The following is a 55,824-nucleotide window of genomic DNA, read 5'->3' as shown; positions in this document are numbered from 1 at the left end:
GATCGACGGCGTCGACGACGCCGGCGGGATGCCCATCGAGTTCGGGACGATCACGATCTCCGACGCCATCTCGATGGGGACGGAGGGAATGCGCGCGTCGCTGATTTCCCGGGAGGTAATCGCCGACTCCGTCGAACTGGTGGCGTTCGGCGAGCGCCTCGACGCGCTGGTGACGGTTGCGGGCTGTGACAAGAACCTCCCCGGGATGCTGATGGCCGCGATCCGGACCGACCTGCCGAGCGTGTTCCTCTACGGCGGCTCGATCCTTCCCGGCCAGCACGAGGGGCGGGACGTGACCGTCCAGCACGTGTTCGAGGGCGTCGGCACGTACGCACAAGGGGAGATGAGCCGCGAGGAACTGGACGAGTTGGAGCGCAACGCCTGTCCCGGCGCGGGCTCCTGTGGCGGGATGTTCACCGCGAACACGATGGCCTCGATCAGCGAGGCACTCGGGCTCGCACCGCTGAGCAGCGCCTCCCCGCCCGCCGAGAGCGAGGGCCGGAGTCGCGTCGCCGAGCGCGCGGGCGAACTCGCACTCGACGCCGTCGAGAACGACCGCCGCCCCTCCGACATTCTCAGCCGCGCGTCGTTCGAGAACGCGATCGCGGTGCAGGTGGCGATGGGCGGCTCGACGAACGCCGTCCTCCACCTGCTCGCGCTCGCACAGGAGGCTGGGATCGACCTCACGATCGAGGACTTCGACGAGATCAGCCGCCGAACGCCGAAGATCGCGAACCTCCAGCCCGGCGGCTCGCGGGTGATGAAGGACCTCCACGACGCCGGCGGCGTGCCGGTCGTTATCCGCCGGCTGACCGAGGCCGGCCTGTTCGACGGCGACGCGATGACCGTCACGGGTCGAACAATCTCGGAGGAACTAGAGACCCTCGACCTCCCGGCCGACAGCACGCTGGACGAGACGGACTTTCTCCGGCCCGTCGACAACCCGTTCCACGAGGAGGGGGCGATCAAGATCTTGCAGGGGAACCTCGCGCCCGACGGCGCCGTCCTCAAGGTCACCGGCGAGGACCAGTTCCACCACGAGGGGCCGGCCCGCGTCTTCGAGAGCGAGGAGGACGCGATGCAGTACGTGCAGGAGGGCGGGATCGAGTCGGGCGACGTGATCGTGATCCGCAACGAAGGGCCCCGCGGCGGCCCGGGGATGCGCGAGATGCTGGGCGTCACCGCGGCCGTCGTCGGGCAGGGCCACGAGGACGACGTGGCGATGGTGACCGACGGGCGGTTCTCGGGTGCCACAAGGGGTCCGATGATCGGGCACGTCGCCCCGGAGTCGTTCGTCGGCGGCCCGCTCGGCGCGCTGCAGGACGGCGACCACGTCACGATCGACATCCCGGACCGGAGCCTCGACGTGGATCTCTCGGAGGAAGAGATCGACCGACGGCTCGACGACCGGGAGCGCCCGGAACCCTCGTACGCGGGCGGCGTACTCGGAAAGTACGGTGCACAGTTCGGCTCGGCCGCCGACGGCGCAGTCACCAACCCCGGGCTGGAGCGGTAGTCTCGCTTCGGCCGTCGCGGCGCGCTCGGAAGGGAAACGCCTTAATCAGTTTCGGACCCAGTCACACGTATGACTGACGAGGAGGAGCCGACCGAGGCCGAGGAGGAGGCGCTCCAGCTCTCCGCAGAGGAGATGGAGTCACGCCTCGACGAGGCGAGCGAGGCACTCGAGGCGGCCGAGACCGAGGCCGACCTCGACGAGGTCGAAGCCACCCTCGACCGCGTCGCCGAGGCGTTCGAGACCGCCGAGTTCGACGAGGACGACGAGGCGGCCGAGGAGATCGAAGGCCAGATCGACGAGCTCCGCGAGGGGATCGAATCCCAGCGCGGCCCCTACGCCGAGGACGTGCTCGAGGAGATCGAGTCGCTCCAGAACCAGCTCACCGAGACGCGCTGGACCGCCAACGGGACGCCGGCGACCCAGGCGGCCGTCGACGACTACCTCGATGCCGCGGGCGACGCGCTCGGCACCGAGTTCGGCAGCGCCGAGGACGAGGAACCGGAGGCGCTCGCCAACGAGCTCGACGCCGTCGCCGACGCGATCGAAGAGGCCGACCTCGACGCCGACGCGGACGCCGACACGCTCGCCGCGCTGGTCGAGGCCACCGACGACCTCGGCGACGGGCTGGAAGACGCCGAGGAGTGGGACGACCTCGAAACCAACGAACAGCTCCGGGCGGAGGGGTTCTACGACGTGCTCGGCCACTACAAGGACTACCCCGTCGAGTGGGCCGCGCTGAAGGAGCACGAACAGCAGGGCAACGTCGAGCAGGTGCTCCGCGCGCTCGACGCGCTGGAGTCGGAGTTCATGGAGCGCCACTGCATGGAGGCGCTGACCCGGATGGGCGACCCCGCGGCGTTCGACGAGATGCACGCCCGCGCCCAGAAGCGCGACAAGCCCGGAATCGAGGCGCTCGGGAAGATGGGCGCCGGCGCCGAGGACGCCGTCGACACGCTGGTCGAGTACGTCGACGAAGACTCGGACCCGCAGCTCCAGAAAGTCACGTTCCGCGCGCTGGGCGAAATCGGCAGCGAGGAGGCCACCCAGGCGCTCGCGAACAAGCTGGAGATGGAGAACGACAAGGTCCGCCCGCTCGCGGCCCGTGCGCTCGGGCTGATCGGCGACACGCGCGCGATCGAGCCGCTCGCTGCGACGATCGAGGAGGACGAGGAACGCACCGTCCGGACCGCCGCGGCGTGGGCGCTCCGACAGATCGGCACCGAGGCGGCGCTCGAAGCCGTCGCCGAGTACGAGGACGCACGGGAGTACACGCTCCAGACCGAGGCGGAGAAAGCCCGCGAGACGCTCGAGGCCGACGACGACGCGGCGGCCGTCGAGGCCTGATCGCCGCCTTACGGTGATTGCTGCTGCGGAAGCGATCTATTAAGACCCCGACCCGCGAGGAGAAGGTGTGAACGATCGGTACCAGGGGCTCGTCCGACTCGTCGAGAAGCAGGCCGGTGAGAACTTCCGTTCGGCGATTCGCTACGACGAGGACGGCTGGACCGCGCTGTACATCCGGAAAGATCTCGCGACGGCCGACCTCCAGCGGGTGGTGCCGGGGCTCACACAACGCGCACGCGATGCCGAACCGTTGATCCGCGAGCAGGATTACGACGGGCTGGGCGCCCAGCGCGCGTCGATCTCGCTCCACGCGAAGGCGGTGCTGATCCACTACCGCGAGGGCGAGGACGCCGGTGTCGTCGTCACCCTCGATAAGGACGTAGCCCGGAACCTAGCCGACTTCGTCGCGCGCTGTGAGGGTATCCTCGAAGCGTCGGCCGACTGACGCTCAGGGCGGCGGGGCGAGCAGGTTCCAGTACCGGAGCAGCCAACAGAGCCCCGCGAGCGACGCCGCGACCAGCGTGTAGTGGATTCTCGCGAGTCGGCTACCGTCGCCCGCGAGCCACAGGCGGCCGGCGTAGCCGAGGCTCCCCACCGCGCCGGCGAGCCCCAGCATCGGCCCCGCAAACAGCGCCCGGAACGTGACAGGCGGGTCCGAGAGGACGCGGTACGGCGTCACCCCGAGGTGGACGATCACCAGCGCCAGCCCGCCGAGTGTCGCGAGGAATCCACCTGCCGCTACGAGCTTTGCCCGATTCATTCGTGAGCCGAGGAGCGTCTCCCAACTCACGTCGCCGACCTCGCCGGCCCGCTCCGCCCGGAGCCGCCGGTAGAGCGCGCCGGCGGGCCAACCCCCGACCGAAGAGAGCGCCCCGAACATCGTGAGGAGTGCGAGGATCCCGTGCAGTTGGAGCCGATCGACGCCCTCGACACGGCCGAATGCGGTCGGACTGCCGCCGGTGAACAGGTACTGGATCGTCCCGCCGTCTTCCCCGAACGCGATCCGGCGGCCGTCTGACTCGTGCTGAAACACCAGCGGCTCGATCTCGACCCAGCGGTTCGTGCTGTCGCCGCGTTCCGTGACGAGCGCGCCGTCGTCGGCGACACGGACACGGAGCGTGGGGGCGTTCAGCACCGACGTCGTTCGGTCGTGCCACGTGTGTGACTGCTGGAGCGCACGGTAGGTCCCAGTCAGTTCGTCGGCGCGCGTCGGCTGCCCGTCGGGTGAGAGCGAGCGCGGTTCGGTGTCGGGCAGGAGCTCTTCGAGCACGCCGTCGACCACGTCGGCCGCGGCGCTTCCGTTTGCGGCGTTGAGCCCGACGAACAGGCCGAAGTCGTACTCAGGAACGAGCACGAGATGGCTGTAGAACGACAGCGTCGCGCCGTTGTGCCAGAGCGTCCGAACGTCGCCGTGGAACTCCTCGAACAGCCCGAACCCCATCCCAGCGAGCTGCTCGTGGTGGGTCGCCCACTGGTCGTGCATCGCGTCGATCGTGCCGGGTTCGAGCACCTGTTCGCCGCCGACAGCGCCGCCGTTCAGGTGGAGTTCGAGAAATCGGGCCACGTCGTCGGCCGTCGCCGACAGCGAGCCTGCGGGCCGGAGGCCGACTAGGGGGAACTCGCCGTCGCGGTACGGACCCGTTCCACCGTGACCGGTCGCGTGGCTCCCGGCGAGCGAGTCCGGGAGCGGCTGTTCGAAGCTGCTCCCGCTCATCCCGGTCGGGCCGAGGAGCGCGTCGTCGATCGCGCGGTGGAACGGCTCGCCGGCCGTCGACGCCAGCACCTGCCCGGCCAGTGCGTAGCCGAAGTTCGAGTACGCGCCGACGGTGCCGGGCTCGCGAACCTGCTTCTGTGGCTCCGTTTCGAGCAACGTCGCAAGCGGCCGGAGGCTTCCGACGTCGGGGTACCACATCCCGCGGTTGGACGCCTCGAACCCGCCGCGGTGGGTGATCAGCTCCGCCAGCGTGACTGGCCGTTCGGGGGCGAGTGGCCCGTCGACGTACTCGGAGACGGGCTCGTCGGGATCGATCTCGCCACGCTGGATCGCATCCATCAGCGCGGTCGCAGTGACCGACTTCGAGACGGAGCCGAGCCGGAACGCGGTCTCGGCGGGATCGATCTCCCCACCCTGTTCCCGGTCGGCGACGCCGTACCCTTTCGTGAGGGTGCTGTCGCCGTCCACCACTGCGACGGTGGCGCCGGGGACGTCGTGCTCGTCAAGGCTCGCCGCGACCAGGTCGTCGAGCGTGGCTTCGATCTCGGACTGGGCGGGTGACGGCGACGCGGTCGCCGTCCGGGGTCCGACTGCGGCCGCGGCACAGCTGGCGCCGACGCCGGCGAGGAACCGGCGCCGGGAGAGGGCCTGTCGCATGTGTCGGTGCCTGGGCGGCCGCCGTGAAATACGTCGGGAGTACCGAGTTACTCCTCCACAACCTATACGTCGGGCGGAGGACACGAACGGACGATGACTGGCAGTGACGGCGACGGGGCGACCGCGGGGCCGGACGCCGACCCGTTCTCGGTGCTGGGCAACGAGACGCGCCTCCGGATCGTCGACGCGCTGTACGAGCAGACGGTTGCCGCCGACTCGCGGGACGGCTGTTCGTACTCCCGGCTCAAGGGGGCGGCGGGGGTTCGGGACAACGGGAACTTCAACTACCACCTCGACGTACTGCGGGACCGCTTCGTGGAGAAAGCCGACGAGGGGTACCGCCTCAGCTTCGCGGGGTTCGAGATCGCCAAGTCGCTGCGTGCCGGCGCGTGGCAGGGCCACGAGCCCCGCGAGCCAGTCGAGATCGAGGCGTCGTCGCCGCTGGTCGACGGCCGACCGCTGTACGCGAGCTACGAGGAGAGTCTAGTCCGGGTCCACGCGGCCGACGAGGAGCCGGTGTTCCAGATCGCCGTCAGGCCGAGCGGGGCGGCCTACCGCGACCTCCACGACCTCGCCGACGTGATGTCCGCACAGCTGGTGACGGCGGTCGAGCGGGCCCAGCGCGGCGTCTGCCCGTACTGTCACGCGCTGCCCGAGCGGTCGGTCGAACGGTCCCCGGGCGAGGAGCCGCGGCACCGCTTCGTCGCCGACTGCCCGGAGTGTGGCCCGCTGTTCGAGGTGCCGGTCGGCGCGGCGGTCGCGCGCCACCCGGCGGTGGTTTCGTTCTACTGGGCACGCGGCGTCGACGTGCGGAAACGACGCCTGTGGAACCTCGACGTGTACGGGGGCCACGCGGTCGAGAAGCACGGGGAGCGGACTCGGCTCCGGATCGACCGCGACCGGGCGGCGCTGACGCTCGTGCTCGACGAGGATGGGCAGGTGGTCGACTCGACGGTGGAGGATGTCGAAACCGCTCAGCGCCGCCAGTAGAGCATCGGGCCCAAGACGAGGTACGCGAGTGCGACGTACAGCAGGCCGAACGCGAAGCCGCGGCCGTACAGCCCCGGCAGCAGGACGGCGCCGGCCTGAACGACCCCCATCACCAGTGCGTCCTGTGCGTGGAGGTCGGGGTAGACGACGTCACAGAGCATCAGCGGCGTCAGGACCGCCGCGAGCGCGAGCAGGAAGCCGGCGTCGTGAAAGCCCATCAGGACGGTCCCGGCACCGCGGTAGCCCGTGAGCACGATCGCGCCGAAGATCGTCGCCGCGAGCGTCGTCGGCACGCCGACAGTCTCGTCGCTGTCGGTGTCGTAAGCGGTGTACAGCCCTAGTCTGGTGACCGCGGCGGCGACGTACAGTGCGGGCACGACGACGCCGGCCAGCGCGAGCAGTGCTTCCGTCGAGACGCCGGAGAGCAGCGCTGCCGGCGTCCCCCACTCCCGGCGCGCGACGACGGCGACGAGGGTCGCGGGGGCGACGCCGAAGGTGGCAACGTCGGCCAGCGAGTCGAGGTACGGGCCGGCCTCGGTGCCGCCGTACTTTCGGGCGACGACGCCGTCGAGCCCGTCAGCGATCGCGCCCAACAGCACGAGCCGGGCCGCGAGGCCGATGTCGACGGTCGCGGCGACGGCCGCGAGAAACCCCAGCGCGGCGTTCCCGACGGTGACGGCGTCGGCTGGACCGAGACGGCCGAGCGACCGCAAGCGCATGGGCGACCGGAAACACGGCGGCGGTTTACGTGTTTACCTTCGGGGTGACGGAATCACGGCGCCTAAATCGCTCGACCTCCAAGGCCGAGATATGGACCGCCGACGCTACCTTGCCGCCGCCGGGGCTGCCGCCGCGGCGAGTCTCGGGGGCTGTCTCGGGCTGACGCGGGGCGAGAACACCGAGTTCGACGTGGGGATGCGACCGAGTTCGTTCGACCCGCCGACAGTCACCGTCGCCGTCGGCGAGGAGGTCGTCTGGGAGAACACAGGCACCCGCGATCACACGGTCACCGCCTACGAGGCGTCGCTCCCCGACGGCGCCGAGTTCTTCGCGACCGGCGGCTACGAGAGCGAGGACGCCGCCCGGCAGGCCTGGAGCAACGGGACCCAGGGCGCGCTGAGCAACGGCGACCAGTTCACCCACACGTTCGAGATCCCCGGCGAGTACGACTACTTCTGTATCCCCCACGAGAGCGGCGGGATGGTGGGGAGAGTGATCGTCGAGGACCGAACGCCGACGGCGAGCGAGTAGCTCTCGACGCCCCCGATCGGCGACGGTCGGGCGCGTGGCCGGCGACGCCGCTCGCGACCGGTGAAAAAGCGAAAAAGCGCGTGAATCCGCCGAAACGAGGGCTACTCCTCGACGTCTTCCTCGTCCACGTCCACAGAGGCTTCCTCCTCGGCCGCGACCTCCTCGGGTCGGGCTTCGAGAGTCAGCTTCTGGACCTCGACGCGGCGCAGCGGGTAGATCTCCTTGGCCTCGCCGTAGATGGCCGAGGACACTCGGCCCTCGACGACGCTGTCGACGAGCTGCTCGAACGTGCGCTCCTCGGCGGCCTCCTCGACGATGTCGGTCATCACCGAGCGGATGGCCTGCTCCTGCGAGCGGTCGGCCTTCTGGGTCGTCAGCGCCACGGGCTGGATCTTGACGCGGTAGTCGTCAGTCGTCAGCAGCGTGACGGTGGCAGCGACCTTCGAGGCGCCGCGGCGCACCAGCGAGCGCAGGTAGTCCCGCGTGAGCTCGTACTTGATGAACTCGGTGTAGGCGGCGTCGCTGCCCACGTCGTTGATCTTGAACGTGAGCTTGCTGTTGTTCTGTCCCTGGTCGCCCTCCATCTCGCCCAGCGTGGTCTCGATGGTTCGGCCGACGACCTGGTTCGGTTCCTCCGCGACGGTCTCACCGATCTCGGCCCGGTCGAACTGCTCGGGCGCGAGCACGGTGTACCATCGTTTACCTTCGATCTTGGTGGATGTCTCGCTCATGGTTGAGTAGTGTCCCGAGCCGTCTCGCAGACGGCGTCGGCGACGGTGAGGTTGACGACGTAGTCGTCGACGGAGGCGGCCAGCCCGCCGGCGTCCTCGCGGACGATGGCGGTCCGGACCGTGTCGCCGTCGACGGTCGTCGTCATCGCATCGGTGTTGTCGGGAGCGAGCGCGGCCGCCACCGTTCCCGCGTCGTCGTGGGTGGTGGCGATCGTCGCCTCGTGGCGATCCCCGCTCATAGCGCCTCCCGGAACGCGTCCGTGAACTGTTCGGTGTCGCTGTCGAAACGCGCCCAGCCAGTCGTCTCCGTGCCGTGACCAGTGCCGTCGACTGCGCTCGTGGCGGTCGTGACGGCGCTCTCGATCCCCGACTCGCCGGCGGCGGCCGCGGCGCCGTCGGTGACGGCGAGCGCGACCGGCTCCGGCGAGCGGAACGCCAGCGCGAGGCGGGCGACCGCCGGCAGGACCGCGGGGTCGGCATCCTCGATATCGAGGAGCCAGACGCCGTGGTGCCGGCGAGTCGTCGCCGACCGCAGCCCGCCGTGGACCGCCGCGCCGTACTTCCGCCACGCCGCGAGCGCGGCGTCGGTCGTGTCGTCGGACCCCTCGCCCAGCGCCAGCGGGATGCCGGCGGCCGGGGCGGTCCGCGCGACGGCGTCCAGCACGTCGGCGCAGCCGCCGAGCGTGCGGAACGGCGCGTCAGGCGTGACGTACGGGCGGAGCGCGCGCTCGACCTGCGTCGCAGCGCGTTCGGCGGCTCCCTCGGCGGCCACCGTGTCGACGGCGACCAGCGAGGCGAGTCGACGGTCGAACGCCCCGCCGCTGCCGTCGTCGTCGCCGGCCGCGTGTGCCTCGCCCCCGGCGTCGAGTTCGGCGACCAGCGCGGCCGCCGCGTCCTCGTCGCCCGAGAACGGGCCGTGCAGCAGCGTCGACGCGGCGAGCCCGGTCGGCACGTCCTCGGTGGGGAGCGCCAGTCCGGGCTGTCGGTCGATCAGCGCCGAGTCGCGTGCGGCGTCGAGCGCCGCGTCGGCCGACTCGACGGTCTCGCCCGCGGCGATCGTGCCGGCGAGGGCGAGGATCGGGTCCGGACCGGTGCCGAGACGGCGAGCCAGTTCGAACGCGGTCGGGCTCGCCGGCCGGTCGAGCGTCGCGTCGCCGTCGACGGCGGTCGGCCCGATCGTGACGGTGACGGCGTCCTCGGTGTTCGGGGCGTCATCGAGGCGGAGCTGGAACGGGGTGTCGGTCCCGGCACACGCCCGGGCGAGGAGGCCGGCAGCCGCGAGGCTGTCGCCGTCGCTGGCGGCGGCGACCCGGACGAACGGGGCCGCCGACAGGGTTTCGGCGAGTGGCTCCTCGACTGGGCGCGCTTTCGACATTTAGCCTTCGAGGATCTCTTCGGCGGTCTCGTAGTCGTACTCGAAGTCGGCGTCGAGCTCGTCGCCCTGGTAGTAGTTGACCAGGCGACGGATCTTGGACTCGGTGTTCTGCAGGGCGCGCTTGTTCTGGGCGTCCTGCGGGTTCCGGTCCATGTGCTTGCGCAGGCGGACTGCGCGCTCCATCAGGTTCCGCAGATCCTCGGGGAGGTCGGCGTCGGCGTCGTTCTCCTCGAGGATCTCGGTGACTTTCTTCCCGGTCGCCAGCTTGACGTCCGGGATGGGCGTGCCCTTCACGCCCTCGTCGCGCAGTTTCAGGCCGATCTGACTGGGGTCGTGGCCCTGCTCTGCGAGTTCGACGACGCGGGATTCGATCTCCTCGGCGTCGACGTCGCTCCACTCCGGCGGCTCGTCTGCCGCAGGGGCGTCCGAACCGGACGACCCGCGGCGGCGTGTATGCATTCGTGCCATTGTCTGAGTTGGAACGGCACTGACCGCGAAAAGACCGACTACACGTCGGTACACTTCCGCAATCCCAAGCTCGGTCGGTCCGAGCGAGTCAGATTTGCGGCCGTGCTGTTCCCAACGGAGGGTGGCCGTCGAGGGGCTTAATGGCTTTCCATCCGCGTCGACGATGCCGGTGTGGACCTCCCCCACGCCGTCCGGGCATCGAAGCCCTTAATAATTCGACCGCGGTACGATTGAGTGCGACGAGGGCTCGTAGATCAGTGGTAGATCATCCCCCTGGCACGGGGAAGGCCCGGGGTTCAAATCCCCGCGAGTCCACTCGAATTCTACCGGCGCGCAAGGGGTTTGGAGTTCTTACTCTTTCCCGCGGCGTCCCGTACTCGCCACCGTTTCCTGCCGTCGCTCCTTTCGCCGCCTCCTCGCCGTCCGGCCGCACGGCACGGCCGATACGGCTTCAAGTGTGCCCCGGCGGGACCCGTTTCGGTAGCCGATGGGACGTCCACCCGACTAGGTCGGTTCTCCACCGACCGACCCCCGAAAGTAACACATATACAGATGTTTCTGCCCGCCCTCTGTAGTTCGAGCCCTGCGGAATTCGTTTCGGAGCGAACAGTAAGGCTGCATGCACAACACATATTTTGCTTTACCTGCGATAGCCGGTAGATTGCGACGAAGAGAACTGTTGGGGGTGGCAGGCTGTACTCTGTTCGGGCTCGCGGGCTGTTCCGGCCGGCTCCGAACGGCCGTTTCTGGTGGGGACGGGTCAACGACCGCTACCGGGACGGTGTACGACGACGACGGTGTTTCAAACGTCGCCGTCGTCGCGTATCGGGACGGGGAGCCGGTCGGGCGAACCGTGACTGCTGAGGACGGAAGTTACGAGATACGGCTCGATGGGGGGCCGGCTTGGATGGAGTTCACCCGCGAGGGGTACTCATCGGTGACTCGAGCCGTGGCGCCCGGCTCGACGGTCGACGTCCGTCTACGGCGGAAAGACGGCAGCGTGAGTATGGTCTTCGGTGGGGATGTGATGTTCGGGCGCCGGTACTACAGGCAGAACACTGACCCCCTTCAGTCACACTACCAACTCCACGGGAGTGACCGTCGGGACTCACACGGCCGGCTGCTCGGGTCCGTCGAGCCGATTTTCCGGGGCGCCGACGTCACGTCGGTCAACCTGGAGACGCCACTGACGACGGCTCCGTGGCGACACCCCTCGAAGGCGTACGTTTTCACGAGTCACCCGGTCGCCGCCGCGTCGATGGCGGATGCCGGCGTCGACTACGCCGCGCTGGCGAACACACACGCGTTCGATGCCCTCACTCCGGGACTCGAGGAGACGATCGACGCACTCGACACCGCGGGGATCGCACACTCCGGGGCCGGGTTCGACCCGGCAGCGGCGGCCGAGCCGGCGTTTCTCGATCGTGGCAACCTGACGATCGGGTTCGTCTCCGCGACCACGACCGCAGGCCAGCAGTACGAGCGTGACTGGGCAGCCGAACAGTCCGAGGAAACCTACACAGTCCAACAGGAGGGCGAGACGCTCACTGTCCCCGACGATGCGGGGGTCCTCCGTGGGACAGACGAGTCCGTCCGCGACAGCGTCCGCGTGGCGACCGAGCGAGCGGACGTCGTCGTGACACAGATCCACGGCGGCGAGGAGTACCAACGAACGCCGACAGCCGAGATCCGTGCGCTCACCGACGCCGCGATCGATGCGGGCTCGGACCTCGTCGTCAACCATCACCCGCACGTGTCCGGCGGTTTCGAGACGCGGGGAGGGGCCCTGGTCGCATGGTCGCTGGGGAACCTCTTCTTCGATCAAAACCTGTGGACGACGTACCGATCGTTGCTGCTTCGGGTGGACGTCACCGCCGACGGTGTACGGAACGCCCGGATCGAACCGATCCTGTTGGAGGGGTACGTTCCGCGGGGGGTGACTGGGTCCCTCCGGGACCGGCTACTGTGGGAACTCGCCGGCTACTCTGACGACTCGTTCAGGCTCACCGACGGCACCGTACGGTGGCAACCGACGGCGGAGCCGCCGTCGAAGCAGCCGTTGACACTCCGGGGCGGGATTCAGCGTCGCGTTCGGGGCTGGATCGCCAGTTCCGACGGGACGACCCAACTCGGGCGTGAGCGGTTCGTTACCGGCGAGTTCGACGATCTCGACGTCGACGGGGACCGCTATGAGGGGACGCTGTGGCGCTACGGGCGGGAGTCACGCGCCTCCGACCAGCCGATCGGGCCGGACGGTTCCGGCGGTGTCGAACTGGTTCGCGTACAGGCGAACAACAACCGAGCGATCCTGTCCCCGCGAAACCGCCTTCCGGTTACCAACGACGAGTTCACCCTGTCGGGGACGTACCGAACGAACGCCGACGGGGAGCTCGTCTTGCTCGTCTCGTGGTACGACGATACTGCCGGCAGCTCCTTCCGGCGGCGAGAGAGGGCGCTCCCGTCGACGGACCGTGAGTGGGCGGAGTTCAGCTACGAACTGCAACGGCCGCCGGGGGCGACCCACGTCAACGTCTTTGTCTTCCTCTCGCCGCCGGACGGTATCGAGGTCCTCCGGGCGGCGTTCGACAGACTGAGCCTGATCGAGTGGGAGCCACCCGAGACGAGCGGTGGCCGGGAGTACGATGTCGTGCGTGGACCGTCGGGGACGACAGTGCGTGCAGTGCCAGTCGACGGGACGGTGACTTGGAGATGATCGTCGCCGTCACGGTCACCGCGTTCGGGCTGCTCGCGGTCGCGGGGTTGACACAGGTGTACGGCTACCGCCTCGGCGGGACCATCGCGATCCCGGTACTCGCCGTGTACACACTGAAGAACTTCGTGATGCTGCCGATCTACGCATTGAGCGCCGCTCTCGCCTACATTGGGCTCCGCCTGCTCAAAGACCGGACCCTCATTTACGGTCGTGACGAACTCCTCGCGGCCATCCTCATCGGGAGCCTCGTACCCGTAACGATCCTGCTGACTCTCGGCGTAATGGTCGAGAACGTGTTCCAGACGGTGGTGTTCGTCGGGAGCATCCTGCCGGGTCTCGCGGCGTACAACTACCACCAACTGGACCCCGAAACGCGACGCTGGGACCTCGTCACCGCGTGTGTGTTGTTCGTCTGTCTGTTCGGGTTGGGGTGGTATCTCGTCTCAGCGGAGTTCGCGCCGGTACTGGCGACGGGTACGCCGCCGACGCTGTACTCCCGCACCGCAGATGTCGCGACTTGGAAGGGGATCGCGGTGTCCGATCGGCTGTCGCCCGTTATCCTGCCTCGGCTGGTGACCGTGCTGCTGTTCGCCATCGGGATGCTGCTGTCGGAGCGGGTCAGGGAACGGTACGACGTACGGATCGGGGTCGTCTCCGTCGCGCTGCTCGGGATCTACTCACTGGCCGACCGACGGCTCGTCTACCTGTACGTCTGTCTCCTGATCCTGTCCTACGTCGCGATACAGGCGGTTCACTACTCGACGCTGCTGTACGGGCGGGTTCTCGTCGGCCTCGGCGCGGCGTTCGGCATCGTGGCTGCGGTGCCACTGTCCATCGAGTTCGAGATCAGCCGTGGGCTGTCGGCGTACTTCGTCGGTATCCTCGCCGGCGTCAACGCCTACAACGCCCACGTTACACAGCCGTCCAGCCGGTGGCAGTTCGTGCCGCTGCAGTTCGGTGCCTTCGTCCTGTTGCTCTGTCTGGCGCGTATTACCGGAGCAGTGCTGCCGAGGGGGTTCCCCCGGCAGTTCGGCGCGCCGGAGGCGATCGTCGGCGTCACGATCGTGGCGATCTGCTTTGCCATCGTCGAACGGACTGCACACCTCAAACCGGACGAGGCCGCGATCAACGACCGCTCGATACTGAACGTCTCTGAAAGTACGGACGGCGCCGAGTCGGGTGCACACTCTCACCGGAGGGAGACGAACTCATGAGGTTAGAGCCCAGCTTCGAGGTGTACACCGACGACGACGGCTGGCACTGGCGGCTTCGGGGCCGCGAACTGGAGTTGCGCCACGCGCCGCGCAGTTTCGAGTCCTCCAAGGCGGCACAGTCGGCCATCGATCACGTTCGTGCGGCGGCCTCGATGATCCAGAACGAGCCTAAGCGCAGGTTCGGCGGCCGACGGGCCGCGGAGATCGTCACCACCGCCCAGTACCGGACGGTTGGGGCGGACGAGGGCTATCGATGGCTGCTGGCGGACGACGGCGACGTGCTTGTGCGGTCGGCGGGCGTCTACGAGACTCGAGCCGACGCCGAAGCCGCCGCGGAAACGTTCTGTACGTACGCCGGGACAACGACGACGAGCTATCTCGTCGCCGAGGACGGCGAACACGCCTCGCCGTTCACCGTCGGATCGACCTCCCTTCGCCCGGCGCTGAGGTCGTTGGTGACACTACCCGTTCGTGGGTTCAAACACCGTCGGACGATCGGCGAGATCGACACCCGGATCGTCGTCTCCGGTATCCGGGGGAAGTCCTCGACCACCCGCCGGCTCAACGACGTGTTCGTCCGCCGCGGCTACGACACGCTGGCGAAGATCACCGGGAACCAACCACACCTCATCCACAACGGGACGGCGATTCCGCTGAACCGCCAAGGACCGCGGACGACGCTGTACGAGAACATCTCCGTCTTCCAGGAGTACGTCCCCAAGCTCGCGAGACACAGACCCGACGACGTCGCGGTTTTCGAGAACCAGGGGATCACCGAGTACACGACCCGCTTGATCAACGAGAAGTTCCTCGACCCACACGTGGTCGTCCTCGCGAACGTCCGCCGTGACCACCAGGACACGCTCGGGGAGAGCCGCGCCGAGATCGCCCGGTCGTTCGCGAAGTCGATCCCGGAAGACACCCACGTCGTCTGCGGGGAGCAACACCCGGTCATCTACGAGTACTTGGAGGCGGAGGTTACCGCGACCGGGAGTACGATCGAGCAAGTCGACGTCCCCGAGCGACACGAGGGGCTCCTTGGGGCCGAGACCGTTCACGCGGTCAACGACACCCTCGAAGCCGTCGACGAACCACCCTTAGCGGACCCGGAGATCGACTCCTACCTCTCACAGATCCAGCCGAGTTGGACCGCAGTCCCTGGCGGTCGCGTGTTCAACGCCGCGGAAGTAAACGACGTCGAGAGCACTGAGGCGGTCAGACAGGCGCTTCCGGACTCCGATCGAATCACGCCGTTTCTCTTCTTGCGGCCGGATCGACGGGGCCGAACCGCATCCTTCGTCTCGTACTTCGATCACCTCGCCGCAAATGACGTCATCGACGCCGGCTACGTGATGGGCCGCGATAGTTCGGTGTTCGCCGCGGAGACGGCGTGTGACGTGACCGAGTTGGGGTTCGACACGGAGCCTTCGAGGCTGTTGGACCGCCTCGTCGACGAGGGGCTGCCGGTGATGCTCATGGGCAACACCGTCGACGAGTTCATGCGTGGGTTCGACGCCGAGATCCGGTCGCGAGCCCAACAGATGTGAGCCCGCCGTGGGCCGGGGACGCGGCAAGCGAAAACAGTCACGGGCCGAAACGTGGACGCTGGTACTCCCCGGCGCTTTCGACGGCGGCCGCCTCCGCTTTCTCAACCGATTTGTCTGTCGAGCCACAACGACCCGTATGGAGTTCGACTTCACGCGTTCGGTGGCGCCGCTCGTCGTGATCGTCGCGGTCGCGACGGTCGCGCTCACGTCGATGATGACCCCTTCGACGGTGTTCATGATGGTCCTGCCGTCGATGATCGTCTTCTCGATCGTCGCGTTCTTCCTCGGCCTGAAACACGGGGAGTTCCGGGCCTAACGCCCCGGCGTCGCCGTCGAGGGACGAGAACGGTTCGGAACGGCGACCCCCTCCGCCGCTTGTCGACTGCCGCCGACACCCCTCCGAGTGTCGTCTAATCGTTGACCGCGGTACCGAACGTAGTTCTGACATCTTTTAGGTCCCTCGCCACCCAGCGATCCCTCATGGACGACCGTATCCAGCGACACGCGGAGATCCTCGTCGACCACTGCACCGACGTTTCTGCCGGCGAGAACGTCGCCGTCAGCGGGCCGCCGGTGGCCGAGGAGCTGCTGGTCGCCGTCGCCGAGAAGCTGGGCGAGGTCGGCGCGAACGCGTCGACCCGGCTGGTCAGCCAGCGCGCGAGCAGGGCGTACCGGCGGGCGATCGACCCCGACGACGTCGAGCTCTCGGAGCACGTGCTCGCGATGACCGAGGAGACCGACGTGATGATCAACGTCGGCGGCGCGACCAACACCCACGAGACCGGCGACATCGATCCGGAGACGAACGCGGCGTTCGCCGCGGCCAACAAGCCCGTTCAGGAGGCGCGGATGGACACCCGGTGGGTCACGACCGCGTTCCCCGCGCCGGGCAACGCACAGGACGCGGAGATGTCGACGCCGGCCTACGAGGAGTTCGTCTGGTCGGCCATCGACAAAGACTGGGAGGCCCAACGTGCGTTCCAGGCCCAGATGGTGGAGATCCTCGACGACGCGAGCGAGGTCCGGATCGTCTCCGGCGACACGACCGACGTGACGATGCGCGTCGACGGGATGCTCCCTCAGAACGACTACGGCGAGAAGAACATGCCCGGCGGCGAGGTGTACACCGCCCCAGTCAAGGACAGCGTCGAAGGGGAGGTCCTGTTCGACAAGCCGCTGATGGCACAGGGTCGCGAGGTCGAGGGCGTCCGACTCACCTTCGAGGACGGGGAGGTCGTCGACCACGCCGCCGAGAAGAACGAGGACGTGCTGACGGAGATGCTTGACACCGACGAGGGCGCGCGCTACCTCGGCGAGCTCGGGATCGGGATGAACCGCGACATCGACCAGTTCACCTACAACATGCTGTTCGACGAGAAGATGGGCGACACCGTCCACATGGCGATCGGCCGCGCCTACGAGTGGACCGTCCCCGACGACCGCGAACGCAACGACAGCGCGGTCCACATGGACATGATCGTCGACATGAGCGAGGACTCCCGCATCGAGGTCGACGGCGAGGTCGTGCAAGAAGACGGCACGTTCGTCTTCGAGGACTGAGCCGCTGAGCCGCCGACGCTCCCCCTTCAGACACGTTCGTACTCGACGACGCTTGCCGACTCGTCGACGACGACCGTGAGCGCCGCACCGTCGATCTCGAACGTCAGCCGGAGTTCGAGCGGCTCGCGGCCGACGACGGCCGCCTCGGGGTCCAGTAGCGACTGGAGCTCCCACACGTACGTCTCTTGAAGATCGATGCCCGAATCGTGGAGGAACGAGACGACTGCGGGGTCCTCCAACAGCACCGCCGCGACGTTCAGCCGCGGTTCGGAACCGCACTCGCGACACTCGAACCGAACGTCGAGCTCCGACCGATAGGTCACTGACTCCTCGTCGGAATCGATGGTGAGTGAGGCGTCCACTCGGCCGCCACAGAGCGTACAGAACCCCCGGCTCAGGCGTTCGGTCCGCGTCAGGACGTGCTTGCTCACCACCGACGGGAGCCGCTCGGGCTCCGTCGACGCGACGAGGACCGGCGGCGTCGACATCTTGACGACCAGCTGTTCACACGCCGGACAGTCGACGACGAAGAACCCGTCGTCGTACGTCGCCTCGGTGGTCTCGCCGCAGTGCATGCAGTCACCGGCCGGGACGGGACCGAGATCGCCGGCGTCCGCCGCGTCGAACTGCCCGGAGACCATGCTCCCGACCGCCTGCCGACCGGCGTAGCTCAGCCGGTAGCCGCCGTCTTTGGTCACGAACGCCGGCTGCAACTGGTTCAGGTGGTAGTTGAACGTCCCGGAGTCCTCGACGCCGACACGGTCCCGAAGCTCGGAGAACGCGAGGGGGTCGGGTGCGGCCGCCCAGAGCGCCCGGAGGATCTCGATCCGGACCTCGTTCGCGAGGAGGCCGAACACGTTCTCCGCCTCGTCCGAGGGCCGGCGTTCGAGCGCCATAGCCTCGATATCCAGTCTCGGTGACAATCAGTATTCTGGAACCGCTTCAGGGCGACGGCCGGGCCCGGGTGACGAGGGGTTCCGACGCCCCTCGTTCTGATAGGTCCGTGCGTTCACTCCCACCAAACATAATTTTCTGAACAGGAAATCGTTCCTGCGAGCGCTTACGGTCCCCCCACTCGTACGCACTCAACGCGAGAAATCACAGCAGGAACCCGTTCGGCCCTCCACCCGCCGACGGTCTACGCTAAACGCACTGCCCGACGCCGTCGAGCGACGGCGTTCGAACCGTTCCACCCCCCACAGCGATGCCAGAGAACACACCGGACGAACGGACCGACGACGAGCCACGAACCGACGGCGCGGGGACGAACGTCGTCCCGCCGGACGACGACACGCCGACCTGGAGCGAGCGCAAGCGTCGACGGGTCGGCCTCCCCCGCCTCACGTACGAGTACTTCGAGCGAGCCCGCCGCGAGGATCAGGACCTGCGTGAGGAGTCCACTTACGTGGAGCGCGACGTACTCGCGTTCCCGACGTGGCCCCACGAGCTGATCCGGAACCTCGCGCTGACGAGCTTCTTCGTGGGCATGCTGCTGCTGCTGGCGGCGACGCTCCCACCCCACATCGGCAACCCCGCGAACCGGAGTGTGACGCCGGCGATCATCCTGCCGGACTGGTACCTCTACTGGTCGTTCGGCCTCCTGAAGCTCGGGCCGCTGAACCCCGAGCTCACCGTCCTCGGGGGCGAAAAAGTCGTGAGCGACAAGACCTACGGCGTGCTCGCGAACGTGGTGATCGTCGGCGCGATCTCGATGGTGCCGTTCCTCAACAAGGGCAGCGCCCGCCGGCCGGTCGAGCAGCCGTTCTGGGCGGCGATTGGCGTCGGGGGCACCGTGTTCGCGTTCACGATAGCGGTGTACTCCGCGAAAAACCTCGTGCCGATGTCGCCGCCGCTGCTGTTCGATCTCACCTTCATCCTTCCCCCAGTCGCGGCGGCGGTCAGCTACGCGGTGCTGAAGACGATGCGCGAGGGGTACATGTACGACCTCAATCGCCGCTACTACCGGCTTCGGCCGCCGAAGTGATCGGTCGGAGCGACTCACTCCGCCAGAAACGCGTCCACCAACGCCGCTTCCGCCTTCCGTAGGTGGGCGCCCGCGGTCGACGACGAACAGTCGAGTTCGGCGGCCACGTCCGCGACCGCACCCGTTCGCGGCACGTCGTAGTACCCGACCCGCCGAGCGGCCCGCAGGGCCTCTCGCTGGCGGTCGGTCAGGTCGACGCCAGCGAGTCGGCGCCCGCCGGCGTAGGGCCCGAGGCGATCGATATCGGCGTCGATCGGGTCCGGAACCGACTCGAGCGCCCCGCGAAGCTGGCCCGGCGGCCCGACGACGCCGAAGGAGAGCCGCCCGCCCGACCGATAGACGACCGGCGGCACCGAGAGGAAATCCGTGTCAGTGAACGCGGCGAGGAACGACTCCAGCGGCCCGCCGAGTCGCTCGTGGGCCTTGAGGTAGAACCCGTCGTCGCCGGGCGCCGTCTCGAACCGATCGATCGGGTCGATCGCCCGCAGCCGATCGAGGTACGGCTCCCGCGGGGCGGTCACGCGAAACAGCGTCACTAACGTCCTGTCGGGCAGCCGTCGCCAGGTCAGGAGCTCCGAGCGCCAGCCCTCACCCTCGTCGAGGTAGGCGTGCATCGGGTGTCGAAACTCCGGCGGGAACCGGAACTGGACGTGGACGTACCGCACGTGGCTGCCGTGAGGCGCCACCACCTTCAGTTTTGAAGACACGGATAGATCCGTGCAAACTGTCAGTCGTCCCGGTCCCCAACAGACGGGTATGACCGAGACGGTTCCCGACGGCGAGCGCGACCGGCAGACGGAGAGCCCGGACGACGGCGGTCTGACGACCGGGAAACCGCCGGGGCCGGATGGCCTCCCCGTGTTGGGGAACGTCCACTCGCTGGCCGACGACGCGCTGGCGTTCTACGAGCGCCAGTCGGCCGAGTACGGCGGCGTCGCTCGGTACGACGTGTTCGGCACCGAGTCCTACGTCGTCAGCGACCCGGCGGCGATCGAGCGAATCCTCGTCGACGATCACGACCGCTACGTCAAGGGGCAGATGCCCCAGGAGCAGCTCGGCCGCCTCTTGGGCGAGGGACTGTTCCTCTCGGAGGGCGAGCAGTGGCGCGAGCAGCGAACCGCGGTCCGGTCGGCGTTCTTCCGTGAGCGGATCGAGGCGTACGGCGATTCGATGGTCGAGCACGCACGGGCGACCGCGGACTCGTGGAACGACGGCGACGTAGTCGACGCCCACACGGCGGCGACCGGCTACGCGTTCTCGGTGCTCGCAGAGAGCCTCCTCGGCGACGACATCGACGACGAGCGCGAAACAGTCCGTGCGGCCGCCGAGAGCATCACCGAACGGTTCGACACCTCGCGGCTGGGGTCGTTCCTGCCCGAGTGGGTGCCGACGCCGACGCGGCGACGCTACCACCGGCGCCTCGACGCGCTCCGGGCAACGATCCGCGACCTCGTCGCCGAGCGACGTGCTGGGGATCTGCCGTCGAACCCGGGCGAGGCCGACGACCTGCTCGGGACGCTCGTCGCGGCCGCGGAGATGGGCGCCATCGACGACGAGGAGCTGGTGGACAACGCCGTCACGTTCCTGTTCGCCGGCCACGAGACGAGCGCGTTGGGGCTGACGTACACGCTCTACTGTCTCGCCGGCCGGCCCGAGATGCAGGAACGAATCTACGAGGAGGTAGCCGCGTTCGACGACGACCCGACGGCGGCCCAGATCCGTGACTGCCCCGCGCTGACCGCGGCTGTCGACGAGGCACTGCGGCGCTACCCGCCGGTCCACTCGTTCTTCCGCGAACCGACCGAGCCGGTCGAACTGGGCGGCTACCGGGTTCCCGAAGGCGTCGTACTCACCCTCTCGCCGTGGACTGTCCACCGCGACGAGCAGTGGTGGGACGAACCCGAGAGCTACCGCCCCGAGCGCTGGCTCCGCGAGGTCGACGGCGAAACCGTCCACGGCGACGACACCGCCGGCCCCGCGGTCGGCGAGCGTCCCGAGTACGCGTACTTCCCGTTCGGCGGCGGCCCGCGTCACTGTATCGGGATGCGGTTCGCTCGGCAGGAGCTCCGGCTCGCGACCGCGACGCTGCTCCGGCGGTTCGCGTTCGAACGGGAGACGGAGTCGCTGTCGGTGCAGGCGAGTGCCAACACCCGGCCTGCGGAGCCCGTCCGCCTCCGCGTCCGGGCGAGATGAGGACCTAACCGGAACGGCGACCGTCCACGGTACTGCGGCGACGAACGGCGTCCCCGACTACGTCGCCGACGCCGACCCCTCGACGGTCTGTCCGCCCGACAGGTACTCCCGGGCCGCCTCCCGGATCACCTCTTCCGGGCCGACCACACACTCCCGACGGAGCTCCGGGAACTGGCCGTCGAGCATCGCCGCCACCTCCCCCTCCATCTCGGCGGCGTCCTCGACGGTCCGCTCCTCCAAGTACTCGCTAATCAGGCTCGCGACCGCCCGGCTCACCGCACAGCTCTCGCTCTCGAAGCCGACGCCCTCGATCGTCCCGTCCGGCGCCACGTCGACGTGGAACTCACCGTCGTCGCCGCAGGTGGTCTCCTCCGAGGACTTCACCAGCGACGGCTCGGCGAGGCCGCCGGTGTTGTGGGGGTCGCGGTGGTGCTCGTACAGCCGGTCCGCGTAGCGGTTCCGGAGGTGGGCGTCGACTTTCGTCTCGGCGTCGTCGATCGCGTCGAGCAGGCGGTCGATCTCCTCGGTGGTGTTGTAGACGTAGAACGACGCCCGGACCGAGCCGGGCACGTCGAGGCGGTCGTGGAGCGGCTGGGTGCAGTGATCGCCCGCGCGGACCGCGATCCCGCGCTCGTTCAGGACCGAGGAGAGGTCGTGGCCGTGGACGCCGTCGACGTTGAAGCTCACCAGCCCGGTGCGCTCCTCGCCCGGACCCGGGCCGTACGTCTCCACGTCGTCGCGCTCGTGGAGGCGTTCGAGCGCGTACTGCGCGAGGCGGTTCTCGTGGTCGCGCACCCACTCCATCCCGAGGTCGTCGAGGTACTCCACCGCGGCCGCGAGCGCGATCCCCTCCGCGATCGGCGGCGTGCCGGCCTCGAACTTCCAGGGCAGCCCGTTCCACGTCGAGCGGTCGAACGTGACGTGCTGGATCATCTCGCCGCCGTAGAGGAACGGCTCCATCCCTTCGAGCAGCTCCTTGCGGCCGTAGAGCCCGCCGATCCCGGTCGGCCCGGCCATCTTGTGTCCCGAGAACGCGAAGAAGTCCGCGCCCATCGCCTCCACGTCGACGGGGCGGGTCGGCGCGGACTGGGCACCGTCGACGACCAACACCGCCCCGGCATCGTGGGCCAAGTCGGCGAACGTCCGGACCGGGGTAATGGTCCCGAGCACGTTCGAGACGTGCGGGATCGACACCAGCGCCACGTCGTCGTCGATCAGCGACTTGGCGTGCTCCACGTCGACGTGGCCGTCGTCGGTGACGTGGACGAAGCGTATCTCCGCGCCCGTCCGCTCGGCGACCTGCTGCCACGTCACCAGCGAGGCGTGGTGCTCCATCTCGGTGGTGACGATCGCGTCGCCGGGGCCGAACTCCGGGAGGGCGAGCCCGTGGGCGACGAGGTTGATGCTCTCGGTCGTGTTGCGGGTGAAGATCATCTCCTCGCGGCCGCCGCTGGCGCCGACGAACTCGGCCACCCGGTCGTGGGCGTCCTCGTACGCGAGCGACGCCTCGTGGCTGAGTTCGTGGATGCCGCGGTGGACGTTGGCGTTGTAACCGGCGTAGAACTCCTCGAAGATCTCGTACACCTCCCGGGGCGTGTGGGTGGTTGCGGCGTTGTCGAGATAGGTGAGTGGCTCGCCGTTCACCTCGCGTTCGAGGACGGGGAACTCTTCGCGGATCCGCGCAACCTGTGGGGACATGAGACCACCATACCTTCCAACCGTCTTAAATTTTCTCGCAGAACGCTCACCGATCGCGGAGCGACTGGATCGCGAGCCGGGAGAGCAGCCGGGCTGGACCCCGCTTGGGGAGATCCGAGAGTAGCCGACGCGGTCCGGGTGGGTCGGCGCCGCCGAGACCGATCTCCCAGCCCGACTCGGCAGCGAATCGCTCGACGGCCTCGGTCGCCCGCTGTTGGACGGCCTCGGCGTCCATCGTCACCACGTCGCCGTCGCGGAGTACGAACTCGCCGTCGACGATGGCCGTCTCCACGTCGGCGGCCGAGGCGTTGTTGACGACCTGTGCGGGGACGTTGGTCAGCGGGGTGAACTTCGGCGCGTCGACGTCGAGCAGGATTACGTCGGCCCGCTTCCCGGATTCGAGACTCCCGATCTCGTCGCCGACGCCCAGCGCACGAGCGCCCTCGATCGTCAGCATCCGGACCAGTTCCATCGAGCTGTACTGCCCGGCCTCCCGCTTCAGGTTCGCAGCGAGTCGGGCCTGTCTCGCTTCGCCGAACAGGTCGTAGGAGTCGTGCCAGTAGTGGTCGTCGATGCCCAGCCCGACGTCGACGCCCGCCTCACGGAGTTCGGGCACCGGCGTCCACTGCATCTCCGGGTCCGGGTTCCAGTAGCAGAACACCGACGGGCAGTGGGCGACTGACGCGCCCGACTCGGCGGTCCGTCGGACGTCCTCGTCGTTGGCCACGCGGTAGTGAGCGCCGATCAGTCGCTCGTTCAGGAGCCCGACCTCCTCGAGCAGCCCCAGCGAGTCCGCGGCGTCGTTCGCCCGGGCCATCGTGTTGCTCTCGTCGAGTTCGAGCAGGTGGGTGTGGACGGAGAGGTCCGGGTAATCGGCCGCGAGATCGGCGGTCCGCTCCCAGAGTTCCCGCGAACAGGACCAGTCGTCGTGGGGACAGATCGTCGCCCGGATGCGGCCGTCGTAGCTGTCGTGGTACTCCTCGACGAACGCCCGAGCTCGGGCAAACTGTTCGTCGACCGGGACGTCGACGAACAAGTCGGTGATCGCCTGCCCGAAGAACCCCCGGAGTCCGGCCTCGCCGAACGTTTCCGCCCCCGTCGCCGGCCGCACGTCCATCGAGTTGACGGTCGTCACCCCGCCGAGGAGGAAGTTCAGCGCCGCGAGTTCGGCGCCGGCGTCGGCGAGGTAGGAGAGGTCGCCCTCCGCGAACCGCTCGTAGACCGCCGTCATGCTCCCCATCATCTCCCCCAGCCCGAGGTCGCTGAACGCGCCGATCAAGGGCGTCAGCTCCAGATGCGTGTGAGCGTTGACCAGCCCCGGCATCGCTAGCTTCCCCTCGCCGTCGACGACGTGATCGGCGTCCGCGTCACGATCGGCGTCCCGGCTCTCCCGGACCTCCGTGATCTCGCCGTCTTCGATGCGGACCGTCCCGCGCTCGTACAGTCGGTTCCGGTCGTCGACGGTCAACACCGTCGCGTCGTGGATCAGTATCTCCTCCATCACCAAGCACCTCCGCGCCGTCGGCATCGATCGGGGACCATCCTGTCAACGAGCTATTCGCTCGTCCCCCATCAAAACCTGTGGTTCCGTCGGGGCAACGACTATCCCCGGGCCGCCCTACCCTCCGTCGATGGACGACGACCGCACGTTCGCCCTCGAATCCCGCCTGACCAATCACGGCTGCTACCTCCAGTCTCTCGCCGTCGAGGACGGCGCCTACGAACTCACTTATCAGTCCGCCGCCGCCGATCAGCACGGCGAGATCCCCCACCAGCAGGTCGGCGACGTGGTGAACGACTTCCGCGAGCTGTTCGAGCAGCGCGACTGGCCGGTCCGGAACGTTGTCGCGACGGTCACCGACCTCGACGACGAGCGAGTCGGCTCGTGGCGCGCCGACGCCGACTGGTTCGCGGCGCTCGACTCGGGGGAGATGAGCGAGGTCGAGTTCTCTCAGCGGGTGCTCGACAGCCTCTCGGAGTAACTACCCCCCCGCCCGCATCGCCTTCCGCGAGAAGTCTTCGATCAGTTCTTCGAAGCGTCCCTCGCCGAACGCCTCGTCGGCCTCGAACGCGATCGTGACCTCCGTGAGTTGGAGCGACGGCCCGATGCTCACTTTCTCCGCCGAGAGGTCGGCGCGCCAACCGTCGCCCTCGACGGTCGTGTCGTCGACGGCGGTGCCGCCGAGGTTCTCCAGGTAGTTCCGTGCGAGGCGGACGGAGATGCCGCGGAACTCCTTGGTCCGCTCCATCGCTACCCGCCCGCGACCGGCGGGAAGATGCTGAGCCGGTCGCCGTCCTCCAGCTCGGTCTCCATCCCGTCGAGATGCAGCGCCTCGCGCCCGCTTTTGAGGACGTTGATGTGGGGGCGCAGGTCGCCGTCCTCGATCAGCTGGCCGGAAAGCCCCTCGTACTCGGCTTCCAGATCGTGGAGCACCTCGCCGATCGTGGTCCCCGTGGGGTACTCCTGTTCGACGACTTTCTGCCCGACCGCTTGCCGGAACGTCGCGAAAAACCGGAGTTCGACGTTCATGACCCACCGAACCGGATCCCGTCCTCGACGAGGCGCTGATTGCGCCGGCGGTCGAGCGCGTCGCCGAGGTCGTCGTGGTCGTACAGCTGGGCGATCAGTTCCGCGTAGAGGTTCCGCCACGAGATCGCGTAGATGGGCGACTGCCCCCACGCCCGGAGCTCCGGCACGAACTCGTCGAACCGCTCCATCCGGCTCTCGAGGCGCTCGACGGCGTCGAGCACGTACCCCACCGCCTCGTCGTCGTCCTCGGCGGCCTCGATGGCGTCGTTGATGCGGCGCTCCCAGCCCGCGACCGCCTCGCGCATGTCCTGTCGCGCGTCGTCGTCGCCGGGCAACGAGTCGAGGATCGGTTCCGGCGCGCCGAGTGAGACCGTCTCCATACCCCCGAGTGACACGCCGACGGTCATAAAGCTCCCGACAGGAGAAACCGCGAGACAGCAAGGGGATGCAGCGGCCTCCCTCCCGGATTAAGTAACCGGTAGCAGTTACGCCGTTGTGAGAACGACTAACACCGAACAGGCCGTATGTAAGGAACGAGCATTACCTATGACTGATCTCGGCGGCTTCCAAGACCGCGTCGCCCGCATCGACCTGAACGCGGGCGATGTCGGCTACGAGAGCATCGACGACGAGGACGCGCGCAAGTACATCGGCGCGCGCGGCCTCGGCGTGAAGTACGCGTTCGACAACGGGCCCGACGTCGAACCGCTGGGCGAGGAGAACCTCCTCGCGTTCATGAACGGGCCGCTTACGGGGACCCAGACCCCGATGAGCGGTCGGATCGCGGTCGTCACCAAGTCCCCCCTGACGGACACGGTGACCGACTCCCACCACGGCGGGTGGAGCGGTGCCCGGCTCAAGTGGGCCGGCTTCGACGGCCTGCTGTTCGAGGGGCAGGCCGACGGGCCGGTGTACGCCGTCGTCGAGGACGGCGAGGTCGAACTCCGGGACGCGAGCCACCTCTGGGGCGAGGGGATCCACCACACGATCGACACCCTGGAGGCGGAGGTCGACGGCGCCTACGGGAAGAACCTCTCTGCGATGGCGATCGGCCCCGGCGGCGAGAACGGCGTGCGCTACGCCTGCATCATCAACGAGGACGACCGCGCCTCGGGCCGGGGCGGCACCGGCGCCGTGATGGGGTCGAAGAACGTCAAGGCCGTCGTCGTCAAATCGGGCACGGAGATGCCCAAGCCCGCCGACCGCGAGACGTTCATGGCGGGCCACAAGGCGGCGATGCAGGCGATTCAGGAGTCCGACGTGACCGCGCCCAACGAGGGCGGGCTCTCGGTGTACGGGACGAACGTGCTGATGAACCTCACCGAGGAGATGGACGGGCTCCCGACCCGGAACGGCCGTTTCACCTCCACCAGCATGGAGGCCGAGGAGGAGCCCGACGAACCGAACATCGACTCCGAGAACGTCTCCGGGGAGAACGTCGAGGAGAACATCCTCGTCAACGACCCGACGTGTCACTCCTGCCCGGTCGCCTGCAAGAAGGAGGTCGAGGTCGACGTCCACCACAAGGGACAGGACCTCAACATCCGGATGGAGTCCTACGAGTACGAGTCCGCGTGGGCGCTCGGCCCGAACTCGATGAACGACGACCGGGACAAGGTCGCGCTGCTGATGGACCGCTGTAACGACTACGGGATCGACACGATCGACAGCGGCAACATGCTCGCGTTCGCGATGGAGGCCGCCGAGAAGGGGTATCTCGACGAGTTCGACGAGACCCTCGACTGGGGCGACGTGGACGCGATGGTCGAGATGCTCGAGAAGATCGCGACCCGCGACACCGAGCTCGCGGAGCTGCTCGCGGAGGGGCAGAAGCGCGCCGCCGCCGAGATCGACGCCCACGACTGCCGCCTCGACGTGAAGGGGCAGTCGATCGCGGCGTACGACCCCCGCGGCCTGAAGGGGATGGGGATCGGCTACGCCACCTCGAACCGCGGCGCCTGCCACCTGCGCGGCTACACGCCCGCGGCGGAGATCCTCGGTATTCCGGAGAAAGTCGACCCGACCGAGTGGGAGGGGAAAGGCGAGCTCACCGCGACGTTCCAGGACCTCCACGCCATCTCGGACTCCTTCGACATCTGCAAGTTCAACGCCTTCGCGGAGGGGATCGAGGAGTACATCGACCAGTACAACGGGATGACCGGCCGCTCCGTCGGCGAGGAGGAGCTGATGCAGGCCGGCGAGCGCGTGTACAACCTCGAACGCTACTACAACAACCTCGCCGGCTTCGACGGCGACGACGACTCGCTTCCGGACCGCTTCGTCGAGGGCGCCGAGGATGCGGTGCCCGCCGGCGGCGGGATCTCGGGCGAGCTCTGTGAACTGGACGCGATGAAGGAAGAGTACTACGACCACCGCGGCTGGATCGACGGTGTCGTCCCCGACGAGAAGCTCGACGAGCTAGGGATCGACATCGGCCCCGGCACCGGTGTCTCGGCGGGCGGTGCGGCACCCGCCGACGACTGACGGTGTCGCCGAGGCGAGCAGCCGGCGAGGACTGACGGTGTCGCCGAGGCGAGCAGCCGGCGAGGACTGACGGTGTCGCCGAGGCGAGCAGCCGGCGAGGACTGACGGTGTCGCCGAGGCGAGCAGCCGGCGACTCCTGAAAAGAGCCGAGGTGGCTACTCCGAAACCTCGCCGGCGTCGGCACCGCGACGGAACCGCTCTTTGATCTCCTGCGTGGGGCCGACTTTCTCGGCGATCGTCGCACCGATCAGCGCGCCGAACCCGGCAGCGGTGCTCGCGGCGTTCTTCCCGACCAGCCCCCCGAGACCGCCACCGATGGCGGCGCCCGCGGCGGCGAACTGTGCGCGTCGGATCGTCTTCTGAATACGTTCTTTCACACACGACAGTATTCGCCGACGGATGAAAAAGTCGTCGGCGGTCCGTCACGCCGCCGATCGCCTCCACCCGCGCCTTTTTGCCCTCACTCACCCACGCGGAGGTATGCGAACTGCACACATAACTCAGTACGGCTCGCCCGAAGACGCGCTCTCGGTCGTCGAGACCGAGACGCCAGAGCCCGGCCCGAACGAGGTCCGGATCGCCGTCGAAGCAGTCGCGCTGAACCACCTCGACGTGTTCGCCCGGAAGGGCCACCCCGAGGACGACGGCGAGTTCCCCAAGCGGACGGGCAGCGACATGGCCGGCGTCGTCGACGCCGTCGGCAAGGACGCCGACGAGTCGTGGGTCGGCGAGTCGGTCGTCGTCTACCCTGGCGTCACCTGCGGGGAGTGTGAGTACTGTCTGAACGGTGAGCACACGATGTGCCACGCGTACGAGATCATCGGCGAGGACCGGCCGGGCGGGCTCGCGGAGTACGCCGTCGTTCCCGAGTGGTGTCTCGAACCCAAGCCGGACTCACTCGACTTCGTCACCGCCGCGGCGATGCCGGTGACGTTCACGACCGCCTGGCGGATGGTCGTCACCGCCGGGGAGCTCCGGCCGGCGGAGACGGCGCTGATCCTCGGCGCCAGCGGCGGGGTGGGGAACGCCGCGCTCCAGATTGCCGAGCGCCTCGGCGCGACGACGTACGCCGCCACGTCGACCGACGAGAAGGCTGCGGTCGTCGGCGAACTCGCCGACGAGGTGATCGACTACACCGACGTCGCCTTCGAGGAGGCCGTGATGGAGCTGACCGACGCCCGGGGCGTCGACCTCGTCGCCGACCACGTCGGGCAGGCGACGTGGCAGCAGTCGATCGACAGCCTCGCGATGGGCGGACGGATGGTGATCTGTGGCGCGACTTCGGGGCCGGACCCCGACATCGACATCCGTTCGGTGTACCAACACCACCGCCAGATCCGGGGCGCGCCGATGGGGAACCGTCAGGATTTCCGGGACGTGCTCCCGCTGGTCGCCGACGGCGAGCTCGAACCCCGGATCGACCGTGTACTCCCCCTCGATGGCGTCGCGGAGGGCCACGCCGCCATCGAGGAACGCGACGTGATCGGGAAGGTAGTAATCCGCCCCTGAGTCGGTAGCGTGTCCGAGACGACCTGTGTGCTGGGAAACGCATCCTGCTAAATCCCGGTTCCACCTGACACGTGTCGCACGACGAGCTGGTACAGTTCATCGTCCTGTTGCAGTCCGTCATCATCGGCGCAACGTTCTCGATGCCGGTGCTGCTTGGCCTACACTGGGACAGCATCAATACGCCCGGAACGTTCATCCGGGTGTTGCTGGGGTTCCTCTCGGTGCTGGCACCGTTCTTCGACGTGTAGGGCCACGCACCGATCAGACCACGCGTTCCCCGTTTTTGACCACCGCCACCGGCTCGGCGAGCGTCGCGACGTTCTCGGCGGGATGCTCCGGGACGACCACCACGTCCCCCCGGTTGCCGGGGTCGAGCGTCCCTGCCCGCGCGGCGCGGGCAGCGCGGGCGGCCTCGCTCGTGATCGCGCGCACCGCCGTCTCGGCGCTGGCGCCGTAGTCGACGAGATGGGCGGCCTCGTCCGCGAGGTTCCCGTGCATGCTGTCGGTGCCGACAGCGACAGCGATGTCGGCGTCGAGGAGGCGTTCCCAGCTCTCCCGCTCGCTGGCGCGGGCCTCCTCGACCCGGGCCATCACGTCCGCGTCGTCCGCGTCGCCGCCGACGATGCCCGACGGGTCGTGGAGGATGCTGAACGTCCCGACGGCGTGGGCGTCGCTCCCGGCGAGCAGGTCGACCAGCTCGGCGTCGAACGCGGCGGCGTGCTCGACGGTGTCGACGCCGGCCTCGATCGCCTGCCGCGCGCCGGCGCCGCCGTGGGCGTGGGTCGCGACGTGGACGCCCTGTCGGTGGGCTTCGCTCACGATAGCCTCGGCTTCGGCGTCGGAGTACGGCGCACGGTCGAGGCTCCCAGCGCCGGAGGAGACCCCGCCGGTCGCGAAGTACTTCACGTGGTGGGCGCCGGCGGCGAGCAGCTCCCGGACCCGCTGCCGGCACGCCTCGGGGCCGTCGGTCGCGGTCAGCGCGTGGCCATGTCCGTTCGTCGGCGTCAGGTGGCCGCCACAGGGGAGCAGCCGCGGCGCGTCGAGTTCGCCGGTGCGCTCGGACGCCCGGAGCCGGAGGTCGAGGCGATGTTCACAGCCCATGGTTCGCATCGTCGTCGTCCCGGCCCGGAGGTCACGACGGAGGTTGTTCGCGGCCCTGACCGCCTGCACTGCGGGATCGGCGCGCATCTGTCCCAACTGGTCGCCCTCGCCCGGGCGGATCGGGCCGTGGGAGTGGGCATCGACGAACCCGGGCAGCGCGTACCCCGGGCCGTCGTACAGCGCCTCGGCGTCGGTCGGGGGACTGTCCCGGACTGCGGCGACCTCGCCGTCCTCGATACAGACGACGCTCCCGTCAACGGTCTCCCCGTCGGGGTGATACACACCGTCAGTGCTAACGTACTGCATGAATACTGCTGGCTCCCAAATAGCTATAGCTCCGTCGGTCCACCACGGGGTATGATCGAACCGGTCGATAGAGAGACCGAAGCGCAGCGACGAGACCGTGTCGACCCCGAGGCGCTCGAACGGCACGTCGACGCGTTCGACGGCACCGAGCGCATCTCCGGCACCGACGACGAGTGGGAGGCCGCGGAGTACGTCGTCGAGACGCTCCGGGAGTACGGTTGCGAGGCCGAACTCCACGAGTTCGAGGGGTACATCAGTCTCCCCGAGGACGCTCGGGTCGACGTGACCGCGCCCACCCGGAAGACCTTCGACGAGGCGATCACGGCCTCCTTCGGCGCGAGCACGCCCCCCAGCGGCGTCTCGGGGAAGGTGGTCCGGCTCGACGACGTGACCGAGGAGACCGTCGCCGACGCTGATCTGGACGGGAAGATCGTGTTCACGACCGGGCTGCCCACCCCCGAACCGATCGCGCTGCTCGACGACGCCGGCGCGGCGGCGGTGATCTACCAGTCCGTCAACCCCGAGCAGCTCCACGAGATGATCGTCACGCCGGTCTGGGGGACGCCCGGGCTCGACGACGACGCCGAGCTTCCGTCGCTGCCGGTGGCCCAGATCGGGGACGACGCCGGCGACTGGCTACTGGCGCGCTGTGAGGCCGGCCCCGTCGAGGCGACGGTGACGACCGAGGTCACAACCGAGCTCACGACGCTGCCCTGCCCCGTCGGCCGGGTCGACGGCACCGAGAGCGACCGCTATCTGGTCGTCGGTAACCACGTCGACTCGTGGTACGAGGGGATCACCGACAACGCGACGGCGATGGCGGCGACGCTCGAACTCGCCCGAATCGCCGCTGACGACCCCCCGGCCCGCGGGCTGGTGTTCGGCTTCTGGCCCGCCCACTCGACGGGGCGCTACGCCGGCAGCGCCTGGTGGGCCGACCGAGAGTGGCTCGACCTTCGGGAGAACGGCGTTGCTTACTACCACCTCGACCTGAACGGGCTGCGGGGCGCTGACGGGCTCTGGCACCAGGAGATGGCCGAACTCGGCGACGAGCACCTCGACGTGCTGGAGACGGCCGGCGACCTGCCGCTGCTCGAGGGCGGGGAGGCGGGGTTCCTCGGCGACGATCGGCCGGCACGCAACTCGGATCAGTCGTTCTGGGGCGCCGGGCTCTCCTCGCTGCTCTCTGGAGCCCGGATGGAGCCCGGCGGCGAGGGTGGCCCGGTCGGCGGCGGCTGGTGGTGGCACACGCCCGAGGACACCCGGGATAAGGTCGACGTCGGCGTGCTGGCCGAGGAGACCCGGATCGCGATCACGCTGGCCAGCCGACTCTGTGCGTCACCGTCGCTCCCCCACGACTACCGGGCGACGGCCGCGGACATCCGCGAGCAGCTCGCCGAAATCGAGGCCGAGACGGGCCGATCGTTCGACGGCGTCCACGAGGACCTCGACGCGCTGGAGGCAGCGCTGGAAGCGGCGTACGAGCGGATCGAACGGCTCGACGCCGTCGGCTCCGACGCCGCGGCGGCGGCCGAGGACCTGCAGGTCACGTTGGGGAACGAGTTGATCCCCGCACTGTACACGAGCGTCCGCGACTACGATCAGGAGCCGGCGCTCCCCCACGAGCCGCTGCCGGAGCTTCGCCGCGCCGCCGGCGTCGACGGTACGCGCCGCAGGGAACGCTTCGCGGAGACCACCCTGACCCGGGAGGTCACTCGGCTGCGCCACCGGATCCGGAACGCGACCGAGGCCGCCGAAGCGTTCGTCGCGGGGGCCTGACCACCTCAGACCAGCCCGGCGCCGCCGTCGACGTCGACGACGGCGCCGGTCATGTAGCTCGCCCGCGTAGAACAGAGGAAGTCGATCAGGGCGGCTGCCTCCCCCGGCTCCCCGAGCCGGGCAAGCGGCAGTTCCTCGGTGAACTCCCGGATGCCCGCGTCCGTCCAGAGCCCCGAGTCGGTCGTCAGCGGCGTGTCCATCAGCCCCGGGACGACACAGTTCACCCGGACGTGGGGGGCGAGCTGTTTGGCCAGCCCCTTCGTGAGCCCGAACACGCCCGCTTTCGACGCCGAGTAGTGGACGCCGCCGCTGGCAGAGCCCTGCTTGCCGGCGCCCGAGGAGACGTTGACGACGGCGCCGCGCTCGCGCTCGTACATCCGTGGTGCGGCGGCGTGGACGAGGTTGTACTGTCCAGTGAGGTTCACGTCCAGCACCTCGTCCCACTCATCGGGCCCGAGGTCGCCGATCCACACGTCCCGGGAGATCGCGGCGTTGTTGACGACCGCGACCACGTCGGCGTCGGCCTCCACGTCGTCGACGATCTCGTGGACGCGCTCGTGGTCGCGCACGTCGGCGACGTACCCCCGGACGTCGTCGAACTCGGCGGCGACCTCCGCGATCGCGTCGTCGACGTCGATCCCCGCGACGAGGTCGTAGCGCTCCCGGAACAGGTCGACGGTCGCGCGCCCGATCCCACTGGCCGCACCGGTCACGATCGCTGCGTCGGTCATACGCTCGGGATTGCCCCGGATCGACTTACGTGTTCGCCCCAGTGGTCGCCGACGGCAGGGCCGGGACCCGTGGATTTATGCCGTTCTCCCGGCTACGTGCAGCCGTCGACCGACACGGCGCTTTTCTCGCCGTAACGTCGACAACTCAACACCGCGTCCGACCGCGTGGCGAGGGGTCCGCCACCATCGGCGCACCGTCGGACCGACCACGGGGGCCACCCGGTCCGACATCATCCGCCTCCCCCGCCCTCTCCACCCTTCCGACGCTGATCAGCGCCGGGTAAGCGTCACCCGCTCGCCCGACTCGGCGGCCTCGTAGATCGCACCCATGATCGCGACGTCCGTGAGCCCGTCGTGACCGTCGGGTTCGGGCGGCGTCCCCGTCAGCACGCAGTGGGCGAAGTAGTCGAACTCCTCGCGGGTCTCGTCGGCGCCGACGCCGGAGAGCTCCACGTCGCCCTCGGCGGTGTTCAGCCGGACGGTCCGATCGCCGCCGGGGACGAACGCGTTCTCGACCCGGACCCGGCCGTCGCTACCGACTAGCTCCAGCCACGAGTCCGCCTCGCCGCTGAAACTCGCGGTGAACTCGCCGACGACGCCCTCGGGGAACGACGCGAGGACGTGGACGTGCTCGTCGGCGAAGCGCGGGCTGTCGGGGTCGTCCGGGCGGTCACCGAACGGCTCGCTCGCGCGGGCCATCGCCTCGACCGACCCCGGATCCGCGCCGAGCAGGAACCGCATCGTGTTGAGCGGGTAGACGCCAACGTCCATCAGCGCGCCGCCGCCCGCGAGTTCGGCGTCGAGGCGCCACTGCTCGGGCCCCTTCGACCCGGCGAGGACGGGGAACGTGAACTCGCCCATCGCCTTCGTCGGCTCGCCGATGCCGCCCCGCGAGACGAACGAACCGAGCGCGCGGATCACGGGGTCGGCCTGCATCCGGTAGGCGGTCATCAGCGTCACGCCGGCGTCCTCACAGGCGTCGACGGCCGCCGTTGCGCGTTCGGTCGTCGCCTCCAGCGGCTTCTCACAGATCACGTGTTTCCCGTGGTCCGCCGCGGTGCGGATCTGGTCGAGGTGGATGCGGTTCGGCGTCGCGACGTAGACGGCGTCGTAGGCGTCGACGGCCTCGCCCTCGGCGTACTCCTCGTAGCTCAGCGGGACGGCGTCGTGCTCGTCGGCGACGCGCTCGGCCTTCTCGGAGTCGCCGGAGACGACGGCGCCGACCTCGGCGTAGTCGCCCGCCTCGATCGCCGGAACCGAGACGTTCCGGGCATAGTTCCCCAGCCCGACGACGGCGATCGAAACCGTTCCCTCGGGGTCGGTGTCCCAGTCGCGCGTCGAAGCCGCGTCGACGAGTGTCTGCAGGTCCATATTTCTGGGTGGGGACGCGGGCGGGAAAACGGTTGGCGGAAGGAGAAAGGGGGGCGGCGCTTCATGGCTCTGCTGAGGTCTCTCTACAGTGGGGAGAACGTCTTTACCGCTAGATCTGCTACGTTCGTGTATGACTGTCGCTACTCGTGTCGTCATTTCGTACCCCGAGGAGTTGTCAGAGTGGGGTCGCGATCAGATCGACACCGATCGGTATCGCAACTATCTTCGAAGGGTTGTCGAACCAGCCGAGGGTGCCGAGTTCGAGGAGTTCGTCGATGTCGGGTGCTGTGGGGATTCGATGGATGTTCCTTTCAGAGTCGAATCGGCCGACGGCGACGAGATCACTGAGAAGACGAAAATCATCTACACGACACGTGAAGCGACGATGGAAGGGGGATGGCTCGTGCAGAGTCAGGCTGATCGGGACGGGCGGTGTCGGACGAACTGACGGAACACCTCTCATGCCCACGTTTCGGCGAGCGCGACGTGTCGGGCTACTACGACCGGGACGCGACCGTCGACTACTGGGACGGCGAGGAGTGAGAAGCGCGCGGTCGGCATCCTCGGAGAACGCCTGAAATCCGTTTCAGTAACGCCGCTTACAGAAATGTCGTTCAGCTTACCGTAATGGCGTCGGCGCCCGTTGTAGCACATGTATGACGGGACCTAACCCACCCACGCCACGATCCACGATTCCGGGCACGCGGAAGCCGCGGCTCGGCACCTCCTCGGGGATGCTCGCCGGAACGCTGCTCATGGGCGTCGTGCTGCTCGGCGGGCTGTTCACCGCGGTCACGTCGCCTGCACTGTTCACGGGGCTGGCGGTCGGTCTCGGCATCGGCGCCGTCGCCGGCGTCGTCGCCACCCGCCGGCGTGCATCCCGGGACACCCGTTTCTGCCTCCCGCAGACGGACACCTGTGTCCGGCTCTAACCGGCGGCAGTCGAATCAGGAATTTTACATAAATGCAGTTCACCGAACACTTTTTCGGGTTCGCCGCCGGATTTGCCGTATGAGCGAACGGATCGGGCCGATTCAGGGCGGTGACGAGGGCGTCGAGCCCGCCGACGCGTTCGGGCTCGTGGCCAACGAGACGCGGCTCGCGATCCTCGAAGCGCTGTGGACCGCTGACGACTCGCCGGTGCGGTTCTCGGCGCTGCGAGAGGTCGTGGGGATGCGCGACAGCGCGCAGTTCAACTACCACCTCGACAAGCTGACCGACCAGTTCGTCCGGAAAGTCGAGGACGGGTACGAACTCCGCCACGCCGGCGAGAAAGTGGTGCAGGCGGTGCTCGCGGGCTCGTTCACGGAGCACCCGACGCTCGACCCCATCGACGTGGGCGACCCCTGCGTGAACTGCGGCGCCGATCTCCGGGCGACCTACGAGGACGAGCGCCTCTCGATCGCCTGTCCCGACTGCGGCTACGGCCACGGCGAGTACGCGTTCCCGCCGGGGGGGCTCACCGACCGGACTGACGAGGAGGTACTCGCGGCGTTCGACCAGCGCGTCCGCCACCTCCACTGTCTCGCGAAAGACGGCGTCTGCCCGGAGTGCAGCGGGCGGATGGAAACCACCGTCGAGCGCGCCGAGGACTGCTGTCTCGGGGGGTCGATCACGGCGACCCACCGCTGCTCGCAGTGTAACCACCAGCTCTGCTCGGCGGTCGGCCTCGCGCTGCTTGACGACAGCGTGGTGGTCGGGTTCCACCGCGAACACGGCGTCTCGCTGTCGGAACGGCCGTACTGGACGCTGTCGTGGTGTGTCTCCGACGACGCGATCGAGCTCGTCGGCGAGCAGCCCCAGCGCTTCGAGGTGACGATCGAACTCGACGGCGAGGCGCTGACGGTGACGCTCGACGACGACCTGAACGTGCTCGACGCCGATCGGTCCGCCTGATTCCCGATTCGGCCCCGATCGACGCTCCGTCGTTATTCAGCGAAACGAGCAGACACTTTCGGTCGGGCGTCAGTCACTGCGGAGACGCTTCGACCGTTCCTCCCGCCGATATCGAGACGGTGGAAGCGGAGTACCCGGCGACCGTGTGATTCTGGAGCGGTTGGAGCCGGGCAGCCCCGGTGTGGATCGACCGTCCGGACGCTACCGGTCGACCTCGCCCATGATCGTGTCCAGACTCCCAAGCGTCGCGATCAGGTCGGGCAGCATCTCGCCGGTGGTCATCTCCGGCAGCGCCTGCAGGTTCGAGAACGAGGGGCCGCGGATTTTGAAGCGCGCGGGCTGGTCGGTGCCGTCGCTGCGGATGTAGATCCCGAGTTCGCCCTTCGCGGCCTCGACGGTCCGGTACACCTCGGCGCCGTCGTCGGGCTTGACCGTCCGCGGGACGCTGGCCTGTATCGTCCGGTCCGCCTCGGGCCAGTCTTCGAGCAGGTCGACACACTGATCGACGATCGTCGCGGACTCCTCCAGTTCGCGCAGCCGAACGAGCAGTCGGGCGTAGTTGTCACAGTCGTCCTCGGTGACGACGTTCCAGTCGAGTTCGTCGTAGTAGCCGTAGGGGTCGTCCCGGCGAACGTCGTAGTCGATGCCCGAGCCGCGCGCGACCGGCCCCGTACAGCCGTACTGCTTTGCGGTCTCGGGCGGGAGGTGGCCGGTGTCGACGGTCCGCATCTGGAGCAGTTCGTTCTCGGTCAGGAGGCTGTGATACTCCCGAAGTCGTTCGGGAAGCCCTTCGAGGAACGCCCGCACGTCGTCGAAGAACTCGTCGCGGGGATCGGGGAGATCCCAGACCACCCCGCCGAGCCGGAAGTAGTTGAACATCAGCCGCTGGCCCGTCACGTCCTCCAGCAGTTTCTGGATGCGCTCGCGCTCCTGGATCGCGTACATGAACGTGGCCGTGAAGTCGCCGACCACGTCGAGCGCGTAGGCGCCGATCGCGAGGAAGTGGCCGAGCATCCGGCTGAGTTCGGCGGTGAGCGTCCTGAGTAGCTGTGCGTACTCGGGCACCTCGATGTCCGCAAGCGCCTCGGCTGCCCGGGCGTACGCCCACTCGTTACAGAGGCCGGCGCCGCTCCAGTCCCAGCGGTCCGGGTACGGCATGATCTGGTGGCGGTACGTCCCGGCCTCGCACATCTGCTCCTCACAGCGGTGGATGTAGCCGATGTCGGGCTCCACGTCGACGACCTGCTCGCCGTCGAGCGTGGTCTGCAGGTGCATCACGCCGTGGGTCGCGGGATGGTGGGGACCGACGTTGAGGAGCATCGTCTCCGCGCCGTCGGCGGCCTCCTGCCCCTCGGCGTCCGTGAGTCGCCCCTCGTTCTCCCGGAGCGGCACGATCTGCGGGCCGTCCCCGTCGTAGTCGCGGCTCAGCGGGTGGCCCTGCCACGTCTCGGGCAGGAGAATCCGCCGCAGGTCGGGGTGGTCTTCGTACTCGATCCCCAGCAGGTCGTACGCTTCGCGCTCGTGCCAGTCGATCGTCCGGAACGCATCTGCGCCGGAGTGGCTCACCTTCTCCTCTAGGGGGACCGGCACGGCGACGCCGAGCTCCCGGGTCGGGTCGTCGTACGCCCGGAGGAGATAGACGCTCTCGGCGTGGGTGTCGTACTCCTGTGCGACCACACAGGAGCAGTGATCGAGCCCGAGCCCCGTCCGGACCGCGTCGAGGACGGCCGGGACACGGTCGCCGCGGATCTCCAGCGTCGGGATGTCGCCGATCGCCCGCGAGTCCACGACGGCGCCGGCCACACCGGCGTCGGCGATGCTCCGTCGAGCGTCCGCGAGCAGCGGGTCCGGCTCGGCGTCGACCGTCTCGATAACCGGCGATTGCTGAGGCACGAGCCGGGGTTGGGGCGCCCTCCACTGGCGTGTTCTGCCGCACTCGACCGGGTATTTTTAAGCGCCAGCGGGCAGACCCCGTGGTCGATGAAGTACGTCCGGCTGCGCGTCGCGTTCTCCGAGGAGACGATCAACCCTGTCCACGAGGCGATCTGTGACTCCGACACCATCGAGCGCGACGTGTTGCTCCACGAGGACCGCTCCGGGCCGGACCGGGACACGCTGCTGTACCGCGTCGACGGCGAGCCCGAAGCGTTCGCCGGGATGCTCCGGGCTGCGCCCTCGGTGCTCGAGTGGGCGTTCACGCCGGCGGAGAACGGGACGTTCTACGCGTTCGTCGAACAGGAGACGCCCGATCGGGACGAGGAGATCCTCGACGCGATCTCCCGGACGGGGATCATGGTCGTCCCGCCGATCGAGTTCGCCAGCGACGGGACCGCGACGGTCACGCTGGTCGGGACGGCGGGTGCGATCCGGCCGGCGCTGGAAGAACTCCCAGAGGAGATGCGGACCGAGGTGCTCCGCGTCGGCGAGTACGACCGCCGGCGTGAACTGTTCGACTCCGGGCTGACCCAACGCCAGCGCGAGGCGGTCGCGGCCGCGGTCGACGCCGGCTACTACGACAGCCCCCGGCGCGGCTCGATCGAGGACGTGGCGGCGGCGCTCGGAGTGTCGCCGTCGACGGCCGCCGAACACCTGCGGAAAGCCGAGAGCCGGGTGATGGCCGCGGTGCTGGACGTCGACGCGTGAGTCAGCGACCGTCGACCCCGGTGAACTCGAAGCGCGCTCCGCCGCCCTCGCTCTCGACGAGGCGGACTGACCAGCCGTGGGCTTCCGCCACCTGCTCGACGATCGGGAGGCCAAAGCCAATCCCCTCCCCGGTAGAGTAGCCCGTCTCGAACACCGACTCGCGTTCGTTCTCGGGGACGCCGGGGCCGTCGTCCGCCACGAAGAACCCGCCGTCGAGTTCGCCGACGGTGACGGTAACGCCGGGCCCGGGGGCCACGTCACCGGGCTGTGTCCCATCGTCAGCGGCGCCGTGCTCCACGGCATCGTCAGACTCCGTCTGACTGGTAGTAGAGCCATGCTCCACAGCGTTGCGAAAGAGGTTCTCGAACAGCTGTGACAGTCGACTCCGGTCGGCGGCGATCGTCCCCTCGACAGCGACCCGGAGTTCGGCGTCGCCGGTGGCGACAGTCGCCCACGCGCTCTCGACGACGTCGGCGACGTCGACCGGCGCCGGGTCCGCCGCGAGTTCGCCCTCGCGAGCGAGGCTGAGGAGGCTGTCGATCAGCGCGTTCATGCGCTCGTGGGCGTCGCCGACGTGACCGAGATGCTCGCTGTTACACTCCTCGGCGGCTAGTTCGAGCCGGCCCTCCGCGACGTTGAGGGGGTTTCGAAGGTCGTGGGAGACGATCGACGCGAACCGTTCGAGCCGGCGCTCGCGCTCCTTCCGGGCCGAGATGTCCCGACCGACGCTCAGGATCACGGTCTCGTCCCGGTAGCGGATCGGGCTCGAACTGATCTCGACGGGGATCCGCTCGCCGTCTCTGGTCTCGTGGACGGTCTCGAACACCTGCGTCCCGTCCTCGAGCATCCCCTCGATCAGTGCCGAGATCTCGTCGGGGTCCGTCTCCGGGTCGATGTCGTGGGGGCCCATCTCCAGTAGCTCCTCCCGGCTGTAGCCGAGCCGCTCCACGGCGGCGTCATTGACCGCGAGGAACTCCGCGTCGGTGCTGATGACCCACACCGTGTCGTTCATCCCGTCGATGAGCTCCTCGTACTCCTCGCGAACGCGTTCGAGGTCGCGCTCGCGCTGCCGACGCTCGCTGATGTCCCGGCTGATGACGGCGTACAGCGGCTCGTCGTCGCCGTCGATGCGCCGGATGTGGACCTCGACGGGGAACGTCGAGCCGTCGGCACGCTCGTACTCTCCCTCGAACCGACGGCTGTCGCCCGGCTCCATGCGCGCCCAGATCTCGGCGGCCGACTCGGAGTCGATCGAGCAGTCGATCTCCCAGACCTTCATGCCGATCAGGGCCTCCCGCTCGTAGCCGAGCTTCTCACACAGCCGGGCGTTGGGCTCGTAGATCGTGCCCTCGGCGTCGTGGACGTTGATCATGTCCGGCGACTGCTCGAACAGCGCCTCCAGCCGTGCGGTGGTCTCCTCTAACCGTTTCTCGCGGTGCTCGCGCTCGGTTACGTCGGTGATGAACCCCTCGATTGCGATCAGGTCGCCGTCCTCGTACACCCCGCGGCCGCGCTCCCACATCCAGCGCGTCTCGCCGTCACGCGTCCGGATGCGGTAGTTCACCTCGAACGTGCCCTCGTCGGCGATCGACGCCTGCACGCGTTCCCACATCTCCTCGCGGTCCGCGGGGTGGAGGATCTCTTCCCCCCAGATCACGTCGCCGCGCTCCAGGGTGTCCGCCTCGTAACCCGTCAGCTCTTCGACCTCGCCCTCGACGGTCTCCATCGGCCAGTCGGGCTCGTTCCGACAGCGGTACACCATCCCCGGGAGGTTGTCGATCAGGCGCTCCAGCCGGCGGGTTCGGCGGGCGAGCAGCTGCTCTGAGCGGACGGCCTCGACAGCGTTGACGACGCGGTTGGCGAGCACCGCGTACTGACTGGTGCCGCCCTCCTTCTGGAGGTAGTCGGTGACGCCCGCGGAGATGGCGTCGCTGGCGATCTCCTCGCTCCCCTTCCCAGTGTAGAGGATGAAGGGGAGATCGGGGTAGTCGGCGCGCACGGTTTCGAGCAGTTCGATCCCGGAGCACCCCGGCATCTCGTAGTCGGCGACGATGCAGTCGACGCCGTCGTCGAGTCGGTCGAGCGCCTCGTCGGCGCCGATGGCCGTCTCGACGGCGATGCGATCGTTCTGGCGCTGGAGGTACGTCGCCGTCAGATCCGCGAGGTCCGGGTCGTCGTCGACGTGCAAAACGCGGATCGCGCCGCCGGGATCGTGCATCGCTGTTCTGTACGACAAAGCGGCCGTATCGGCAAAAAGGCGGGGGGTGGATCTCTCAGTCGTCGCAGGCGAAGACGAGATCCGACAGACCGTGCGCGCTGAAACGCACACGAGGTCGCATCAGTCGTCGCAAGCGAAAACGAGAGTAGAGCGGTGGCTCCCTATTCGGTCGCCGGCTCTACTCGTCGTTTCCGGTCTTGATGTCCGCGCTCAGCCCCTGTGCCATCTCGATGTCCTTCGAGTTGTTCAGGGTCCAGGCGGTGCGCTCGGTGACGGCCTCGATGACCTCCCGGGCGCTGGGGTAGCCGTTGCCGGACTTCTTCACGCCGCCGAAGGGGAGTTGGACCTCCGCGCCGATGCAGGGGAGGTTGCCGTACGCCAGCCCGACATCCGCGTTGTCGCGGTAGTAGTTGATCTGGCGGTAGTCCTCGGAGATGACCGCGCCGGCGAGGCCGTACTCGGTGTCGTTGTGGATCTCCACCGCGTCCTCGATGTCGCCGCTGTACTTCAGCAGGGCGACGTGGGGCCCGAACACTTCCTCGTGGGTGCAGCGCAGGTCGTCGTGGGGGTCAGCCTCGTAGACGAACGGGCCGACCCAGTGGCCGTCCTCGTGGCCGTCCGGGATCTCCTCGTCGTCGAGTTCCTCGCGGTCGACGAGCACGTTCACGTCCTCGTCTTTCGCGAGTTGGTTGTACTTCGAGACCTTCTCCTCGTGCTCCTCCTCGATCAGTGGCCCCATGAACGTGTTCTCGTCGAGCGGGTCGCCGACGGCGACGTTCTTCGCGTTCTCGACGAAGCGCTCCTTGAACTCGTCGTAGACGTCCTCGTGGACGACGAGGCGCTCGGAGGAGACACAGCGCTGCCCGGTCGTCTTGAATGAACTCATCGTCGCCGAGTGGACCGCGACGTCGAGGTCCGCCTCCTCGGTGACCACGATGTTGTTCTTCCCGCCCATCTCACACGCCGCCAGCTTGCCGGGTTCGCCGCCGACCTGCGAGGCGATCTCGTGGCCGACCTCCGCGCTGCCGGTGAAGAGGACAGTGTCGATCCGACCGTCGTCGGTGATCGCCGCGCCGGCGTCGCCGAACCCTTGGACCATGTTGAACACGCCGTCCGGGATGCCCGACTCCTCGAACATCTCGGCGATGATCTGGCCACACCACGGCGTCTGCTCGGCGGGCTTCCAGACGACGGTGTTGCCCTCGACCAGCGAGACGGCCATGTGCCAGAACGGGATGGCGACCGGGAAGTTCCACGGCGTGATGCAGCCCACGACGCCGCGGGGCTTGCGCCGCATGTAGGCGTCCTTGCTCGGGATCTCGGAGGGGACCACGTCGCCCTTGGGGTGGCGCGCGTCGCCCGCGGCCCACTCGACCATGTGCCACGCCTCGGTCACGTCGGCTTTCCCCTCGGAGATCTCCTTGCCACACTCCTTGGTGACGATCTCGCCGAGCTCCTCGTGGCGCTCCTTGAGCTCGTGGTAGATGTCCCAGAGGTACTCCGCGCGGTCGATGTGGGAGAGCTCCTTCCACTCCTCGAACGCGTCGTCGGCGGCGGCGATCGCCTCGTCGACGTCCGCTTCAGTGCCGCGGTGGAACTCGCCGAGCGTCTCGCCGTTGGCGGGGTTCTCGCTGGTGAACGTCTCGCTCCCGGTGCCCTCGACCCACTCGCCGTCGATGTAGTGCATGTAGGGTTCGCTACTCATGTGTACGCAAAGTGGGGGCGTCAGCGTGAAAAACCCTGCCGGTCGGCGGCCGGTAGGGGGCGAAGGGCCGCCAGTCGGGTGAGTCGCTACTCCTCGTTCGGCTCGTCGACGTCCGAGCGCCGCCGAACGTCCACTTGGTAGTGCTGGAGAATATCCCGGCCGAGTAACAGTGGGTAGTCCATGTGGCCGCGATCCTCCAGCGACGCGGCGACGGTGTGGCGGTCGCCGCCGACGCCGACGACGATGTCGACGACCGGCCGAGCCTTCCCGGATTTGACGCTCCCGGAGCGGACTTTCGTCATCGACTTGATCGGCCCAGCGCCGATCTTCGCCGCGAGCCGCGTGTCGATGCTCGTGCGTGCCGCGCCCGTGTCTGACTTCCCGACGATTCGCTCGGTGCCGCTGGTGCCGGAGACGAGCACGTCCTCCGTGTAGCCGATGGTCGTGACGTCCGGGGACTGTCTGTCGGGCTCGGTGTCGACGGTCGCGGGCGTCGAGTCGTCGAGTTCGGTCGCGAGTTCGGCGACCCGCTCGTCGTCCACCTCACCGCCGGCCGTCTCGATGGCGAGCTTCGCGATGAGCGGCGCCGGGCTCACGCCGGTCGCTTCGAACAGCCCCTTGAACCCCGCAGTGGGGTTCACTTCGAGGAGGTGCCAACCGTTCTCACCCTCCACGAGGTCGACGCCCGCGTAGTCCAGCCCCACGACGTCGGCCGCGTCCAGCGCCATCGCCGCTGCCGATTCGGGGAGATCGTCGACGCCCTCGACGGCGCCGCCGAGGGCGACGTTCGTCCGCCAGTCGTTCTCCGGCGCGTAGCGCCGCATCGTTCCGACGATCTCGCCGTCGACGACGTACACGCGGAGGTCGCGGTGGCGGTCGCCGTCGCGATCGACGAGCTCCTGCAGGAACGCGTACCGGTCGCCGACGCGGGGGTTCACCCGCTCGTCGGCGCCGATCTTCCACGTCCCGCCGCCGTGGGTGCCGATCGCGGTCTTGTAGACGACCTCGTCGCCGTACTTCGCTTTCTCGTCGTTCAGCTTGTCGGGGTCGAGTGCGAGCGTGGCGTCCGGCAGGTGGACCTCCGAGCCCACGAGCGCGGTCGCGGTCGCGAACTTGTGAAACGCCGTGAGAACGTTCCGCGGGCGGTTCAGCATCGGTTGCAGGCGGCTCAGCGACAGCGCGAGCCCGAGTAGCTCCGCGGGCTGTTCGGTCTTCGAGAGCAGCAGCCGGTTCGCGATCACGTCGACGGCCGGCTCCAGCGTCGCCGTCCCGTCCTCGATCTCCACACAGAGGTTGTTCTCCCGGATCCAGACGCCCGTGTGACCGAGCGCTTCCACCGCGTTCAGGATCGCTTTCGTCTCCTTGCTGCTGTGGAGGCTGAGAACGCCGACCGAGACAGAGTCGTCCATTGTCGAGATACTCGCCCGATAGCGACTAAACGATGCCGATAGTCCACCCCCCGTATGGGCACCATACAGCGGCGTCCACGCGCCGTCCGGACGGCCCTGTTTTACCTGCTGCCCTCTAAGGACGTGTCGATGACTGACGGGGCGTTCACGTACAACGGCGGCCGGGTCGAGCCCGGAGAGCATGCGGACATCCGGTACAGCATCAGCGAGACGTACCTCGGCGACCCAGTTCGCATCCCCGTCTCGATCGTCAACGGGGAGCACGAGGGGCCGACGGTGTTCCTCTCGGCGGCCTCCCACGGCGACGAGCTGAACGGTATCGAGGTCGTGCGCGAGGTGGCCTACGAGTGGGACCACACGAACCTCCACGGCACGCTCGTCTGTATGCCCGTGTTGAACGTCCCCGGCTTCGCCACACAGCAGCGGTATCTCCCCGTCTACGACCGCGACCTCAACCGTTCGTTCCCCGGGAAGGCTGGCTCCACGAGCGCGAAGCGGATGGCCGACGAGATATTCCGGAACTTTGTCGCCCCCTGCGACGTCGGGCTCGACTTTCACACGTCGACCCGGGGTCGGACGAACATGCTCCACGTCCGCGCGGACATGGGCAACGAGGGCACTCCACGGCTCGCACGTGCGTTCGGCTCGAACGTCGTCATCGACAGCGAAGGGGCGTCGGGGACGCTCCGTCGCGAGGCGACGGCTGCCGGGGTTCCCACGATCACCGTCGAGATGGGGGAGGCCCACCGGTTCCAGCGACGGTTCATCGACCGCGCGCTGGACGGCGTCGCGAGCGTGTTCGCGGAGTACGCCGTCTACCCGACCGAGGCCGTCCACCGGCCGGGCTGGCGCACGATCGTCACGGCGGAGGAGAAGACGTGGCTCCGGTCCGACGTCGGGGGGCTCGTCGAGATGCACTACGACAGCGGCGATCTCGTCGAGGCGGGTGACACCGTCTGCAGCATCTCGAGCCCGTTCAAGACGGACGTCGTCGACGTCGATGCGCCGTTTACGGGGCTGCTCGTCGGGAAGCTGGAGAACCCGCTCGTCTACCCGGGGAACCCGCTGATCCACCTCGTGGAGCTCGACGATCCGACCCGGCGTGCCTACGAGCGCGAGCAGTCGGGGACGATGCCCGAACGGCCGAGTTGAGCCGCCGACAGCGACTACCCGCCGCGCTCGGCCTCGCCCGCCCGCGTCTCGATTTCACCTTTCAGCGCCGCGGCCGCGAACGTGTGGTCCGGACGAACCGAGACGAAGTCGAGGAACTCCCGCGCCGCCAGCAGTTCGTCCTCGTCGTAGTGATCGAGCGCCGCGCCGACGGCCGCCTTCGCGCCGATCAGCGGCTCCAACGCCGCGAGCGCACACGCGAGGTCGTAGGATCGGGCCGCCGCCATCGTCGCCCCGCCCCCCTCGTCCTCGCGGACGTTGGTGGCGTCGATGACGTAGATCTCACCCTCGACCACGAGCACGTTCTCCGCGCGCAGGTCGCCGTGAGCGAGCCCGTGGTCGTGCATCCGCCGGAGCGCCGCGAACACGTCGGGGGCGAGTTCGCGTTCCCGCGCCTCGTCGAGCCCGTCGAGCGTGTCGAACTCGGGGAGATACTCCATCACCAGCACCCCCATCCCTTCGACCTCCAGCGCCTCGATCGGTTCGGGGGCGTTCACGCCCACCTCGCGCAGGCGCTCGGTCGCCGCCAGTTCGTGTTCGGCCATCTGGTAGGGGGTGCCGTAGTGGCCGAAAAACCCCTCCGTGCCCGAGGAGAACGCGCCGAGGTTCCGGGTCGCGGTGAACAGCGCGTGGACCAAGGAGTTCTGCTCGGTCACCAGCTTCACGAAGTACTCGTCGTCGAGCACCAGCGGCGTGGAGAGCCAGTTGTCGGCGTCGAGGAAGCGGACGTGGACCGACTCGCGGTCGTACCGCTCCGCGAGCTCGCGGACGACCGCCTCGATCCGGCCCCAATCCGGACTCCCCCGGACGACCTTCCGCAGCTCCATCACCTCCGCGTTGGACGGGGGGACGGATAAACGACGGTGGCCGACCAGTCAGTCAAAATTTCTAGACAGTTCGAGAATCTCGAACCGGCCAAGAACTCCACCAGTTCCGAACTACCCGTCTGCGCCCAGCCGGGCGTCGATCGAGCGCTGTGCCAGTACGTTCACGTTGTACAGCAAGATCCCCACCGACAGCAGCGTCGTCGCGAAGTACACCACCAGCGCGGGCGGGCCGCCGACGGTCGTCCCGAGAATGCCGCCCGCCAGGCCGACAACGGTGAGCTCGGCCCACGTCACGACGATCCGGGAGCCGAGGTTCGGGGACGCCGACGCGTCGTCGGCCTCAGCCATACGACGCCTCCGCGTCGATCGGGCCGCTGAACACGGAGTAGAGCACCCCGAAGTACGACAGGACGATCGGGAGCAGGAACGCCATCATGATCGTCATCAGGTTCAGCGGGAGCGTCGAGACGATCCCCTCCGCGACCGAAACCCCGGCCGCGCGGTCGATCGCGGGGAACATCGCGGTCGCGATCACGCCCACCAGCGCGGCGACCAGCCCCGCGACCGTCGCGAACGCGGCGTGGTACTGCCCCTGCCGCGTGGCGACGACGTAGCCCGCGGCCAGCGCGACCGACAGCAGCACCAGCCCGATTACGGGTACCGAGAGCAGCGCCGACTGCAGGCCCGGCGTCGTGACGTAGATCGCCGCGAGCGTGAGCGCGACGAGGCCGACGTAGGCGGCGACCGCGCGGATCCCGTACCGGCTGGCGTCGTCCCGGAGCGAGCCGCGGGTCTTGAGCCCGAGGAAGGCGGCGCCGTCGGCGACGGTCAGCGCGACGACCGCGAGCCCGCCGAGTAGGCCCGGAATCGAGACGATCCCGCCGACGCCGGTGAGCCAGTTGATCGCGAACATCCCGAGCAGGAACGGCGTCAGCGCGCTACCGGCGACGAAGGAGTAGCCCCAGTAGCGCCGCCACTGCTCGTCCTCGCGCTCCTCGTACATCTCCGGGGCGAGCCCCCTGAGTCCGAGTGCGGCGAGGATCGCGAACATCAGCAGGTAGTAGCGGCTGAACAGGTTGGCGTACACCGACGGGAAGGCGGCGAACAGCGCGCCGCCGAACACCACGAGCCACACCTCGTTGCCGTCCCAGAACGGGCCGATCGCGGCCAGCAGCGTCTCCTTCTCGTGGTCGTCCTCGCGAGTCGCGAACAGGATCCCGATCCCGAAGTCGAACCCGTCGAGGAAGAGGAACATCCCCAGCACGAAGAACACGAGCCCGAACCAGATCGCGGGCAGCGGCAGGCCAAAGAGCGGCTCGCCGGCGAGGTCAATCATCGACGCTCACCTCCGCCTCCGGCGGGGCGTCAGTGCCCGCATCGGGATCGACGCTGCCCTCGTCGATCTCGGGCGGGCCGTGCTTGATGATCCGCCGGATCACGTAGGTGTACAGCACTAACAGCAGCGCGTAGCCGCCGACGAAGCCGGCGAGCGTGAACGTCGCCTCCGCGCCGGTGAGGTTCGGCGAGACGCCAGACTCGGTCAGCAGCACGTCCTGTATCAGCCACGGCTGCCGGCCGACCTCGGTGACGATCCAGCCCGTCTCGACGGCGACGATCCCCAGCAGCGACGAGCCCATGAACGCCTTGTGGAGCAGGTCGTCGTCGACCAGATCACCGCGGTACCAGCGGAACGCTGCCCAGAACGCGAGCAGAATGAACCAGAACCCCAGCCCGACCATGACGCGGAACGCCCAGAACACGATCGCGACCGGCGGCGCCGCCGTCTCGAAAGAGTTCAGCCCGCTGATCTCCGCCTGCGGGTTCCCGCCGCTGGCGAGCCACGACGCGCCGCCGGGGATGCCGATCCCGAACAGCTCCTTCGCCCGCGGGTCGAGGATGTGCGAGGGGTCGGTCGGGAACGCGATGATGTACTCCGGGACGTACGTGTCGGTCTCCCAGAGCGCCTCCATCGCGGCGAACTTCTGTGGCTGGGTCTCGTACACGTGCCGGGCGTACAGGTCGCCGTGGAGCACCTGCAGCGGCGCCGTGATCGCGAGCGCGACGATCGCGATCTTGAGCGTCTTCACCCAGAACGCGGGGTTCTCGATCTCCTGGCCCCGGACGTGGTGTTTGTACACGAAGTAGGCGGCGACGCCGGCCATAAAGAGCGCGACCGACTCCACCGCCGAGTTCTGCATGTGGACGAACATGTACTGGAACCGGGGGTTGAGGTACGCCGCCATCGGATCCGTGAGGTGGACGACCTCCTGCCCGCCCTCGTTCACCAGTTCGTACCCCCGCGGGGTCTGCATCCAGGAGTTCGCGATCAGGATCCACACCGCCGAGAGCCACGTTCCCAGCCCGACTGCGACGCTTGCGAGGAAGTAGAACGCGTCGGAGACGCGATCGCGACCGTAGAGGAAGATGCCGAGGAACGTCGCCTCGAGCATGAACGCCATCATCCCTTCCGTCGCCAGCGGGCCGCCGAACAGTTCGCCCGCGAACGTCGAGAACGCCGCGAAGTTGGTGCCGAACTCGAACTCCAGCACGAGCCCGGTGACGGTGCCGACGACGAAGCTGACCGCGAATATCTTGACCCAGAACCGCCGCAGCCGCTCGTAAATCGCCTCGCCCGTCCGGATCTCCTTCCAGGTGAAGTAGATCAGAAACGGCGCGAGCCCCATGCTCATCACGGGGAAGATGATGTGGACGATCGTCGTGACCGCGAACTGCAGCCGGCTCGCGGCGACGGGATCAACCATCGTCGCGTACCTCGATCCGGAGTCGCCCCCCACCGCCGTTACCGGCCGCGGGAAGTACGGGACCCCCTCTATCCTGGACAGTTCTGACTGACGACATTGCCCTATCCGACGGTCCGGACTTGAGGCAGTTAACTCTGGCCCGTCAGATCACGCCGCCGGCGTGAGGAACCACCTGGGGGACCCGATTAGTGGCCGTCGGGAGCGGGGGGTTCGGGCCGTATCGGGAGCCGTGCCCGAAGCTCGGCGTACACGTCCGCGCAGGACGCTTCGGGATCGCGGTGGTCGGCGACCGTTCCGAGCGTCTCGAAGTCGCCGACGACCACGAGCCGGCGTTTCGCCCGAGTCAGCGAGACGTTGAGCCGGCGCTCGCCCTCGTCACCGAACGTGAGGAAGCCGGAGCCCCCGCGGTCGTTCGACCGGACGAGCGAGAGCACGACCGCCTCGCGTTCGCTGCCCTGGAACGAGTCGACGGTGTCGACCTCGATACCTCTGGTCCGGACGTCCCGGCCCGCGAGCGCGTTCTCGATACAGCCGATCTGCCCCGAGTACGGCGTGATGACGCCGATGTCCGACTGGACGAGGCCGTGCTCACGGAGGCGTTCGACCTCGTCGGCGACGATCTCGGCCTCCGCCGGGTTCCGGTAGGAGCTCCCGGCGGTCCGCTCCTCCCCGCCGGCGACGTCGTATCCGACGAGGGGGTCCAGCCCGTCAATCGTCCAGTCGCGGTTCCGATCGGCGGTCTCCAGCCGACCGCCGTAGAACGCGGCGTCGGGGAACTCGACGATGGCCTCGTGCATGCGGTACTGCCGGCGCAGCATCGTCCGGACGCCGTCGTCGTACGTCTGGAGGAGGTGCTCGAACAGCGAGACCTCTGCCTCGCGCTGTTCGAGCTCGTCCGAGGCGAACGGCGGGAGCTGTTTGTGGTCGCCCGCGAGCACCAGCCGCTCCGAACACGCGTAGGGGATGGTGCTCGCCGGGATCGACGCCTGGGTCGCTTCGTCGAGTACGGCGATATCGAACTCGTCGACGTCGAACTGGCTAGCCATGCTCGTCGTCGCGCCGACGACGTCCGCCTCGCCGACGGCGCCGCCGGTGTACCGCTCCGCGACGAGGTCGCTCTCGGGATGGCCCACCCGGCGGATCTCGATCTCCCCGTGGTCGTCGTCGACGGCCATCGCGTGCAGCGTCCCCGGATCCGGCTCGGCGGCCGAACTGGCGCCGACGAGGAGGTTGTCGACCGCCTGGTTCGAGTGGGCACAAGCGAGCACGCGCTGGCCGTCGGCGACGGCCTGCTGGACGACCGCCATCAGCGTCCGGGTCTTCCCCGTCCCCGGCGGCCCGTGGATGCAGTAGACGTCCCGGGCCCGGAGCGCGCGTGAGGCAGCCAGCGTCTGGAACTCGTTCAGTTCGAGGTCGGTGTCCAGACCGACGGTGAAATCGGGGGTGAACCCCAGCGAGCGCTGGCCGGTGAGCACGTCCCACTTCTCGGGGTTCGACCGGACCGCCTCGATCCCGGCACGCTCGCGGTCGTAGGGGACGCCGTTCAGCAGCGCCAGCACCGAGAACACCGCGCGGTCGTCGGCGAGGAAGCGCCGGAGCTCGGACTCGTCGGGGGCCCGGTCGTCGAAGAAGGAGAGCCCGACGGCGCCGTCCTCGACGGTCGCGACGCGGGCCTCGATCGGGAACGGCGTCTCCTCGCGGTCGATCCAGACCGTCGACGCGTCGGGGTTGGGGAGTACGAGCACCTCCGAGTCGGGGTAGATGCCGTGCTCGCCGGGGATGTCGATCCGCCGCTGGTCGTCGTCCTCGGGGATGGCGAACACGTGGACGGTGCCGTCGGACTGCGTGACCCGCCGCCCGGTGTAGATCGTCTCCTCGATGCCGCCCTCGGTCCGGCAGACGTGGCGGTAGCCACGGTCGGCCAGCAGCTCCCGCGTGTCCTCGCGATCCCGCTCCCGGAGCGTCTCGACTGAGTCGACGAGCTCGTCGGCGAACGCCGCGCGCTCGTCGCCGTCCATCGTGTCGATGGGCTCGGCACGCACCGCCGATTCGGTCTCATCCCCCGACTCAGCCGTGTACGACGGCGGCGTCGCCGGCTCGTATGCGTCGGTCCAGAAGCGGAGCCGCCAGCCGACCGTCGTCCCGCCGATGGCGCCGGCGTCCAGCCGCGCCCCCGCGTCCTTCCCGGTGTCGTGGTACACGTACGACGGTGCGAGCCCGCCGGGGCGGTATTCGACGTATTCGCCGGTGAGTTCCGCGGAGTCGGCCTCGTGCAGCGGGAGCAGCACCCGCCCGTCGTTGGTCACCAGCGAGTCGTACGCTTCGAGGCGTTCGCGGGCGGCCGTGACGGGGGGTTCGTCGACGCCGGCAGGTAGCGAGTCGATACGGTCGGCCGCGAGCAGGGAGGGATCGTCGACGGCGAGGAACGCGGCGACGGCCGCGTCGAGGAGCTCCGACATTCGTGTTTGACTGGGCCGTCATCGGTGAAAAACTATCCGCCGCCGGTGACGGCTCCCAACGAGCGCGCCAGTGATCAGAAAACGGTGACTTACGGCTTCACCAGCACCTTCACCGCGTCGCGCTCGTCCATCGCGCGGTACCCCTCGTCGATCTCACCCAACTCGACCTCCTTGGTGAACACCGGCGAGGGGTCGAGTGTCCCCTGCAGCACGTCGGCCATCAGCTCCTCGGCGTACGCCCGGACCGGGGCGACGCCGCCCTCGAGACTGACGTTCTTCCCGAACGCGGTACCGAGGAACTCGGCGTTCTCGACGCCGCTGGGGACGCCGACGTAGCCGACGGTGCCGCCGGGGCGAGCGACCTCGAAGGCGGTCTCCATCGAGGACTGCGCGCCGACGCACTCCAGCACGTGGTTCGCGCCGCCGTGGGTGAGCTCCGTGGCGCGCTCGACGGCCTCCTCGCCGCGGGCGCTGATCGTGTCGGTCGCGCCCAACTCCTCGGCAATCTCGAGGCGGTCCTCGTGGTGGCCCATCGCGATCACGCGCTCGGCGCCCAGTCGCGTGGCGGCCGCGACGCCACAGAGCCCGACTGCGCCGTCGCCGATCACGGTCGCCGTGTCGCCGGCCTCGACGCCCGCGCTGACGGCGGCGTGGTGGCCCGTACACATCACGTCGGTCAGCGGGAGCAGCGACCGCAGCGTCGCCTCGTCGTCGGCGTGACGGTCGGGCACGCGAATGAGGGTGCCGTCGGCGTGCTCGGTGTGGACGTACTCGGCCTGGGCGCCGCTGTCGGGGCCGGTCCAGCCGCCACCCTCGACACAGGAGGTGTGGAGTCCCTTCCGGCAGAACTCACACTCCCCGCAGCTCGTCGAGAACGGGCCGAACACGCGATCGCCCGGCTCGACGCTGGTCACGTCGTCGCCGACCGCCTCGACGATTCCCATCGGCTCGTGGCCGATTCCCGTTCCCGCCTCGCGGTCCTGATAGCCGCGGTAGGGCCAGAGGTCCGAGCCACAGACTGCGGTGTGGGTCACCCGGACGACGGCGTCCGTCGGGCTCTCGATCTCGGGTTCGGGGCGGTCCTCCACGCGGATGTCACGTTCGCCGTAGAACACTGCGGCGTCCATGCTCGCGGATGGTGTCGGAACGCGCAAAAAGCCGTCCGTAGCGGTTGGCCTCAGGCGTCTGAGAAGGCGCCCGCCACCAACAGCGGGAACACCAGCGTCGCCTCGGCCTGCACCTGCGTGTAGTTGGTCTCCTCCTCCTTGATCTTCCCCCACGAGACCGCCTCGTTCGGCGGCGCGCCGGACAGCGAGCCGTCGCCCTCCATCCCGGTGGAGATGTAGACGGCGTAGTCGGCGCCGCCGCGGAACAGGTTCGTCATGATCGCGTGGTGTTTGGGGACGCCGCCGCCGACGACCAGCAGGCCGGTGGTGTCCGCGAGCATCCCGTTCTCGATCAGGTCGTCGTAGTCGGCCATGATCTCGATGCCGATGTCGGTGTCGTGCTGCTTGCGGTAGTAGTAGAGGAAGTTCCCGACTTCGGCGTCGTTGAGCGCCGGGCAGTAGACGGGGACGTCGTTGTCGGCGGCCTGCTTGAGCACGGAGTCCGGGTCGTCGAGCGTCTCCCCGAGTTCGCGGGAGAACGCCGTCGGCGTGCGGACCTTCTCCTCGGCGAAGAAGTCGTCGAAGAAGTCGTAGAGGTACTCCTCGAGCCAGACGTAGCGATCCGAGGGGACGTAGATGTTGCCGAGGCGGTTGATCCCCTCCTCGCGGAGCTCGGCCTCGTCGGCGTCCCACTCGCCCATCTTGAACGGCTTCTCGGTCTTGATCACGTCCTCGGTCAGCGAGCCCGAGGTGGTGATGATCACGTCGACGAACCCCTCGCGGACGAGGTAGGCGACGACCTCCCGCAGCCCGGAGGAGATGATGTTCGACGTCAGCGTCAGGTAGATCTTCGCGTCCTCCTCGCGCATCTGTTTCGCGATGTCGACGGCTTCGGCGAGGTGAGTCGCCTGGAACCCGGTCGTCGCGTAGGCCTCCAGCATCTCGCCGAGGTCGAACTCGCCGCGGAAGTCGTAGCCCCGAACCGTCTCGCCGCCGGGCTCGGTCTCGCTGCCCGGAACGACGTGTTCGTGGCTCTCGTCTTCGTCCATACTGGCGGTAGCTGGCCGGGACTCTTGAACTGCGTGGGTTCGCCCGGCCAGTGCGGCCGTGAGCGTCGATCCGGGACAGCACCGATCCGTCGGTCTGCCGCGAAGCGAAGGTGCAAAGGCGCCGCCTGCGTACGATCAGTGTGTCCCTCTCGATTCGCCGTTTCCGCCCCGCCGACCGCGACGCCGTCGACGAGACCGTCGAAGCCGCCCTCCGTTCCGCCGACGCCTACTTCGAGGATGTGCCCGAACTCGAGGACGACGACATCCTGGCCGAGTACGTCGACCCCGGCGGGGAGTTCCTCGTCGGCGAGGACGACGGAGCGATCCTCGCCACGGGCGCGTTCCGGCCGCCGAAAGGCGTCGTCTCGGAGTTCGTCGATCCCGAGGGAGCCGCGGAGCTCAAGCGCATGCACGTCCACCCCGACCACCACCGTGAGGGGATCGGGCAGACGATGTACGACGAGCTCGAAGCCCGCGCTCGCGAGCACGAGTACGAGCGGTTCGTCCTCTCGACGACCGGGCGTCAGGAGCCCGCTCACGCGTTTTACGAGGCCAACGGCTTCGAGCGCGTGGGGTCGACGACCGCCGACGTGGCGGGGGCAGCGCTCGATATCCTCGTGTTCGAGAAGTCGTTCGACTGAGCCGCCGTCCGGCCTCCATCCGGCGGTATCTTGATTGTGCATCCCCCCGCGTCTACGGGTATGCCCGCGATCCGGACCGACGGTCTGACCAAGTACTACGGCGACGTGCGGGGGATCGAGGACCTCACCCTCTCCGTCGAGGAGGGAGAAGTGTTCGGCTTCCTCGGCCCGAACGGCGCCGGGAAGACCACCGCTATCCGGACGCTGCTGGGGTTCCAGTCGCCCACCCGGGGCTCGGCGGCGGTGCTCGGCGCCGACGTGGCGGACGCCGCGGCGCTGCGCGAGGCCCGGGCCCGCGTGGGCTACCTGCCGAGCGAGCCCGGTTTCGACGAGCGCGTCACGGGCCGGCGGCTGCTCGAGTACCACGGCGCGCTCAGGGGCGACACACGCAGCGACGAACTGCTCGAACTGTTCCACCCGCCGCTCGACCGCCCCGTCGGCGACTACTCCCGCGGGAACCGACAGATGCTCGCGATCGTGCTCGCGTTCATGCACGACCCGGACCTGCTGATCATGGACGAGCCCACCTCGGGACTGGACCCACTGAAACAGGAGACGTTCCTGGAGTTCGTCCGGACCGAGCGCGAGCGTGGGACGACGTTCTTCTTCTCCTCCCACATCCTGAGCGAGGTCCGGAAGGTCTGTGACCGCGTGGGGATCATCCGGGACGGCCGCCTCGTCGAGGTGTCGACCGTCGACTCGCTGCTGGACCGCAGCGGCAAGCAGGTCCGGGTCACGCTGGGCGACAGCCCCGACGAGGGGGCGTTCGACCTCCCGGGCGCCCACGACGTGACCGTCGGCGGTCGGACCCAGTTGGGGGACGACGGGGACGCCGACCGAGCGGACGGCCTCACCGCCGTCTCGTTCACGTACACCGGCGGGTACGAGCCGCTGCTCCGGGCGCTGCTCGACCACGACCTCCGTGACCTCGCCATCGAGGAGGCGCCGCTGGAGGACGTGTTCATGCGGTTCTACGACACCGACGCCGAGGAGACCGTCGAACGGGTCGAGGCGGAGGCCGAGGATGCTTGAGACGGCACGTTACGAGGTGGAGAAGCGACTGCTCGGGTCGCTCGCGCTTGCGGGCGGGCTGGCGGCGTTCGCGGCGATGATGGCGCTGCTCGCGCCGGGGCTGCTCGGCGAAGTCGACATGGCCGCGCTGGCCGAACAGCT

53 protein-coding genes and 1 tRNA gene (2 of these 54 running past the window's edge) are annotated in these 55,824 nt (G+C 68.5%); 26 read left to right on the top strand and 28 right to left on the bottom strand.

Going from position 1 to position 55,824, the window contains the following annotated elements; all coding sequences use genetic code 11:
• The 3 genes from ilvD to BN1959_RS07520 form a co-directional block, all read left to right on the top strand.
• Nucleotides 1-1,516, top strand: the 3' portion of a protein-coding gene (gene ilvD, locus BN1959_RS07530) for a dihydroxy-acid dehydratase (protein WP_053948069.1). The gene continues 230 nt to the left of window position 1, outside the view; 1,516 of the gene's 1,746 nt are visible here — the last part of the coding sequence; its start codon lies off the left edge, out of view; it ends in the stop codon at nt 1,514-1,516.
• A 69-nt stretch (nt 1,517-1,585) separates the two neighbouring features.
• Nucleotides 1,586-2,860, top strand: coding sequence for a HEAT repeat domain-containing protein (locus BN1959_RS07525; protein WP_053948068.1), 1,275 nt, complete (start codon nt 1,586-1,588; stop codon nt 2,858-2,860).
• 67 nt (nt 2,861-2,927) lie between these two features.
• Nucleotides 2,928-3,305: a hypothetical protein gene (locus BN1959_RS07520; protein WP_053948067.1), complete on the top strand. Its 378-nt coding sequence runs from the start codon at nt 2,928-2,930 to the stop codon at nt 3,303-3,305.
• A 3-nt stretch (nt 3,306-3,308) separates the two neighbouring features.
• Here the strand turns inward: BN1959_RS07520 and BN1959_RS07515 are convergent, their stop codons facing one another.
• Complete coding sequence (locus BN1959_RS07515) at nt 3,309-5,231, bottom strand: serine hydrolase domain-containing protein (RefSeq protein ID WP_053948066.1); 1,923 nt, start codon at nt 5,229-5,231, stop codon at nt 3,309-3,311.
• A gap of 93 nt (nt 5,232-5,324) precedes the next feature.
• Between BN1959_RS07515 and BN1959_RS07510 the strand changes: the two genes are divergently transcribed.
• Nucleotides 5,325-6,221, top strand: coding sequence for a winged helix-turn-helix domain-containing protein (locus BN1959_RS07510; protein WP_053948065.1), 897 nt, complete (start codon nt 5,325-5,327; stop codon nt 6,219-6,221).
• Here the strand turns inward: BN1959_RS07510 and BN1959_RS07505 are convergent.
• Entirely contained in the window at nt 6,206-6,940 is a 735-nt protein-coding gene (locus BN1959_RS07505) for a protein sorting system archaetidylserine synthase (protein ID WP_053948064.1), read from the bottom strand. The two genes, BN1959_RS07510 and BN1959_RS07505, sit on opposite strands and share 16 nt — an antisense overlap.
• A 91-nt stretch (nt 6,941-7,031) precedes the next feature.
• Between BN1959_RS07505 and BN1959_RS07500 the strand changes: the two genes are divergently transcribed.
• Entirely contained in the window at nt 7,032-7,472 is a 441-nt protein-coding gene (locus tag BN1959_RS07500; RefSeq protein WP_053948063.1) for a cupredoxin domain-containing protein, read from the top strand.
• Between the two features lie 101 nt (nt 7,473-7,573).
• On the opposite strand, the gene BN1959_RS07495 is transcribed toward BN1959_RS07500, so the two are convergent.
• From BN1959_RS07495 to BN1959_RS07480, 4 genes are read right to left on the bottom strand one after another with little or no spacing between them, the layout of a single operon-like run.
• Nucleotides 7,574-8,203 (bottom strand): 30S ribosomal protein S3ae, encoded by a 630-nt coding sequence (locus tag BN1959_RS07495; RefSeq protein WP_053948062.1) that lies wholly within the window; start codon nt 8,201-8,203, stop codon nt 7,574-7,576.
• The gene (locus tag BN1959_RS07490; RefSeq protein WP_053948061.1) at nt 8,200-8,442 is read right to left on the bottom strand and encodes a KEOPS complex subunit Pcc1; all 243 of its coding nucleotides are present in this window, start codon (nt 8,440-8,442) and stop codon (nt 8,200-8,202) included. Before BN1959_RS07490 ends, BN1959_RS07495 begins: the two co-directional genes overlap by 4 nt.
• A complete protein-coding gene (locus tag BN1959_RS07485; RefSeq protein ID WP_053948060.1) occupies nt 8,439-9,578 on the bottom strand; it encodes a hypothetical protein in 1,140 nt (379 codons plus the stop codon). Before BN1959_RS07485 ends, BN1959_RS07490 begins: the two co-directional genes overlap by 4 nt.
• The gene (locus BN1959_RS07480) at nt 9,579-10,046 is read right to left on the bottom strand and encodes a 30S ribosomal protein S15 (RefSeq protein WP_053948059.1); all 468 of its coding nucleotides are present in this window, start codon (nt 10,044-10,046) and stop codon (nt 9,579-9,581) included.
• Nucleotides 10,047-10,289: 243 nt separating this feature from the next.
• Between BN1959_RS07480 and BN1959_RS07475 the strand changes: the two genes are divergently transcribed.
• The 6 genes from BN1959_RS07475 (at nt 10,290) to BN1959_RS07450 (ending at nt 17,080) form a co-directional block, all read left to right on the top strand.
• Nucleotides 10,290-10,361 (top strand) — tRNA-Ala (locus BN1959_RS07475).
• 304 nt (nt 10,362-10,665) lie between these two features.
• Complete coding sequence (locus BN1959_RS07470) at nt 10,666-12,759, top strand: CapA family protein (protein ID WP_321164389.1); 2,094 nt, start codon at nt 10,666-10,668, stop codon at nt 12,757-12,759.
• Nucleotides 12,756-13,973 carry a poly-gamma-glutamate biosynthesis protein PgsC/CapC gene (locus BN1959_RS07465; protein WP_079978633.1) on the top strand — a complete coding sequence of 406 codons (1,218 nt, stop codon included), beginning with the start codon at nt 12,756-12,758 and terminating at the stop codon, nt 13,971-13,973. Before BN1959_RS07470 ends, BN1959_RS07465 begins: the two co-directional genes overlap by 4 nt.
• Complete coding sequence (locus BN1959_RS07460; protein WP_154018245.1) at nt 13,970-15,520, top strand: hypothetical protein; 1,551 nt, start codon at nt 13,970-13,972, stop codon at nt 15,518-15,520. The genes BN1959_RS07465 and BN1959_RS07460 overlap by 4 nt, the downstream gene beginning before the upstream one ends.
• 136 nt (nt 15,521-15,656) lie before the next feature.
• The gene (locus BN1959_RS07455; protein ID WP_053948057.1) at nt 15,657-15,836 is read left to right on the top strand and encodes a DUF7333 family protein; all 180 of its coding nucleotides are present in this window, start codon (nt 15,657-15,659) and stop codon (nt 15,834-15,836) included.
• 164 nt (nt 15,837-16,000) lie between these two features.
• Nucleotides 16,001-17,080: an aminopeptidase gene (locus BN1959_RS07450; RefSeq protein WP_053948056.1), complete on the top strand. Its 1,080-nt coding sequence runs from the start codon at nt 16,001-16,003 to the stop codon at nt 17,078-17,080.
• 26 nt (nt 17,081-17,106) lie between these two features.
• Here the strand turns inward: BN1959_RS07450 and BN1959_RS07445 are convergent, their stop codons facing one another.
• The gene (locus tag BN1959_RS07445) at nt 17,107-17,976 is read right to left on the bottom strand and encodes a winged helix-turn-helix domain-containing protein (protein WP_053948055.1); all 870 of its coding nucleotides are present in this window, start codon (nt 17,974-17,976) and stop codon (nt 17,107-17,109) included.
• Between the two features lie 308 nt (nt 17,977-18,284).
• On the opposite strand from BN1959_RS07445, the gene BN1959_RS07440 reads away from it, so the two are divergent.
• Entirely contained in the window at nt 18,285-19,064 is a 780-nt protein-coding gene (locus BN1959_RS07440) for a cytochrome b (protein ID WP_053948054.1), read from the top strand.
• A gap of 14 nt (nt 19,065-19,078) precedes the next feature.
• On the opposite strand, the gene BN1959_RS07435 is transcribed toward BN1959_RS07440, so the two are convergent.
• The gene (locus tag BN1959_RS07435; protein WP_053948053.1) at nt 19,079-19,729 is read right to left on the bottom strand and encodes a helix-turn-helix domain-containing protein; all 651 of its coding nucleotides are present in this window, start codon (nt 19,727-19,729) and stop codon (nt 19,079-19,081) included.
• Nucleotides 19,730-19,820: 91 nt separating this feature from the next.
• Here BN1959_RS07435 and BN1959_RS07430 point away from each other — a divergent pair, with 91 nt between their 5' ends.
• Nucleotides 19,821-21,257 (top strand): cytochrome P450, encoded by a 1,437-nt coding sequence (locus BN1959_RS07430; protein WP_053948052.1) that lies wholly within the window; start codon nt 19,821-19,823, stop codon nt 21,255-21,257.
• A 57-nt stretch (nt 21,258-21,314) separates the two neighbouring features.
• On the opposite strand, the gene BN1959_RS07425 is transcribed toward BN1959_RS07430, so the two are convergent.
• Together BN1959_RS07425 and BN1959_RS07420 are read right to left on the bottom strand one after the other, a co-directional pair.
• Nucleotides 21,315-22,955 carry a SufS family cysteine desulfurase gene (locus BN1959_RS07425; protein WP_053948051.1) on the bottom strand — a complete coding sequence of 547 codons (1,641 nt, stop codon included), beginning with the start codon at nt 22,953-22,955 and terminating at the stop codon, nt 21,315-21,317.
• Between the two features lie 46 nt (nt 22,956-23,001).
• Nucleotides 23,002-24,459, bottom strand: a complete 1,458-nt coding sequence (locus BN1959_RS07420; protein ID WP_154018244.1) for an amidohydrolase family protein — start codon at nt 24,457-24,459, stop codon at nt 23,002-23,004.
• 127 nt (nt 24,460-24,586) lie between these two features.
• Between BN1959_RS07420 and BN1959_RS07415 the strand changes: the two genes are divergently transcribed.
• Nucleotides 24,587-24,937, top strand: coding sequence for a hypothetical protein (locus tag BN1959_RS07415; protein ID WP_053948049.1), 351 nt, complete (start codon nt 24,587-24,589; stop codon nt 24,935-24,937).
• Here the strand turns inward: BN1959_RS07415 and BN1959_RS07410 are convergent, their stop codons facing one another.
• The 3 genes from BN1959_RS07410 to BN1959_RS07400 are packed head-to-tail and all read right to left on the bottom strand — an operon-like array spanning nt 24,938 to nt 25,865.
• Nucleotides 24,938-25,204, bottom strand: coding sequence for a hypothetical protein (locus BN1959_RS07410; RefSeq protein ID WP_053948048.1), 267 nt, complete (start codon nt 25,202-25,204; stop codon nt 24,938-24,940).
• A 2-nt stretch (nt 25,205-25,206) separates the two neighbouring features.
• Nucleotides 25,207-25,485: a ubiquitin-like small modifier protein 1 gene (locus BN1959_RS07405; RefSeq protein ID WP_053948047.1), complete on the bottom strand. Its 279-nt coding sequence runs from the start codon at nt 25,483-25,485 to the stop codon at nt 25,207-25,209.
• On the bottom strand, nt 25,482-25,865 hold the full coding sequence (locus tag BN1959_RS07400) for a hypothetical protein (protein WP_053948046.1): 384 nt from the start codon (nt 25,863-25,865) through the stop codon (nt 25,482-25,484). Before BN1959_RS07400 ends, BN1959_RS07405 begins: the two co-directional genes overlap by 4 nt.
• A 166-nt stretch (nt 25,866-26,031) precedes the next feature.
• On the opposite strand from BN1959_RS07400, the gene BN1959_RS07395 reads away from it, so the two are divergent.
• Complete coding sequence (locus BN1959_RS07395; protein WP_053948045.1) at nt 26,032-27,969, top strand: aldehyde ferredoxin oxidoreductase family protein; 1,938 nt, start codon at nt 26,032-26,034, stop codon at nt 27,967-27,969.
• Between the two features lie 155 nt (nt 27,970-28,124).
• Here BN1959_RS07395 and BN1959_RS07390 read toward each other — a convergent pair whose 3' ends face one another.
• On the bottom strand, nt 28,125-28,346 hold the full coding sequence (locus BN1959_RS07390) for a hypothetical protein (protein WP_053948044.1): 222 nt from the start codon (nt 28,344-28,346) through the stop codon (nt 28,125-28,127).
• Nucleotides 28,347-28,449: 103 nt separating this feature from the next.
• Here BN1959_RS07390 and BN1959_RS07385 point away from each other — a divergent pair, with 103 nt between their 5' ends.
• Nucleotides 28,450-29,478, top strand: coding sequence for a zinc-binding dehydrogenase (locus BN1959_RS07385; RefSeq protein ID WP_053948043.1), 1,029 nt, complete (start codon nt 28,450-28,452; stop codon nt 29,476-29,478).
• A gap of 71 nt (nt 29,479-29,549) precedes the next feature.
• A complete protein-coding gene (locus tag BN1959_RS14705) occupies nt 29,550-29,726 on the top strand; it encodes a hypothetical protein (protein ID WP_154018243.1) in 177 nt (58 codons plus the stop codon).
• A gap of 13 nt (nt 29,727-29,739) precedes the next feature.
• Here the strand turns inward: BN1959_RS14705 and BN1959_RS07380 are convergent, their stop codons facing one another.
• Nucleotides 29,740-30,885 (bottom strand): amidohydrolase family protein, encoded by a 1,146-nt coding sequence (locus tag BN1959_RS07380; RefSeq protein ID WP_053948042.1) that lies wholly within the window; start codon nt 30,883-30,885, stop codon nt 29,740-29,742.
• Between the two features lie 51 nt (nt 30,886-30,936).
• Between BN1959_RS07380 and BN1959_RS07375 the strand changes: the two genes are divergently transcribed.
• Nucleotides 30,937-32,664, top strand: coding sequence for a M28 family metallopeptidase (locus BN1959_RS07375; RefSeq protein ID WP_053948041.1), 1,728 nt, complete (start codon nt 30,937-30,939; stop codon nt 32,662-32,664).
• Nucleotides 32,665-32,669: 5 nt separating this feature from the next.
• On the opposite strand, the gene BN1959_RS07370 is transcribed toward BN1959_RS07375, so the two are convergent.
• Nucleotides 32,670-33,395 carry an SDR family NAD(P)-dependent oxidoreductase gene (locus tag BN1959_RS07370; protein WP_053948040.1) on the bottom strand — a complete coding sequence of 242 codons (726 nt, stop codon included), beginning with the start codon at nt 33,393-33,395 and terminating at the stop codon, nt 32,670-32,672.
• A 270-nt stretch (nt 33,396-33,665) separates the two neighbouring features.
• Nucleotides 33,666-34,766 (bottom strand): D-xylose 1-dehydrogenase Gfo6, encoded by a 1,101-nt coding sequence (gfo6, locus tag BN1959_RS07365; protein ID WP_053948039.1) that lies wholly within the window; start codon nt 34,764-34,766, stop codon nt 33,666-33,668.
• A gap of 130 nt (nt 34,767-34,896) precedes the next feature.
• Between gfo6 and BN1959_RS07360 the strand changes: the two genes are divergently transcribed.
• The 3 genes from BN1959_RS07360 to BN1959_RS07350 all read left to right on the top strand — a co-directional run bounded on the left by BN1959_RS07360 (nt 34,897) and on the right by BN1959_RS07350 (nt 36,662).
• Nucleotides 34,897-35,214, top strand: a complete 318-nt coding sequence (locus BN1959_RS07360; protein ID WP_053948038.1) for a hypothetical protein — start codon at nt 34,897-34,899, stop codon at nt 35,212-35,214.
• 208 nt (nt 35,215-35,422) lie between these two features.
• Nucleotides 35,423-35,698: a hypothetical protein gene (locus tag BN1959_RS07355; protein WP_154018242.1), complete on the top strand. Its 276-nt coding sequence runs from the start codon at nt 35,423-35,425 to the stop codon at nt 35,696-35,698.
• Between the two features lie 79 nt (nt 35,699-35,777).
• Nucleotides 35,778-36,662: a winged helix-turn-helix domain-containing protein gene (locus tag BN1959_RS07350; RefSeq protein ID WP_053948036.1), complete on the top strand. Its 885-nt coding sequence runs from the start codon at nt 35,778-35,780 to the stop codon at nt 36,660-36,662.
• A gap of 201 nt (nt 36,663-36,863) precedes the next feature.
• On the opposite strand, the gene BN1959_RS07345 is transcribed toward BN1959_RS07350, so the two are convergent.
• The gene (locus BN1959_RS07345) at nt 36,864-38,480 is read right to left on the bottom strand and encodes an NADH-quinone oxidoreductase subunit D (protein WP_449271597.1); all 1,617 of its coding nucleotides are present in this window, start codon (nt 38,478-38,480) and stop codon (nt 36,864-36,866) included.
• Between the two features lie 162 nt (nt 38,481-38,642).
• On the opposite strand from BN1959_RS07345, the gene BN1959_RS07340 reads away from it, so the two are divergent.
• Nucleotides 38,643-39,305, top strand: a complete 663-nt coding sequence (locus BN1959_RS07340; RefSeq protein WP_053948035.1) for a helix-turn-helix domain-containing protein — start codon at nt 38,643-38,645, stop codon at nt 39,303-39,305.
• Nucleotide 39,306: 1 nt separating this feature from the next.
• Here the strand turns inward: BN1959_RS07340 and BN1959_RS07335 are convergent, their stop codons facing one another.
• From BN1959_RS07335 to BN1959_RS07325, 3 genes are all read right to left on the bottom strand, one after another.
• Nucleotides 39,307-41,523, bottom strand: a complete 2,217-nt coding sequence (locus BN1959_RS07335; protein WP_053948034.1) for a PAS domain S-box protein — start codon at nt 41,521-41,523, stop codon at nt 39,307-39,309.
• 178 nt (nt 41,524-41,701) lie between these two features.
• Nucleotides 41,702-43,228 carry an aldehyde dehydrogenase family protein gene (locus BN1959_RS07330; RefSeq protein ID WP_053948033.1) on the bottom strand — a complete coding sequence of 509 codons (1,527 nt, stop codon included), beginning with the start codon at nt 43,226-43,228 and terminating at the stop codon, nt 41,702-41,704.
• Nucleotides 43,229-43,314: 86 nt separating this feature from the next.
• On the bottom strand, nt 43,315-44,637 hold the full coding sequence (locus BN1959_RS07325; RefSeq protein WP_053948032.1) for a putative ATP-dependent zinc protease: 1,323 nt from the start codon (nt 44,635-44,637) through the stop codon (nt 43,315-43,317).
• 129 nt (nt 44,638-44,766) lie between these two features.
• On the opposite strand from BN1959_RS07325, the gene BN1959_RS07320 reads away from it, so the two are divergent.
• Nucleotides 44,767-45,789 (top strand): succinylglutamate desuccinylase/aspartoacylase family protein, encoded by a 1,023-nt coding sequence (locus BN1959_RS07320; RefSeq protein ID WP_053948031.1) that lies wholly within the window; start codon nt 44,767-44,769, stop codon nt 45,787-45,789.
• Between the two features lie 14 nt (nt 45,790-45,803).
• Here the strand turns inward: BN1959_RS07320 and BN1959_RS07315 are convergent, their stop codons facing one another.
• From BN1959_RS07315 to BN1959_RS07285, 7 genes are all read right to left on the bottom strand, one after another.
• On the bottom strand, nt 45,804-46,634 hold the full coding sequence (locus BN1959_RS07315) for an RIO1 family regulatory kinase/ATPase domain-containing protein (protein WP_053948030.1): 831 nt from the start codon (nt 46,632-46,634) through the stop codon (nt 45,804-45,806).
• Between the two features lie 111 nt (nt 46,635-46,745).
• On the bottom strand, nt 46,746-46,982 hold the full coding sequence (locus BN1959_RS07310) for a hypothetical protein (RefSeq protein WP_053948029.1): 237 nt from the start codon (nt 46,980-46,982) through the stop codon (nt 46,746-46,748).
• Complete coding sequence (gene cydB, locus BN1959_RS07305) at nt 46,975-47,970, bottom strand: cytochrome d ubiquinol oxidase subunit II (RefSeq protein WP_053948028.1); 996 nt, start codon at nt 47,968-47,970, stop codon at nt 46,975-46,977. The genes BN1959_RS07310 and cydB overlap by 8 nt, the downstream gene beginning before the upstream one ends.
• Nucleotides 47,963-49,396, bottom strand: a complete 1,434-nt coding sequence (locus BN1959_RS07300; RefSeq protein ID WP_053949344.1) for a cytochrome ubiquinol oxidase subunit I — start codon at nt 49,394-49,396, stop codon at nt 47,963-47,965. The genes cydB and BN1959_RS07300 overlap by 8 nt, the downstream gene beginning before the upstream one ends.
• Nucleotides 49,397-49,581: 185 nt before the next feature.
• A complete protein-coding gene (locus BN1959_RS07295) occupies nt 49,582-51,855 on the bottom strand; it encodes an AAA domain-containing protein (protein WP_053948027.1) in 2,274 nt (757 codons plus the stop codon).
• A gap of 89 nt (nt 51,856-51,944) precedes the next feature.
• A complete protein-coding gene (locus tag BN1959_RS07290) occupies nt 51,945-52,982 on the bottom strand; it encodes a zinc-dependent alcohol dehydrogenase family protein (protein WP_053948026.1) in 1,038 nt (345 codons plus the stop codon).
• A 50-nt stretch (nt 52,983-53,032) separates the two neighbouring features.
• Nucleotides 53,033-54,010 (bottom strand): deoxyhypusine synthase, encoded by a 978-nt coding sequence (locus tag BN1959_RS07285; RefSeq protein ID WP_053948025.1) that lies wholly within the window; start codon nt 54,008-54,010, stop codon nt 53,033-53,035.
• Nucleotides 54,011-54,150: 140 nt separating this feature from the next.
• Here BN1959_RS07285 and BN1959_RS07280 point away from each other — a divergent pair, with 140 nt between their 5' ends.
• The 3 genes in view from BN1959_RS07280 to BN1959_RS07270 are tightly spaced (at most 60 nt apart) and all read left to right on the top strand, a layout consistent with a single transcriptional unit that may run on beyond the window.
• Nucleotides 54,151-54,651 carry a GNAT family N-acetyltransferase gene (locus BN1959_RS07280; protein WP_161803743.1) on the top strand — a complete coding sequence of 167 codons (501 nt, stop codon included), beginning with the start codon at nt 54,151-54,153 and terminating at the stop codon, nt 54,649-54,651.
• Nucleotides 54,652-54,711: 60 nt separating this feature from the next.
• Nucleotides 54,712-55,683 carry an ABC transporter ATP-binding protein gene (locus BN1959_RS07275; protein WP_053948024.1) on the top strand — a complete coding sequence of 324 codons (972 nt, stop codon included), beginning with the start codon at nt 54,712-54,714 and terminating at the stop codon, nt 55,681-55,683.
• Nucleotides 55,676-55,824: the start of an ABC transporter permease subunit gene (locus BN1959_RS07270; RefSeq protein WP_053948023.1), read on the top strand. The gene runs 640 nt beyond the window's last position; only the first 149 of its 789 coding nucleotides appear in the window; its start codon is at nt 55,676-55,678; its stop codon lies beyond the right edge, outside the window. Before BN1959_RS07275 ends, BN1959_RS07270 begins: the two co-directional genes overlap by 8 nt.

It is taken from the genome of Halolamina sediminis (assembly GCF_001282785.1).
Classification (GTDB): Archaea; Halobacteriota; Halobacteria; order Halobacteriales; family Haloferacaceae; genus Halolamina; species Halolamina sediminis.
Note: the sequence above shows the minus strand (reverse complement) of the source record. Positions and strands in the feature narration are given on the sequence as shown.

Excerpts from the sequence above, each read along its gene's own strand:
- BN1959_RS07525 (WP_053948068.1), top strand. The coding sequence starts at position 1,586 with ATGACTGACGAGGAGGAGCCGACCGAGGCCGAGGAGGAGGCGCTCCAG.
- BN1959_RS07515 (WP_053948066.1), bottom strand. The coding sequence starts at position 5,231 with ATGCGACAGGCCCTCTCCCGGCGCCGGTTCCTCGCCGGCGTCGGCGCC.
- BN1959_RS07510 (WP_053948065.1), top strand. The coding sequence starts at position 5,325 with ATGACTGGCAGTGACGGCGACGGGGCGACCGCGGGGCCGGACGCCGAC.
- BN1959_RS07505 (WP_053948064.1), bottom strand. The coding sequence starts at position 6,940 with ATGCGCTTGCGGTCGCTCGGCCGTCTCGGTCCAGCCGACGCCGTCACC.
- BN1959_RS07500 (WP_053948063.1), top strand. The coding sequence starts at position 7,032 with ATGGACCGCCGACGCTACCTTGCCGCCGCCGGGGCTGCCGCCGCGGCG.
- BN1959_RS07495 (WP_053948062.1), bottom strand. The coding sequence starts at position 8,203 with ATGAGCGAGACATCCACCAAGATCGAAGGTAAACGATGGTACACCGTG.
- BN1959_RS07490 (WP_053948061.1), bottom strand. The coding sequence starts at position 8,442 with ATGAGCGGGGATCGCCACGAGGCGACGATCGCCACCACCCACGACGAC.
- BN1959_RS07485 (WP_053948060.1), bottom strand. The coding sequence starts at position 9,578 with ATGTCGAAAGCGCGCCCAGTCGAGGAGCCACTCGCCGAAACCCTGTCG.
- BN1959_RS07480 (WP_053948059.1), bottom strand. The coding sequence starts at position 10,046 with ATGGCACGAATGCATACACGCCGCCGCGGGTCGTCCGGTTCGGACGCC.
- BN1959_RS07470 (WP_321164389.1), top strand. The coding sequence starts at position 10,666 with ATGCACAACACATATTTTGCTTTACCTGCGATAGCCGGTAGATTGCGA.
- BN1959_RS07465 (WP_079978633.1), top strand. The coding sequence starts at position 12,756 with ATGATCGTCGCCGTCACGGTCACCGCGTTCGGGCTGCTCGCGGTCGCG.
- BN1959_RS07460 (WP_154018245.1), top strand. The coding sequence starts at position 13,970 with ATGAGGTTAGAGCCCAGCTTCGAGGTGTACACCGACGACGACGGCTGG.
- BN1959_RS07455 (WP_053948057.1), top strand. The coding sequence starts at position 15,657 with ATGGAGTTCGACTTCACGCGTTCGGTGGCGCCGCTCGTCGTGATCGTC.
- BN1959_RS07450 (WP_053948056.1), top strand. The coding sequence starts at position 16,001 with ATGGACGACCGTATCCAGCGACACGCGGAGATCCTCGTCGACCACTGC.
- BN1959_RS07445 (WP_053948055.1), bottom strand. The coding sequence starts at position 17,976 with ATGGCGCTCGAACGCCGGCCCTCGGACGAGGCGGAGAACGTGTTCGGC.
- BN1959_RS07440 (WP_053948054.1), top strand. The coding sequence starts at position 18,285 with ATGCCAGAGAACACACCGGACGAACGGACCGACGACGAGCCACGAACC.
- BN1959_RS07430 (WP_053948052.1), top strand. The coding sequence starts at position 19,821 with ATGACCGAGACGGTTCCCGACGGCGAGCGCGACCGGCAGACGGAGAGC.
- BN1959_RS07425 (WP_053948051.1), bottom strand. The coding sequence starts at position 22,955 with ATGTCCCCACAGGTTGCGCGGATCCGCGAAGAGTTCCCCGTCCTCGAA.
- BN1959_RS07415 (WP_053948049.1), top strand. The coding sequence starts at position 24,587 with ATGGACGACGACCGCACGTTCGCCCTCGAATCCCGCCTGACCAATCAC.
- BN1959_RS07410 (WP_053948048.1), bottom strand. The coding sequence starts at position 25,204 with ATGGAGCGGACCAAGGAGTTCCGCGGCATCTCCGTCCGCCTCGCACGG.
- BN1959_RS07405 (WP_053948047.1), bottom strand. The coding sequence starts at position 25,485 with ATGAACGTCGAACTCCGGTTTTTCGCGACGTTCCGGCAAGCGGTCGGG.
- BN1959_RS07400 (WP_053948046.1), bottom strand. The coding sequence starts at position 25,865 with ATGGAGACGGTCTCACTCGGCGCGCCGGAACCGATCCTCGACTCGTTG.
- BN1959_RS07395 (WP_053948045.1), top strand. The coding sequence starts at position 26,032 with ATGACTGATCTCGGCGGCTTCCAAGACCGCGTCGCCCGCATCGACCTG.
- BN1959_RS07385 (WP_053948043.1), top strand. The coding sequence starts at position 28,450 with ATGCGAACTGCACACATAACTCAGTACGGCTCGCCCGAAGACGCGCTC.
- BN1959_RS07380 (WP_053948042.1), bottom strand. The coding sequence starts at position 30,885 with ATGCAGTACGTTAGCACTGACGGTGTGTATCACCCCGACGGGGAGACC.
- BN1959_RS07375 (WP_053948041.1), top strand. The coding sequence starts at position 30,937 with ATGATCGAACCGGTCGATAGAGAGACCGAAGCGCAGCGACGAGACCGT.
- BN1959_RS07370 (WP_053948040.1), bottom strand. The coding sequence starts at position 33,395 with ATGACCGACGCAGCGATCGTGACCGGTGCGGCCAGTGGGATCGGGCGC.
- gfo6 (WP_053948039.1), bottom strand. The coding sequence starts at position 34,766 with ATGGACCTGCAGACACTCGTCGACGCGGCTTCGACGCGCGACTGGGAC.
- BN1959_RS07360 (WP_053948038.1), top strand. The coding sequence starts at position 34,897 with ATGACTGTCGCTACTCGTGTCGTCATTTCGTACCCCGAGGAGTTGTCA.
- BN1959_RS07355 (WP_154018242.1), top strand. The coding sequence starts at position 35,423 with ATGACGGGACCTAACCCACCCACGCCACGATCCACGATTCCGGGCACG.
- BN1959_RS07350 (WP_053948036.1), top strand. The coding sequence starts at position 35,778 with ATGAGCGAACGGATCGGGCCGATTCAGGGCGGTGACGAGGGCGTCGAG.
- BN1959_RS07340 (WP_053948035.1), top strand. The coding sequence starts at position 38,643 with ATGAAGTACGTCCGGCTGCGCGTCGCGTTCTCCGAGGAGACGATCAAC.
- BN1959_RS07335 (WP_053948034.1), bottom strand. The coding sequence starts at position 41,523 with ATGCACGATCCCGGCGGCGCGATCCGCGTTTTGCACGTCGACGACGAC.
- BN1959_RS07330 (WP_053948033.1), bottom strand. The coding sequence starts at position 43,228 with ATGAGTAGCGAACCCTACATGCACTACATCGACGGCGAGTGGGTCGAG.
- BN1959_RS07325 (WP_053948032.1), bottom strand. The coding sequence starts at position 44,637 with ATGGACGACTCTGTCTCGGTCGGCGTTCTCAGCCTCCACAGCAGCAAG.
- BN1959_RS07320 (WP_053948031.1), top strand. The coding sequence starts at position 44,767 with ATGACTGACGGGGCGTTCACGTACAACGGCGGCCGGGTCGAGCCCGGA.
- BN1959_RS07315 (WP_053948030.1), bottom strand. The coding sequence starts at position 46,634 with ATGGAGCTGCGGAAGGTCGTCCGGGGGAGTCCGGATTGGGGCCGGATC.
- BN1959_RS07310 (WP_053948029.1), bottom strand. The coding sequence starts at position 46,982 with ATGGCTGAGGCCGACGACGCGTCGGCGTCCCCGAACCTCGGCTCCCGG.
- cydB (WP_053948028.1), bottom strand. The coding sequence starts at position 47,970 with ATGATTGACCTCGCCGGCGAGCCGCTCTTTGGCCTGCCGCTGCCCGCG.
- BN1959_RS07300 (WP_053949344.1), bottom strand. The coding sequence starts at position 49,396 with ATGGTTGATCCCGTCGCCGCGAGCCGGCTGCAGTTCGCGGTCACGACG.
- BN1959_RS07295 (WP_053948027.1), bottom strand. The coding sequence starts at position 51,855 with ATGTCGGAGCTCCTCGACGCGGCCGTCGCCGCGTTCCTCGCCGTCGAC.
- BN1959_RS07290 (WP_053948026.1), bottom strand. The coding sequence starts at position 52,982 with ATGGACGCCGCAGTGTTCTACGGCGAACGTGACATCCGCGTGGAGGAC.
- BN1959_RS07285 (WP_053948025.1), bottom strand. The coding sequence starts at position 54,010 with ATGGACGAAGACGAGAGCCACGAACACGTCGTTCCGGGCAGCGAGACC.
- BN1959_RS07275 (WP_053948024.1), top strand. The coding sequence starts at position 54,712 with ATGCCCGCGATCCGGACCGACGGTCTGACCAAGTACTACGGCGACGTG.